Annotated in this window: 62 protein-coding genes and 1 tRNA gene (2 of these 63 running past the window's edge); 24 read left to right on the top strand and 39 right to left on the bottom strand. The window is 64.6% G+C overall.

Features of this window, described 5'->3' with window-relative positions; genetic code table 11:
- From rpoB to secE, 7 genes are all read right to left on the bottom strand, one after another.
- Positions 1-2021: the start of a DNA-directed RNA polymerase subunit beta gene (gene rpoB, locus KUV65_RS11545; RefSeq protein ID WP_222190771.1), read on the bottom strand. The gene continues 2134 nt to the left of window position 1, outside the view; the window shows 2021 of its 4155 coding nt (coding positions 1-2021); it begins with the start codon at positions 2019-2021; its stop codon lies beyond the left edge, outside the window.
- 272 nt (positions 2022-2293) lie between these two features.
- Entirely contained in the window at positions 2294-2671 is a 378-nt protein-coding gene (gene rplL / locus KUV65_RS11540; protein ID WP_222190770.1) for a 50S ribosomal protein L7/L12, read from the bottom strand.
- 63 nt (positions 2672-2734) lie between these two features.
- Positions 2735-3253: a 50S ribosomal protein L10 gene (gene rplJ, locus KUV65_RS11535; protein ID WP_222190768.1), complete on the bottom strand. Its 519-nt coding sequence runs from the start codon at positions 3251-3253 to the stop codon at positions 2735-2737.
- 348 nt (positions 3254-3601) lie between these two features.
- The gene (rplA, locus tag KUV65_RS11530; protein ID WP_222190766.1) at positions 3602-4303 is read right to left on the bottom strand and encodes a 50S ribosomal protein L1; all 702 of its coding nucleotides are present in this window, start codon (positions 4301-4303) and stop codon (positions 3602-3604) included.
- Between the two features lie 3 nt (positions 4304-4306).
- The gene (rplK, locus tag KUV65_RS11525; RefSeq protein WP_222190764.1) at positions 4307-4759 is read right to left on the bottom strand and encodes a 50S ribosomal protein L11; all 453 of its coding nucleotides are present in this window, start codon (positions 4757-4759) and stop codon (positions 4307-4309) included.
- A gap of 129 nt (positions 4760-4888) precedes the next feature.
- The gene (gene nusG, locus KUV65_RS11520; RefSeq protein ID WP_222190762.1) at positions 4889-5422 is read right to left on the bottom strand and encodes a transcription termination/antitermination protein NusG; all 534 of its coding nucleotides are present in this window, start codon (positions 5420-5422) and stop codon (positions 4889-4891) included.
- A gap of 186 nt (positions 5423-5608) precedes the next feature.
- Positions 5609-5800: a preprotein translocase subunit SecE gene (gene secE, locus KUV65_RS11515; RefSeq protein ID WP_222190759.1), complete on the bottom strand. Its 192-nt coding sequence runs from the start codon at positions 5798-5800 to the stop codon at positions 5609-5611.
- A 139-nt stretch (positions 5801-5939) separates the two neighbouring features.
- Between secE and KUV65_RS11510 the strand changes: the two genes are divergently transcribed.
- Positions 5940-6443: a YdcF family protein gene (locus KUV65_RS11510; RefSeq protein ID WP_222190757.1), complete on the top strand. Its 504-nt coding sequence runs from the start codon at positions 5940-5942 to the stop codon at positions 6441-6443.
- On the opposite strand, the gene KUV65_RS11505 is transcribed toward KUV65_RS11510, so the two are convergent.
- The 7 genes from KUV65_RS11505 to KUV65_RS11475 form a co-directional block, all read right to left on the bottom strand.
- Positions 6440-6844 (bottom strand): hypothetical protein, encoded by a 405-nt coding sequence (locus KUV65_RS11505; RefSeq protein ID WP_222190755.1) that lies wholly within the window; start codon positions 6842-6844, stop codon positions 6440-6442. The two genes, KUV65_RS11510 and KUV65_RS11505, sit on opposite strands and share 4 nt — an antisense overlap.
- Before the next feature lie 110 nt (positions 6845-6954).
- A tRNA-Trp gene (locus KUV65_RS11500) sits at positions 6955-7030 on the bottom strand.
- 210 nt (positions 7031-7240) lie between these two features.
- Entirely contained in the window at positions 7241-8656 is a 1416-nt protein-coding gene (gene gndA / locus KUV65_RS11495) for an NADP-dependent phosphogluconate dehydrogenase (protein WP_222190753.1), read from the bottom strand.
- 61 nt (positions 8657-8717) lie between these two features.
- A complete protein-coding gene (locus tag KUV65_RS11490) occupies positions 8718-9380 on the bottom strand; it encodes a CatB-related O-acetyltransferase (RefSeq protein WP_222190751.1) in 663 nt (220 codons plus the stop codon).
- 286 nt (positions 9381-9666) lie between these two features.
- Positions 9667-10842, bottom strand: a complete 1176-nt coding sequence (gene tuf / locus KUV65_RS11485; RefSeq protein ID WP_222190750.1) for an elongation factor Tu — start codon at positions 10840-10842, stop codon at positions 9667-9669.
- Between the two features lie 158 nt (positions 10843-11000).
- Entirely contained in the window at positions 11001-11642 is a 642-nt protein-coding gene (locus KUV65_RS11480) for a hypothetical protein (protein WP_222190748.1), read from the bottom strand.
- A gap of 120 nt (positions 11643-11762) precedes the next feature.
- Positions 11763-14081, bottom strand: a complete 2319-nt coding sequence (locus KUV65_RS11475; protein WP_222190746.1) for a DNA topoisomerase IV subunit A — start codon at positions 14079-14081, stop codon at positions 11763-11765.
- 191 nt (positions 14082-14272) lie between these two features.
- On the opposite strand from KUV65_RS11475, the gene KUV65_RS11470 reads away from it, so the two are divergent.
- The 6 genes from KUV65_RS11470 to KUV65_RS11445 all read left to right on the top strand — a co-directional run bounded on the left by KUV65_RS11470 (position 14273) and on the right by KUV65_RS11445 (position 18682).
- Entirely contained in the window at positions 14273-14797 is a 525-nt protein-coding gene (locus KUV65_RS11470) for an SH3 domain-containing protein (protein WP_222190744.1), read from the top strand.
- 42 nt (positions 14798-14839) lie between these two features.
- The gene (locus KUV65_RS11465; protein ID WP_308124648.1) at positions 14840-15691 is read left to right on the top strand and encodes an SDR family NAD(P)-dependent oxidoreductase; all 852 of its coding nucleotides are present in this window, start codon (positions 14840-14842) and stop codon (positions 15689-15691) included.
- 78 nt (positions 15692-15769) lie between these two features.
- Positions 15770-15979, top strand: coding sequence for a twin transmembrane helix small protein (locus KUV65_RS11460; protein ID WP_222190742.1), 210 nt, complete (start codon positions 15770-15772; stop codon positions 15977-15979).
- A 201-nt stretch (positions 15980-16180) separates the two neighbouring features.
- Positions 16181-16840: a PAQR family membrane homeostasis protein TrhA gene (gene trhA, locus KUV65_RS11455; protein ID WP_222190740.1), complete on the top strand. Its 660-nt coding sequence runs from the start codon at positions 16181-16183 to the stop codon at positions 16838-16840.
- 154 nt (positions 16841-16994) lie between these two features.
- Complete coding sequence (locus tag KUV65_RS11450; RefSeq protein ID WP_222190738.1) at positions 16995-17756, top strand: electron transfer flavoprotein subunit beta/FixA family protein; 762 nt, start codon at positions 16995-16997, stop codon at positions 17754-17756.
- Positions 17756-18682 (top strand): electron transfer flavoprotein subunit alpha/FixB family protein, encoded by a 927-nt coding sequence (locus tag KUV65_RS11445; RefSeq protein ID WP_222190736.1) that lies wholly within the window; start codon positions 17756-17758, stop codon positions 18680-18682. Before KUV65_RS11450 ends, KUV65_RS11445 begins: the two co-directional genes overlap by 1 nt.
- 24 nt (positions 18683-18706) lie before the next feature.
- On the opposite strand, the gene KUV65_RS11440 is transcribed toward KUV65_RS11445, so the two are convergent.
- A complete protein-coding gene (locus KUV65_RS11440; RefSeq protein ID WP_222190734.1) occupies positions 18707-19573 on the bottom strand; it encodes a DUF6473 family protein in 867 nt (288 codons plus the stop codon).
- 231 nt (positions 19574-19804) lie between these two features.
- Here KUV65_RS11440 and KUV65_RS11435 point away from each other — a divergent pair, with 231 nt between their 5' ends.
- Positions 19805-20680, top strand: coding sequence for a 3-hydroxybutyryl-CoA dehydrogenase (locus tag KUV65_RS11435; protein WP_222190732.1), 876 nt, complete (start codon positions 19805-19807; stop codon positions 20678-20680).
- Positions 20681-20692: 12 nt separating this feature from the next.
- Here KUV65_RS11435 and KUV65_RS11430 read toward each other — a convergent pair whose 3' ends face one another.
- The 7 genes from KUV65_RS11430 to KUV65_RS11400 form a co-directional block, all read right to left on the bottom strand.
- On the bottom strand, positions 20693-21598 hold the full coding sequence (locus tag KUV65_RS11430) for a lysophospholipid acyltransferase family protein (protein ID WP_222190730.1): 906 nt from the start codon (positions 21596-21598) through the stop codon (positions 20693-20695).
- A gap of 44 nt (positions 21599-21642) precedes the next feature.
- Entirely contained in the window at positions 21643-21927 is a 285-nt protein-coding gene (locus KUV65_RS11425) for an HPr family phosphocarrier protein (protein ID WP_222190728.1), read from the bottom strand.
- On the bottom strand, positions 21924-22316 hold the full coding sequence (locus KUV65_RS11420; protein WP_222190726.1) for a PTS sugar transporter subunit IIA: 393 nt from the start codon (positions 22314-22316) through the stop codon (positions 21924-21926). Before KUV65_RS11420 ends, KUV65_RS11425 begins: the two co-directional genes overlap by 4 nt.
- Positions 22317-22319: 3 nt before the next feature.
- The gene (gene rapZ / locus KUV65_RS11415; RefSeq protein ID WP_222190724.1) at positions 22320-23246 is read right to left on the bottom strand and encodes an RNase adapter RapZ; all 927 of its coding nucleotides are present in this window, start codon (positions 23244-23246) and stop codon (positions 22320-22322) included.
- A 67-nt stretch (positions 23247-23313) separates the two neighbouring features.
- Entirely contained in the window at positions 23314-23784 is a 471-nt protein-coding gene (locus tag KUV65_RS11410) for an HPr kinase/phosphorylase (protein ID WP_222190722.1), read from the bottom strand.
- A gap of 36 nt (positions 23785-23820) precedes the next feature.
- Positions 23821-25527, bottom strand: a complete 1707-nt coding sequence (locus tag KUV65_RS11405; RefSeq protein ID WP_222190720.1) for a sensor histidine kinase — start codon at positions 25525-25527, stop codon at positions 23821-23823.
- Between the two features lie 30 nt (positions 25528-25557).
- Positions 25558-26259, bottom strand: coding sequence for a response regulator transcription factor (locus KUV65_RS11400; RefSeq protein WP_222190718.1), 702 nt, complete (start codon positions 26257-26259; stop codon positions 25558-25560).
- 351 nt (positions 26260-26610) lie between these two features.
- Between KUV65_RS11400 and KUV65_RS11395 the strand changes: the two genes are divergently transcribed.
- Both KUV65_RS11395 and KUV65_RS11390 read left to right on the top strand, forming a co-directional pair.
- On the top strand, positions 26611-28209 hold the full coding sequence (locus KUV65_RS11395) for a phosphoenolpyruvate carboxykinase (RefSeq protein WP_222190716.1): 1599 nt from the start codon (positions 26611-26613) through the stop codon (positions 28207-28209).
- Positions 28210-28367: 158 nt separating this feature from the next.
- On the top strand, positions 28368-28937 hold the full coding sequence (locus KUV65_RS11390) for a DUF3859 domain-containing protein (protein WP_222190714.1): 570 nt from the start codon (positions 28368-28370) through the stop codon (positions 28935-28937).
- A gap of 7 nt (positions 28938-28944) precedes the next feature.
- Here KUV65_RS11390 and KUV65_RS11385 read toward each other — a convergent pair whose 3' ends face one another.
- Positions 28945-29718: a sulfite exporter TauE/SafE family protein gene (locus KUV65_RS11385; protein ID WP_222190712.1), complete on the bottom strand. Its 774-nt coding sequence runs from the start codon at positions 29716-29718 to the stop codon at positions 28945-28947.
- 175 nt (positions 29719-29893) lie between these two features.
- On the opposite strand from KUV65_RS11385, the gene KUV65_RS11380 reads away from it, so the two are divergent.
- Both KUV65_RS11380 and thpR read left to right on the top strand, forming a co-directional pair.
- The gene (locus tag KUV65_RS11380) at positions 29894-31579 is read left to right on the top strand and encodes an acyl-CoA dehydrogenase family protein (protein WP_222190710.1); all 1686 of its coding nucleotides are present in this window, start codon (positions 29894-29896) and stop codon (positions 31577-31579) included.
- A gap of 101 nt (positions 31580-31680) precedes the next feature.
- Positions 31681-32229, top strand: a complete 549-nt coding sequence (thpR, locus tag KUV65_RS11375; protein ID WP_222190708.1) for an RNA 2',3'-cyclic phosphodiesterase — start codon at positions 31681-31683, stop codon at positions 32227-32229.
- Here the strand turns inward: thpR and recO are convergent.
- Positions 32202-32942, bottom strand: a complete 741-nt coding sequence (gene recO / locus KUV65_RS11370) for a DNA repair protein RecO (protein ID WP_222190706.1) — start codon at positions 32940-32942, stop codon at positions 32202-32204. The two genes, thpR and recO, sit on opposite strands and share 28 nt — an antisense overlap.
- A 64-nt stretch (positions 32943-33006) precedes the next feature.
- Between recO and KUV65_RS11365 the strand changes: the two genes are divergently transcribed.
- Positions 33007-33624: a Pr6Pr family membrane protein gene (locus KUV65_RS11365; RefSeq protein WP_222190704.1), complete on the top strand. Its 618-nt coding sequence runs from the start codon at positions 33007-33009 to the stop codon at positions 33622-33624.
- Here KUV65_RS11365 and KUV65_RS11360 read toward each other — a convergent pair.
- Positions 33621-33950 carry a DUF1491 family protein gene (locus KUV65_RS11360; protein ID WP_222190702.1) on the bottom strand — a complete coding sequence of 110 codons (330 nt, stop codon included), beginning with the start codon at positions 33948-33950 and terminating at the stop codon, positions 33621-33623. The two genes, KUV65_RS11365 and KUV65_RS11360, sit on opposite strands and share 4 nt — an antisense overlap.
- 5 nt (positions 33951-33955) lie before the next feature.
- The gene (gene era / locus KUV65_RS11355) at positions 33956-34906 is read right to left on the bottom strand and encodes a GTPase Era (RefSeq protein ID WP_374107071.1); all 951 of its coding nucleotides are present in this window, start codon (positions 34904-34906) and stop codon (positions 33956-33958) included.
- A gap of 86 nt (positions 34907-34992) precedes the next feature.
- Between era and argC the strand changes: the two genes are divergently transcribed.
- Positions 34993-35907 (top strand): N-acetyl-gamma-glutamyl-phosphate reductase, encoded by a 915-nt coding sequence (gene argC / locus KUV65_RS11350; protein WP_222190698.1) that lies wholly within the window; start codon positions 34993-34995, stop codon positions 35905-35907.
- A 6-nt stretch (positions 35908-35913) separates the two neighbouring features.
- On the opposite strand, the gene rnc is transcribed toward argC, so the two are convergent.
- From rnc to folK, 8 genes are all read right to left on the bottom strand, one after another.
- On the bottom strand, positions 35914-36600 hold the full coding sequence (rnc, locus tag KUV65_RS11345) for a ribonuclease III (protein WP_222191268.1): 687 nt from the start codon (positions 36598-36600) through the stop codon (positions 35914-35916).
- 2 nt (positions 36601-36602) lie between these two features.
- Positions 36603-37391 (bottom strand): signal peptidase I, encoded by a 789-nt coding sequence (gene lepB, locus KUV65_RS11340; RefSeq protein ID WP_222190696.1) that lies wholly within the window; start codon positions 37389-37391, stop codon positions 36603-36605.
- Positions 37392-37476: 85 nt separating this feature from the next.
- Positions 37477-37929 carry a holo-ACP synthase gene (gene acpS / locus KUV65_RS11335; protein WP_222190695.1) on the bottom strand — a complete coding sequence of 151 codons (453 nt, stop codon included), beginning with the start codon at positions 37927-37929 and terminating at the stop codon, positions 37477-37479.
- Between the two features lie 140 nt (positions 37930-38069).
- Positions 38070-38816, bottom strand: coding sequence for a pyridoxine 5'-phosphate synthase (locus KUV65_RS11330; RefSeq protein WP_222190693.1), 747 nt, complete (start codon positions 38814-38816; stop codon positions 38070-38072).
- A 1-nt stretch (position 38817) separates the two neighbouring features.
- Positions 38818-39414: a DUF2062 domain-containing protein gene (locus KUV65_RS11325; RefSeq protein WP_222190691.1), complete on the bottom strand. Its 597-nt coding sequence runs from the start codon at positions 39412-39414 to the stop codon at positions 38818-38820.
- A gap of 108 nt (positions 39415-39522) precedes the next feature.
- Positions 39523-41646 (bottom strand): RelA/SpoT family protein, encoded by a 2124-nt coding sequence (locus KUV65_RS11320; RefSeq protein ID WP_222190689.1) that lies wholly within the window; start codon positions 41644-41646, stop codon positions 39523-39525.
- A 42-nt stretch (positions 41647-41688) separates the two neighbouring features.
- Positions 41689-42042 (bottom strand): DNA-directed RNA polymerase subunit omega, encoded by a 354-nt coding sequence (gene rpoZ, locus KUV65_RS11315; protein WP_222190687.1) that lies wholly within the window; start codon positions 42040-42042, stop codon positions 41689-41691.
- A 75-nt stretch (positions 42043-42117) separates the two neighbouring features.
- Positions 42118-42732: a 2-amino-4-hydroxy-6-hydroxymethyldihydropteridine diphosphokinase gene (gene folK / locus KUV65_RS11310; protein ID WP_222190685.1), complete on the bottom strand. Its 615-nt coding sequence runs from the start codon at positions 42730-42732 to the stop codon at positions 42118-42120.
- A gap of 292 nt (positions 42733-43024) precedes the next feature.
- Here folK and KUV65_RS11305 point away from each other — a divergent pair, with 292 nt between their 5' ends.
- From KUV65_RS11305 to KUV65_RS11280, 6 genes are all read left to right on the top strand, one after another.
- Entirely contained in the window at positions 43025-43597 is a 573-nt protein-coding gene (locus tag KUV65_RS11305) for a LabA-like NYN domain-containing protein (RefSeq protein ID WP_222190683.1), read from the top strand.
- 173 nt (positions 43598-43770) lie between these two features.
- On the top strand, positions 43771-44721 hold the full coding sequence (gene ispH / locus KUV65_RS11300) for a 4-hydroxy-3-methylbut-2-enyl diphosphate reductase (protein ID WP_222190681.1): 951 nt from the start codon (positions 43771-43773) through the stop codon (positions 44719-44721).
- Positions 44722-44729: 8 nt separating this feature from the next.
- A complete protein-coding gene (locus KUV65_RS11295; RefSeq protein ID WP_222191267.1) occupies positions 44730-45341 on the top strand; it encodes a LysE family translocator in 612 nt (203 codons plus the stop codon).
- A 42-nt stretch (positions 45342-45383) separates the two neighbouring features.
- The gene (locus tag KUV65_RS11290; RefSeq protein WP_222190679.1) at positions 45384-45839 is read left to right on the top strand and encodes a DUF3429 domain-containing protein; all 456 of its coding nucleotides are present in this window, start codon (positions 45384-45386) and stop codon (positions 45837-45839) included.
- Positions 45840-45872: 33 nt separating this feature from the next.
- Positions 45873-46322 (top strand): ribonuclease HI, encoded by a 450-nt coding sequence (rnhA, locus tag KUV65_RS11285; RefSeq protein ID WP_222190677.1) that lies wholly within the window; start codon positions 45873-45875, stop codon positions 46320-46322.
- Entirely contained in the window at positions 46319-46942 is a 624-nt protein-coding gene (locus KUV65_RS11280; protein ID WP_222190675.1) for a trimeric intracellular cation channel family protein, read from the top strand. The genes rnhA and KUV65_RS11280 overlap by 4 nt, the downstream gene beginning before the upstream one ends.
- A gap of 56 nt (positions 46943-46998) precedes the next feature.
- Here KUV65_RS11280 and KUV65_RS11275 read toward each other — a convergent pair whose 3' ends face one another.
- The 4 genes from KUV65_RS11275 to argH form a co-directional block, all read right to left on the bottom strand.
- The gene (locus tag KUV65_RS11275; protein WP_222190673.1) at positions 46999-48024 is read right to left on the bottom strand and encodes a DUF1627 domain-containing protein; all 1026 of its coding nucleotides are present in this window, start codon (positions 48022-48024) and stop codon (positions 46999-47001) included.
- 61 nt (positions 48025-48085) lie between these two features.
- On the bottom strand, positions 48086-48553 hold the full coding sequence (gene greA / locus KUV65_RS11270) for a transcription elongation factor GreA (RefSeq protein WP_222190671.1): 468 nt from the start codon (positions 48551-48553) through the stop codon (positions 48086-48088).
- Positions 48554-48686: 133 nt separating this feature from the next.
- Complete coding sequence (locus KUV65_RS11265; protein ID WP_222190670.1) at positions 48687-48836, bottom strand: hypothetical protein; 150 nt, start codon at positions 48834-48836, stop codon at positions 48687-48689.
- The gene (gene argH, locus KUV65_RS11260) at positions 48833-50224 is read right to left on the bottom strand and encodes an argininosuccinate lyase (RefSeq protein ID WP_222190667.1); all 1392 of its coding nucleotides are present in this window, start codon (positions 50222-50224) and stop codon (positions 48833-48835) included. Before argH ends, KUV65_RS11265 begins: the two co-directional genes overlap by 4 nt.
- A 30-nt stretch (positions 50225-50254) precedes the next feature.
- On the opposite strand from argH, the gene KUV65_RS11255 reads away from it, so the two are divergent.
- Positions 50255-50809: a TlpA family protein disulfide reductase gene (locus tag KUV65_RS11255; RefSeq protein WP_222190666.1), complete on the top strand. Its 555-nt coding sequence runs from the start codon at positions 50255-50257 to the stop codon at positions 50807-50809.
- 51 nt (positions 50810-50860) lie between these two features.
- Here KUV65_RS11255 and KUV65_RS11250 read toward each other — a convergent pair whose 3' ends face one another.
- A complete protein-coding gene (locus KUV65_RS11250; protein ID WP_222190664.1) occupies positions 50861-51454 on the bottom strand; it encodes a DNA-3-methyladenine glycosylase I in 594 nt (197 codons plus the stop codon).
- 81 nt (positions 51455-51535) lie between these two features.
- Between KUV65_RS11250 and KUV65_RS11245 the strand changes: the two genes are divergently transcribed.
- From KUV65_RS11245 to KUV65_RS11235, 3 genes are all read left to right on the top strand, one after another.
- The gene (locus KUV65_RS11245) at positions 51536-52378 is read left to right on the top strand and encodes an EAL domain-containing protein (protein WP_222190655.1); all 843 of its coding nucleotides are present in this window, start codon (positions 51536-51538) and stop codon (positions 52376-52378) included.
- 159 nt (positions 52379-52537) lie between these two features.
- The gene (locus KUV65_RS11240) at positions 52538-53713 is read left to right on the top strand and encodes an acetyl-CoA C-acetyltransferase (protein WP_222190653.1); all 1176 of its coding nucleotides are present in this window, start codon (positions 52538-52540) and stop codon (positions 53711-53713) included.
- Positions 53714-53756: 43 nt separating this feature from the next.
- Positions 53757-53964, top strand: the beginning of a protein-coding gene (locus tag KUV65_RS11235; protein WP_222190651.1) for a patatin-like phospholipase family protein. It continues 476 nt past the right edge of the window; the window shows 208 of its 684 coding nt (coding positions 1-208); its start codon is at positions 53757-53759; its stop codon lies beyond the right edge, outside the window.

Raw genomic sequence — 53964 nt, 5'->3', positions numbered from 1 at the left:
TCGATCAGGTCCACCGCCTCGTTCGGGGCAAGCGTGTATTCACCAGCCTGACGGGTGTTGACCATCTCGTTGATAAACTTGCCGTTCTCGTCGAGATTGGCGTTCGCCTGCGCCACGGTGTGACGCATTTCCTCGGTCGCGGACATGTAATGGACTTCGTCCGTCACCTGCCCGCCCTCGACCTTGCGGTAGGGGGTTTCGATGAAGCCGTACTTGTTCACGCGGGCGAAGGTCGCCAGCGAGTTGATCAGGCCGATGTTCGGACCTTCCGGCGTTTCGATCGGGCACATGCGACCGTAATGGGTCGGGTGCACGTCGCGCACCTCGAAGCCCGCGCGTTCGCGCGTCAGGCCGCCCGGCCCGAGGGCCGACAGGCGACGCTTGTGCGTCACTTCCGACAGCGGGTTGGTCTGGTCCATGAACTGCGACAGCTGCGAGGAGCCGAAGAATTCACGCACCGCGGCCGCGGCCGGTTTCGCGTTGATCAGGTCCTGCGGCATGACCGTGTCGATCTCGACCGAGGACATACGCTCCTTGATCGCGCGCTCCATGCGGAGCAGGCCGACGCGGTACTGGTTTTCCATCAGCTCGCCGACCGAGCGCACCCGGCGGTTGCCGAGGTGGTCGATGTCGTCGATGTCGCCGCGCCCGTCACGCAGTTCCACCAGCGCCTTGATACAGGCGATGATGTCTTCCTTGCGGAGCGTGCGCTGCGTGTCCTCGGCATCGAGGTTAAGGCGCATGTTCATCTTCACGCGGCCCACGGCCGACAGGTCGTAGCGCTCGCTGTCGAAGAACAGCTGGTCGAACAGCGCCGAGGCGGCATCGACGGTGGGCGGCTCGCCCGGACGCATGACACGGTAGATGTCCATCAACGCGGTGTTCCGGTTGAGGTTCTTGTCCATCGCCATGGTGTTGCGCATGTACGGGCCGACGGTGACGTTGTCGATGTCGAGCACCGGGATGTCGGTGATACCGGCATCCAGCAACTCTTTCAGCGTGCCGCCCGTGACTTCGCCGTCCTTGTCGACCTCCCAGGTCAACTCGTCACCGGCTTCGACATAGATCGCGCCGGTTTCCTCGTTGATGATGTCCTTGGCGGCGTATTTGCCGACGATGTGGTCGAAGGGCACCAGAAGCTCGGTGATCTCGCCCGCGTCGATGATCTGCTTCACCGCGCGCGGCGTGACCTTCTTGCCCGCCTCGCAAATGATTTCGCCGGTTGCCGCGTCGACCAGATCGAAGGTCGGGCGCGTGCCGCGCACACGCTCGGGGAAGAACTTGGTGACCCAACCCTTGTTCTTTTCCAGCTTGAAATCGACCGTGTCGTAATAGGCATCCATGATGCCTTCCTGATCGAGACCCAGCGCGTAAAGCAGCGTGGTGACCGGTAGCTTGCGGCGACGGTCAATACGCGCAAAGACGATGTCCTTGGCGTCGAATTCGAAGTCGAGCCACGAGCCGCGATACGGAATGATGCGGCAGGCGAAGAGCAGCTTGCCCGAGCTGTGCGTCTTGCCCTTGTCGTGGTCGAAGAACACACCGGGCGAGCGGTGCATCTGGCTGACGATCACGCGCTCGGTGCCGTTGACGATGAAGGTGCCGTTGGGCGTCATCAGGGGCATGTCGCCCATGAAAACGTCCTGTTCCTTGATGTCCTTGACCGATTTCGCGCCGGTGTCCTCGTCGACATCGAACACGATCAGACGCAGGGTGACCTTGAGCGGCGCGGCGTAAGTCAGGTCGCGCTGCTGGCACTCTTCCACGTCAAATTTCGGCTGTTCCAGCTCGTACTTGACGAACTCGAGCACGGCGGTTTCGTTGAAGTCCTTGATCGGGAAGACCGACTGGAACACGCCCATGATGCCTTCGCCATCGGTCGGGGTTTCCTGGTCGCCGGATTTCAGGAACAGGTCGTAGGACGACTTCTGCACCTCGATCAGGTTCGGCATCTCCAGCACTTCGTGGATCTTGCCGTAGAATTTGCGGATACGTTTCTGGCCTTCGTAGGTCTGAGCCATGCTCGTGCGCACCTTTCCGTTGTCTCGTGCCGCCCACACGCCGTCGGGTCACCGGCGGGGGAGCACTGAAACCTCAAGACGGGCGGGGTCCATTCATGCGCGCCCGCCCAATGGCGCGCTCCCGACCCCTGATTTGCCGCCTTAGAGAAAACCCTGACCTGCAGGGCCCTCGCTAAGACGCGTTCGGCTGGACCCGGGAAACACCCGGGCCCAGCCCAATTCTTGTGCGGGTCGGCGCGACATTCAGCGTCGCGCCGCCGCTATCGTCCGGCTCAGGCCAGCTCGACCTCGGCGCCAGCTGCTTCCAGCTTGCCCTTGATCTCTTCGGCTTCGGCCTTGTCGACGCCTTCCTTGATCTTGCCGCCGGCTTCGACCAGGTCCTTGGCTTCCTTGAGGCCCAGGCCGGTGATGCCACGCACTTCCTTGATCACGTTGATCTTCTGTGCGCCGGCGTTCTTCAGAACGACGTCGAATTCGGTCTTTTCTTCTTCGGCAGCGCCACCGGCGTCACCGGCAGGACCAGCCATCATCACGGCGCCGCCAGCGGCGGGTTCGATGCCGTATTCGTCCTTGAGGATGGTCTTGAGTTCCTGGGCTTCCAGGAGGGTCAGACCGACGATCTCTTCTGCGAGTTTCTTCAGATCAGCCATTTTTCAGTATCCGTATGTAGGTGTGTGTTCCAACGCCGCAAGATGCGGAGGTGTCGGGATGCCTTATGCGGCCTCCGCCTTTTCCTCGATGGTGGAAAGGATGGAAGCGATGTTCGAAGCAGGTGCGCCAATGGCCCCGGCGATGTTCGACGCGGGCGCCCCGATGCAGCCGGCGATGGAGGCAATAAGCTCCTCGCGCGACGGCAGCTTGGACACCGCGGTAACACCGGCGCGGTCCAGAACGTTTCCGTCCATCGCCCCGCCCAGGATTTCGAACTTGTCGTTATCCTTGGCATAGGCTTCGGCGACCTTGGCTGCTGCCACGGGGTCTTCCGAATAGGACAGAACGGTCATGCCCGTGAGGAATTCGGCGATGCCAGCGACATCCGTTCCCTCGAGGGCGATCTTGGCGAGCCTGTTCTTGGCGACGCGGACGGACCCGCCAGCGTCGCGCATGCGACCCCGCAGATCCTGCATCTCGGCAACCGTGAGACCCTCGTAGTGGGCAACCACAACGACGCCAGAGCTTTCGAAGATCTGGCCGAGTTCCTCGACCACTTTCTCTTTCTGGGCTCTATCCACAGTTTCACTCCAGTTTGGGGGTTTCCCCCCGGCTCTCGTCTACCGGATCGCTCCGGCGGTTTTGGTCCGTGGACAACGGGAACCAACCCCACCGCGCGCTCTACGGGAGAGCCCTCGGTCATCTGGTCTGATCCCGTCTCGGGCAGGAATTATTGAGGCCGTATCACCTCAACCCACCGTCTTGGACGAAACGCAAAAGAGCGCGTGACGAATCGCGCGCTCCGTTGCAGGGGCGGGTCTACAGCGAAGCCGCCCTTTTGCCAAGCCCCAGATACTGCGATCCGGGCCCGAAACGCGAAAAGGCCCCGCCATCACCGGCAGGGCCTTTCCAAACCTTTTGGCGTCAGATCACGCGTTGCCGGTGGCGCTGTCCAGGGCAACCGATACGCCCGGCCCCATGGTGGAGCTGAGCGAGATCTTTTGCAGGTAGGCCCCCTTGGCGCCCGACGGCTTGGCCTTGTTCACGGCGTCCACGAAGGCGCGCACGTTTTCGGCCAGCTTGGCGGCATCGAAGGACGCCTTGCCGATACCGGCATGGACGACGCCCGCCTTCTCGGCCTTGAACTGGACCTGACCGCCCTTGGCGGCTTCGACGGCCTCTTTGACGTCCATGGTCACGGTGCCGACCTTGGGGTTCGGCATCAGGTTGCGCGGACCAAGCACCTTACCCAGACGGCCGACGATCGGCATCATGTCCGGGGTCGCGATGCAGCGGTCGAACTCGATGGTGCCGCCCTGGACGGTTTCCATCAGGTCCTCGGCACCGACGATATCGGCGCCGGCGGCCTTGGCTTCGTCAGCCTTGGGGCCACGTGCGAACACCGCGACGCGCACCGACTTGCCGGTGCCGTTGGGCAGGGTGACCGTGCCGCGGACCATCTGGTCGGCGTGGCGCGGGTCGACGCCCAGGTTCATCGCGATCTCGATGCTTTCGTCGAACTTGGTGTTCGAGTTCGCCTTGATCAGTTCAACGGCCTCTTCGACCGAGACGTTTTCCTTGTCGGCAAAGGCGGCGCGGGCGGCCTTCAGACGCTTTCCAATCTTGCCCATGATTTACCCCTTCACCTCGATGCCCATCGAGTTGGCCGAGCCAACGATGATCTTCATTGCGGCCTCGACGTCATTGGCGCTGAGGTCCTTCATCTTCGCTTCGGCGATTTCACGCACCTGCGCGACGGTCACGGTCGCGATGGTCTCGCGGCCCGGGTTCTCGGCACCGCGGGGACGGTTGCGCTTGCCCTGGTTCTTCAGACCGGCCGCCTTTTTCAGGTAGTAGGACGCCGGGGGCGTCTTGATGTCCATCGTGAAGGACTTGTCCTGATAGTAGGTGATCACGGTCGGGCAGGGTGCGCCCGGCTCCATCTCCTGCGTCTTGGCGTTGAACGCCTTGCAGAATTCCATGATGTTGATGCCACGCTGACCGAGGGCGGGGCCCACCGGCGGCGAGGGGTTGGCCTGACCTGCAGGGATCTGCAGCTTCATGGTGCCAGCAAGTTTCTTGGCCATATGGCCTCTCCTTCTTTCCAACAGCCCCCCGACGCGTCAGGCGGCCTTTGTTGCCGTGGTCCGGTCCGACGGTCGCGACCGCCTCGCCTCCCACATTTGACGGGCGCCGGAGTGCGGCGCCCTCTTCGCTCAGGCCTGTTTGGAGACCTGGGTGAATTCCAGTTCGACCGGAGTCGCGCGGCCAAAGATCGAAACCGTGACCTTCAGGCGCTGGTTCTCGTCGTCGACCTCTTCGACCATGCCGTCGAAATCCTCGAACGGGCCGTCGTTGACCTTTACTTTCTCGCCCACCTCGAAGGTGATGGTCGAGCGCGGCTGCGCCTCGCCCTCTTCGACGCGGTTGAGGATCGCGTTCACCTCGTCATCGCGCATCGGCATCGGGCGCCCCTGCGGGCCGAGGAAGCCGGTCACGCGGGCGATCGAGTTGATCGCGTGGTAGCCTTCGTCGGTCATCTCCATGCGGACCAGCACGTAGCCGGGCATGAAGCGGCGCGGCACGGTGACCTTCTTGCCCCGGCGCACCTCGATCACGTCCTCTTCGGGGACGAGCACCTCTTCGATCACCTCTTCGAGGCCCTTTTCGGCCACGGCGGTGCGGATCTGTTCGGCAACCCGCTTTTCGAAGTTGGACAGCACGCTGACCGAATACCACCGTTTTGCCATGTCTCGTTCGCGTCCCTTGACCGCACGGCCCAAAGAGGACCGATGAAAACCTAGAATGTCGCCGCCTTACGGCGGCACTCTCCCGAATAAAAAACAGCGTGCATCACTTCTTCGACGCACGCCATTTTCGGGAATGCACGCGCCATACCCCTGCATTGCCGGAAAATCAAGGGGCGGCGGACCGGATCAGCCGAACAGCGTCAGGACCAGTTCCAGCCCCTGGCGGATCACCCAGTCGACGAAAAAGAAGAAGACCGCCGCAAGCGCCGCAAGCAGGAACACCATCGCCGTCGTCGTCAGAACCTCGCGGCGCGTCGGCCAAACGACCTTGGCGATTTCGGCGCGGGTCTGCTGGAGGAACTGGAACGGGTTGGCCATGGGTCTTTCCCTTGTGTCGGATCGCGCTGCATATACGCATGGCCGCCCTTGGGCGCAAGCCGTGCGTCACGCCCGCCACGGACTCTGGCGGAGTGCGGGCCGCCGCGCTAGCCTGCGATCACGGGTCAAGCGGTTCGTCATGAGTGCAAATCCCCCAGCGACACGGCCGGATGAGGCCATCCTCGTGCTCGGCGCGGCCGTCTGGCCGGGCGGGGTGCCCTCCCCCACCCTCGCGCGTCGCACCGAATGGGCGGCGCGGCAATGGCACGACGGACGCGGGCAGGTCGTGATTCCCTGTGGCGGGCTTGGCAAGCACGGTCCACCCGAGGCGGAGGTCATGCGCGACACCCTGATCGCTGCCGGAGTGCCGCCCGATGTGATCCGGCTGGAGGATGAATCGCACCGGACGGGGGAAAACATCCGCTTCGCCAAACCGCTGCTCGACGGGCTCGGCCTTAGGAAGGTTCTCATCGTCTCGGACGCGTATCACCTGCCCCGCGCGACGCTTTTGGCGCGCCGCGCGGGATTGATCGCCGAGGGCTCGGCACCGCCACTGGGAACAGCGCGCCTCTGGCCGCAGCTCAAAGGCGCGCTGAGGGAAATCCCGGCCTATCTGATCGCGCTGGCGGGGCTCAGGACCTAGCGCCAGACCTGCACGTCAATGCGCGAGGGCTGACCGTTCCAGCCATAAACCTGCACGACAACCGTTGCACCGCCAGCGATGATGTTCTGGCGGGCCACCGGGTCGGCGGCACCTTGCATGATCATCTGCTCCATCGCGCCACGCGCGTTGTAATTGCCGAACCACGGGTCCCATTCGTCACCGGGCTGCGAGATCCCGAAACGGTGCAGGTTGGCGCGGTCCTGCCGCAGGATCTGCCAATGTTCGGTCAGACGCTGGCCGTTGGAATTATAAAGATCCTGCTGGCCGATATAGGCGGTGTACTGGCCCAGGAATTGCTGCGCGGCGACCGGCAGAGCGGCGACGGACATCAAGCCGACGCAGATCGCGGCCAGGAGTCCGAGTGAAAAACGGCGTGTCATGGAAACCCTCCTGTCTCAAATCATTGCATGAGAAAGGATATCACACCGATCCTGACGGGTTCATGATCCACGTCATTCGGGGCGGCTAGTCTTTCCGATTCTCGGGAAATTGGCAGGGGCGGAGGGACTCGAACCCCCGACCGTCGGATTTGGAATCCGATGCTCTACCAACTGAGCTACACCCCTAGGCCGGTCAGCGGGATAGGCCCATTTCACGGGCTTGTCCAGACGGGAAACGGCGGAATCCCAAACCCGATCGCCGGAACATCCCGTGTTGATCGACACGGCAACAGGACATCCGAAGGCAGCGTGCCACGAAAGCGCGATGCCATCGCTTGCGCTGGTGCAGCCTGCGCCTGCTCGACTGCAACGTGGGCTTGATCCGGCAACGCGACCTCAGGTCCCGCTCCAAGGTCCGTGCTGACCGGGTTCGCCGGGGCGATCCAACCGTTGGAATCCGTGCGCGCCGAACCGGTCTCGCAGCCCCTGGATCAGGTCCGCCGTGCCCCGCGCCTGCCGCAACAGGTCAAAATGCCCGAGCGCTGACGAAAGGGCCGGGACGGGCAGGCCCGACAGCGTGGCCGCTGCAACGGTTGCGCGCAACGCGGGCAGGGTTTGCGTCAGTCGCTCGGAAAAGGCGGGGGCAAAGGCCAGCAGATCCGTCTCGGCGCTTTCCAAGGCGGTCGCCATATCGTCCAGCAGCCCGGACCGGATGATGCACCCCGCCCGCCAGATGCGCGCGACATCCGGCAGGGACATGGACCATTCCTCTTCCTGCGCGGCCTTGGCCAGAAGCGCGAAACCCTGCGAGTAGGCCAGGATTTTCCCGGCGAGCAGGGCCTGTTCGAGCTGTTCATCGGAGAGCGGGCCAATCGCGCCTGCCGCCGGATCGGGGAAAAGCTGCGCCCCCTTGCAGCGCCATACCCCCTCGCCCGACAGAACACGGGCGGTCACCGCCGCTTCGACCGCTGGAAGCGGCGCGGCGCGCCGTTGCGCGTCCATCACCGTCCAGCGCCCCGTCCCCTTCTGGCCCGCGCGATCCGCGATCACCGACAGGATGGGTTTGCCAGTCTCGGGGTCGGACGTGCCCAGAACCTCGGCCGTGATCTCGATCAGGTAGCTTTCAAGCGGCCCGGCATTCCAGCGGGCGAACACCTCTGCCATGTCAGGCATCGCGCGCCCCTGCCCGTCGCGCATGAGGCCGTAGACCTCGGCGATCATCTGCATGTCGGCATATTCGATGCCGTTATGGACGGTTTTCACGAAATGGCCCGCCCCGCCAGAGCCGAGATACGCCACGCAAGGCTCGCCGTCGAACCGGGCGGCGATGTCCCGCAGAATCGGCGCGACGGCCTCGTAAGCCCTTTCGCTGCCACCCGCCATCATCGAGGGGCCATGCCGTGCCCCCTCGGCCCCGCCGGACACGCCCAGCCCGAGGAAATGCAGGCCGTCGCGCCCTAACTCGGCTTGGCGGCGCGTGCTGTCCTGCCAGTCGGAATTGCCGCCGTCGATCAGGACATCGCCTGCGTCCAACAGCGGCCGCAGGGCGGCGATCTGCTCTTCGACCGCGTCCCCGGCGGGCACCATGAGCAGGATGCGCCGGGGCGAGGCCAGCGCCGCGACGAACGCCTCGAGGCTCTCGGTCGGCACGATCCGGTCGGACAAGGCGCCCGCGCTTTCGGCAAAGGCAAAGGTCTTTTCAGGCGTCCGGTTGAACACGGCGATGGGGTGACCCGCCTCGGCAATGTTGAGGGCAAGGTTGGCCCCCATCGTACCAAGGCCGATCACACCGATCTCGGGGGTGACGGTCATGAAACGCTCCTGTTCTGGTCACGCCAGAGATGGGGTCCTGCGCCGCTGACGCCAACCTGCATCAATGCCGCGCCGCATGTTCAAGGGCGCTCAGGTCGGCCCCGCAGATCGCGGCCTCATGCGCGAGGATCCTGTCGATCGGCCACTCCCACCAGGCGATTTCAAGCAAACGCTCGATGGTTTCAGGCGCAAAGCGTCGCCGCACCGGTCTGGCCGGATTGCCTGCGACGATGGTGTAGGGCGCGACCTCACCCGACACGACCGCCCCGGCCCCGATGATCGCACCGCTGCCGATCTGTGCGCCCGGCAGGATGCGCGCGCCGGTGCCGATCCACACATCGTGCCCGACGCAGGTATCGGCCCCGGGCGATGGCATCGACGGACGCCCCTCAACCGGGCCGCCGCCGAACACCGCGAAGGGAAAGGTGGATATGCCGTCGTAGCGGTGGTTGGCCGAGGCCGTGATGAACTCCACCCCGCTTGCAATCTGGCAGAAGCGGCCGATCGTCAGTTTCTCGGGGCTGAACGGGTAGAGATAGGGGGCCAGATGTGCGGCCCAATCCTTGGGCGGGTGATGCGCCGAGGCATAGGTGTAATCGCCGACCTCGAACCGTGGGTGGTCGATGACGGCCGACAGGAACACGGTGCCCTCATGAACCGAGCCATCGGGCAGCGGAACGGGATGAGACACGCCGGGGGCGGGAAACGGGCGGAATGCGGGCATGGGATAGCCTTTGTCTTTGATGCGATTGGAATTTGGCGATCAAAGCGGCTGATCCATCGATGCCTCCTGTTGTCTGGTGCGGGTGATGTAACATGACTGAGGCCGGAAAGCAAAACCCGGCCGCTGGGGGCCGGTCGCCCACACCATCACCATGGCGGCGCTGCATGTGTGACAGGATCGTGGGTATCAACGCCCCCGTCACACAAAAAGAAGCCGCAGACAGTGCCGCGGCTTCCCTGATTTTCGTCGTGTGACTGCGCCAGCGTTCCGTTTGGAACGGGTCCGATCACTCGATGATTTTGGCGACGACGCCTGCGCCGACGGTGCGGCCACCTTCGCGGATGGCGAAGCGCAGGCCGTCTTCCATGGCGATCGGGGCGATCAGCTCGACCGTGAACGACACGTTGTCGCCCGGCATCACCATTTCCGTGCCTTCGGCCAGCGTCACCGTCCCGGTCACGTCCGTCGTGCGGAAGTAGAACTGCGGGCGGTAGTTGGCGAAGAACGGCGTGTGACGGCCACCCTCTTCCTTCGTCAGGATGTAGGCCTCGGCCTCGAACTTCGTGTGCGGCGTCACCGAACCCGGCTTGCAGAGAACCTGGCCACGCTCGACACCGTCACGGTCCACACCGCGCAGCAGCGCGCCGATGTTGTCGCCCGCTTCACCGCGATCCAGCAGCTTGCGGAACATCTCGACGCCCGTGCAGGTCGTCTTGGTGGTGTCCTTGATGCCGACGATCTCGATCTCGTCGCCCACGTTGATCACGCCACGCTCCACACGGCCGGTCACAACCGTACCGCGGCCCGAGATCGAGAACACGTCTTCGATCGGCATCAGGAAGGGCTGGTCCACGGCGCGCTCGGGCGTCGGGATGTACTCGTCGACAGCGGCCAGAAGCTCCTTGATCTTGTTCTCGCCGATCTCGGGATCACGGCCTTCCATCGCCGCCAGCGCCGAGCCGGCGATGATCGGAATGTCGTCGCCCGGGAAGTCGTAGGAGCTCAGCAGCTCGCGCACTTCCATCTCGACCAGCTCGAGCAGCTCCTCGTCGTCGACCTGGTCGACCTTGTTGAGGAACACCACCAGCGCGGGAACGCCAACCTGGCGCGCCAGCAGGATGTGCTCACGCGTCTGCGGCATCGGGCCGTCGGCCGCGTTCACAACCAGGATCGCGCCGTCCATCTGCGCCGCACCCGTGATCATGTTCTTCACGTAGTCCGCGTGGCCGGGGCAGTCGACGTGCGCGTAGTGACGGTTCTCCGTCTCGTATTCCACGTGCGCCGTCGAAATCGTGATCCCGCGCGCCTTCTCTTCCGGCGCACCGTCAATCTGGTCATACGCCTTGAAGTCGCCGAAATACTTCGTAATCGCCGCCGTCAGCGTCGTCTTGCCGTGGTCAACATGGCCAATCGTGCCGATGTTCACGTGCGGTTTGTTACGTTCAAACTTTTCCTTTGCCATTGGCTGGCGCCCCGTCCATTCGGGGGCCCCGTCAAGCAGCAAACGCCGGGGCCCGGTTCAACATCGCGGGCGAGGTATTCGGCCCGCACGGAAAAATCAAGGTGCTATGTGGATCGGCGGCGATCCCGGGGCAGAAATCCTGCCCCGGATCGGCACGATCACTCGGTTGCGTCTTCGAGCGCCTCGTCTGCAGCCTCGGGTGCGGCTTCAGCGGCCTCTGCAGCAGCCTCGACCGCGCTTGCGGCATTTTCGGCGGCGTCCGGGTCGATGTTGAACCATTCGGGGTTGTCCAACATGAACAGCTGGATGCGCCGCGCCGCGTTCCGGGCCAGGATCTGCATCTGTTCATCGCGCGAGCGCGCGATGCCCGAGCCGACGAGCATCGTTTCCGGGCTTGCGCCCTCGAACACCATGATCTGCTCGGGTTCGTCATGCAGTTTCCGGCCAAGTTCATCGTCCCAGATATTGACCGACAGAACCAGGACCGAGCGCGGCTGCAGCACGATCGGGATACCCGGAGGGGCCAGCGCGTAGCCATCGACCGCGACGCCGATGTGATAGAGGCGATCCCCCTCGTAGCCGCGGAACCGGCGATCGATCTCGGATTCGAGGATCTCGACCCATTCCTCGGGCTCGGCGTTTCGGGACGGCGGCACCTGCTGCGCGTTGTCGGCCACGACGATGTTATGGGCCAGCCGGAAATCACCCATGTCGGGCAGATCTTCCTCGAGCGGATCACCGGCCGCACAGGCTGCGACGAAGGCAACGACAGCAAGAGGGGCGAAGCGGGACAGGCGCATCTGGGAACGTCTCCTCGGCAAACGGTTGTCGGAGTCGATACAGCAGCGGGTGGCGAAAGGTAAACCCGTGCAACTTCACGTGTCGATCAGCGTGGCCTTCCTGCCGCTTTGGGCCGCGCCTCAGGTAAAGCGGTTGTCGCGGGGGAACCCGCGCGGCGCCATGCGCCCGGCACTGGCCCGTTTCGCGGTCCATTCGACAAGGTCCGCCTCGGTCCGGGTCCGGCCCGCCGGATCGAGCCATGTCAAACCGTCGTCCAGCCGGAACGTGCGTGCATCCGACAGGCCGCCATCCTTGTATTTCTGAAGGCGCACGCCCTTGCCACGCCCCAGTTCGGGCAGTTCATCCAACGAGAACACCAGCAGCTTGCGGTTCTCGCCAACGACGGCGACATGATCGTCGCCCTCGGCCAGCGGCACGCAAACCTTGGCCACGGCATCGCCGCGCACGTTCAGAACCTGTTTGCCCGCACGTGTCTGCGCGACGATATCGTCCTCCGGCACGAGGAACCCGTCCCCGGCCGAAGAGGCGACCAGACGCTTGCCGCCGGGGCGATGCACGAACAGATCGACGATTTCGGATTCGTTGGGCAAATCGACCATCAGGCGCACAGGCTCGCCCAGGCCGCGACCGCCCGGCAGGTTGGAGGCCGGCAGCGTGTACACACGGCCCTGTGCCCCCATGATCAACAGCTTGTCCGTCGTTTCGGCGTGGAAAACGAACCGACCCTCGTCCCCGTCGCGGAATTTCAACTCGCTCGACAGGTCGATATGGCCCTTCATCGCCCGGATCCAGCCCATCTTGGAGCAGACCACGGTGATCGGCTCGCGCTCGATCATGGCTTCGATCGGCACATCCGGGGTCTCGCCGGCTTCGGCGAAATCGGTGCGCCGCGCACCGCCCTCGGCCTTGGCGCCGAACGTCTTGCGCACCTCGCGCAGCTCGTCGGCGATCCGGGCCCATTGCAGGCCTTCATCGGCCAGCAGGTCTTCGAGCCCCGCGCGCTCTTCCATCAGGGCGTCGCGCTCGCGGATCAGCTCCATCTCTTCAAGGCGGCGCAGGCTGCGCAGGCGCATGTTGAGGATGGCCTCGGCCTGCACCTCGGTCAGTTCGCCATCGCCGGGCGGCGGCGTGACGTAATCCTTCTCGGAGGTGGCGCGGGTAAACTCGCGCCCCCAATCCTCGCGCATCAAGGCGGGTTTGGGCTCGTCATCGTAGCGGATGATGTCGATGACCCGGTCGAGGTTCAGGAAGGCGATCAGGAAACCTTCCAGCACTTCGAGGCGGTGGTCGATCTTTTCCAGCCGATGCTGGGACCGGCGCTGAAGTACGTCGCGCCGGTGATCGAGGAAGGCGCGCAGCACCTCCTTCAGCGAACAGACCTTGGGCGTGCGCCCGTCGATCAACACGTTCATGTTCAGGCTGAACCGCGTTTCAAGATCGGATTGCCGGAACAGGGTGCCCATCAGCACCTCGGGATCGACGTTCTTGGTCCGCGGCTCGAGGATGATGCGGATATCGTCGGCCGATTCGTCGCGCACATCGGCCAGGATCGGGACCTTCTTGGTCTGGATCAACTCGGCCAGCTTCTCGATCAGCTTGGATTTCTGCACCTGGTACGGGATCTCGGTGACGACGATCTGCCATTGGCCGCGGCCCAGATCCTCGGTCTCCCAACGTGCGCGCAGGCGGAAGGCGCCACGCCCGGTGCGGTACGCTTCGGCGATATTCTCGCGCGGCTCCACGATCACGCCGCCGGTCGGAAAATCCGGCCCCGGGATGTAGTTGAGCAGCGTTTCGTCCCGCGCATCGGGCGTCTTGATCAGGTGCAGGCAGGCCCCGATCAGCTCGTCGAGGTTATGCGGCGGAATGTTCGTGGCCATGCCCACGGCAATCCCGCTCGCGCCATTGGCCAGCAGGTTCGGGACGGTGGCCGGCAGAACCTCGGGCTCGCGCAGGGTCCCGTCGTAATTGTCCCGGAAATCGACCGCGTTCTCGTCGAGGCCCTGCATCAGCGCCTCGGCCATGGCGGTCATGCGCGCCTCGGTGTAGCGGCTGGCGGCAGGGTTGTCGCCGTCGATATTGCCGAAGTTCCCCTGCCCGTCGACCAGCGGATATCGAATGACGAAATCCTGCGCGAGGCGCGCCATCGCGTCGTAGATCGCGGCGTCGCCATGCGGGTGATAGTTGCCCATCACGTCGCCCGAGATCTTGGCCGATTTGCGGAAACCGCCGTTAGACCCGAGGCGCAGCTCGCGCATCGCGTAAAGAATGCGCCGGTGCACCGGCTTCAACCCGTCACGCGCATCCGGCAGGGCGCGGTGCATGATCGTCGACAGTGCATATTGCAAGTAGCGAGAGCCGATCGCCCGCGACAGCGGTTCGGCGCTCAACCGATCGTCATCGGACCGGTCATCTTGTGGGGGATCCTGCTCGTCCATACCAAGGAATGTGATAGACTGCGCGGAAACGGGCGGCAAGCAGCCATCGGCCCGGGTGGCGCAATCACCTGTGGAAAAGCGCGCTTTGGCGAATCGAAGGCAGGCGGTGTAGGACGCCGGGAAACGAAGTGGGGGCCACACGGCACATGTTGCGATTGACGCTGTTATTGCTCGTGGCGATCTACGCCGTGATGATCATTTTTTCCGACGCGCCGCCCGAGGGGTTCCAGGCCGCGCGGGACGAGGTGGTGACGATTCCCGGCGATCCGACCGCCCCCGAGGAAGACCCCGCCCTGCATGAAACGCCCGATGGCCGCCTTGTCCTGACGACGGAAGAGGGCGAAGACATCGTGATCGACGCGGTGGTGGAACCCGCCGACACTGCGGGTGAGCGGGTTACCCTCGGTGCCAATCCACCGACCGCCGCGCCCGCGCAGGCCGCGCCCGAGGCCGAAGCCCCCGACGTCACGGCCGAGGCCCCTCCCGCGCCGTCGCCGGGGCTATCGGCGACGACACCAGAACGCCTGCGCGTCACCGGGGACCGGGTGAATTTCCGCGCCGGCCCCTCGACCGACGATGCTATCCTGACGGCGCTATTCCGCGGCGAGGAGGTGGAGCTGATCGAACGCGTGGGGGATGGCTGGGCGCATCTGCATGTCATCGCCACCGGCCAAACCGGCTACATGTCCGAGGATTTCCTCGAACCGGTCAACTAGGCGCAGTTGCCGGGGCCCTGCGCCTGACCTACCCCTCCCTGCGTGGAACTGAAAAAAGGCGACACCATGGGCGGAACCATTCTCATCACCGGCTGCTCGTCCGGAATCGGACAGGCCGCGGCCCATGGCCTGCGCCAGCGCGAATGGCGGGTGATCGCCAGCGCCCGGCAGCAGGCCGATGTGGATCGCCTCCGCGCAGACGGGTTCGACAGCGTTCGCCTCGACTACGCGGACCCCGACAGCGTCGCACAGGGGCTGGCCGATACCTTGGATCTGACCGGCGGCACGCTGGACGCCCTGTTCAACAACGGGGCCTTCGGACTGCCCGGCGCGGTCGAGGACCTGCCGCGCGGCGCGCTGGAAGAGATCTTCGCCACCAACCTCTTCGGCGTCCACGACCTGACCCGACGCGTCATCCCCATCATGCGGGCGCAGGGGCACGGCCGCATCGTGCAGCATTCGTCGGTCTTGGGCCATGTCACCTACAAATGGCGCGGCGCCTACGTGGCCACGAAATTCGCCCTCGAAGGGCTGACCGACACGCTCCGGATCGAGATGATGGACACGCCTATTCATGTCGTGACGCTCAACACCGGCCCCGTCACCTCGATGCTGCGCCAAAAGGCCATCCCGCATTTCGAACGCTGGATCGATTGGCAGAATAGTCCGCGCGCCGATCTCTACCGGGCCAGCCTCCTCAAGCGGCTCTACGAGGATCGCGGCCCTGACCGGTTCGAACTCCCCCCCGAGGCGGTCGTCAAGAAACTGCTCCACGCCCTCGAAAGCCCCCGCCCCCGGCCGCGCTACTACATCACGACCCCGGCCTATATCGCCAACGGCCTCAGGCGCGCGCTGCCCACGCGTGCGCTCGACTGGGTGCTGAACCGCGGTTAGACCTGACACAACGATGCGCTGGCTCTGCGCAAACTGCCTGCTAGATCGCCCGGAACGGGTGAAGAAAGAGACACGACCATGACCACCGACCCCCTTTTCTTCGTTGCCTTGCTGGCTTGTATCGTGGTGCTCGTCATCCTGCTGATGGGGATCAACTCCTTCCGCAAGGGCGGCGTCGAGGGCAGCAAGCAGTCCAACAAGTTCATGGTTTGGCGCCTGATCGCGCAATTCGTCGCCGTGGTGCTGATCGCCGCCTTTGTCTTCTTCCGCGGGCAGTCCGGGGGCTGATCCCACACTAGCGCCGCCTTGTGCAAAAGGGTCTGTGCGCACCACGCCTGCATTTCCTGGCGCTCTGGCCAATCCCCTTCATCTTGGCAAAAAAACTCCGGGGGGTCCGGGGGGCAGAGCACCCCGGCGGGTCGGCGCCGAAGGCGACGACACGAGCATGCAATCCTCGCAAACATCTTTTTTTGCTGCTATATTAACTTCATGTCGCATGTTGCAGGCCCGCGCCCCTATTCCCGCGCCGAATACATTTCGGACGCTGCTATCCACGTGGTTGGTATTGGCGCGGCCCTGATCGCCGGACCAATCCTCGTGGCCCTCGCGGCGATCCGCATCGGGGACGCGCCGACGGTTACGGCCACGACGATCTACGCCATCACACTGCTTGCAATGCTCAGCTGCTCGGCGCTCTACAACATGATCCAGCGCCCGGAATGGGCCGACCGGCTTCGCCGCCTCGACCAATCCGCGATCTATTTCAAGATCGCCGGCACCTATACGCCCTTTGTCGCGCTCATGCCCGGATCACCCGGGTTTCTCGCAGCAATCTGGGGCGTGGCGGCGGCCGGTGCCTCCATTGTCATCTTCAGCACCCGCAAGCGCATGCTGATTGCGCTGGTGCTCTATCTCGGTCTCGGCTGGGCGGGGGCCGTCATGGGCGGCCCATTGGTTTCAGGCCTGAGCGGCTGGGGCGTGACGCTTCTGGCGACCGGGGGCATCCTCTACTCGGCGGGCGTTGTTTTCCTGATGTGGCACAAGCTGCCCTTCCACAACACGATCTGGCATGGCTTCGTCCTTGCCGCCACGATTGCCTGCTATGCCGCGATCTGTGTCGAACTGATGCGGCACACCGGGTTGACCTGACCCGGCGTGAGCCATTCTGACGCGGCGTCGATGGCACGCCCCGCGTCGATTTTGGCCTGTTTTCACCCGAACGATATGTCTATCACTCACCGTGGTGAGGAATTCGCGGGGAGACGGCTCCCCGAAAGTAGGATTGAGAGAGAGGAGACGTGCGATGAAGGTCCTCGTACCTGTGAAGCGCGTGATCGACTACAACGTGAAGGTCCGCGTCAAGGCGGACGGCTCCGGCGTCGATCTCGCCAATGTGAAAATGTCCATGAACCCGTTCGACGAGATCGCCGTCGAAGAGGCGATCCGCCTGAAAGAGGCGGGCAAGGCCGACGAAGTCGTCGCCGTGTCCATCGGGGTCAAGCAGGCACAGGAAACCCTGCGCACCGCGCTGGCGATGGGGGCCGACCGCGCCATCCTCGTCGTCGCCGCCGATGACGTCCACGAGGATATCGAGCCGCTGGCCGTCGCCAAGATCCTCAAGGCCGTGGTCGACGAGGAACAGCCGGGCCTCGTTCTGGCCGGCAAGCAGGCGATCGACAACGACATGAACGCGACCGGCCAGATGCTGTCGGCGCTTCTGGGCTGGTCGCAGGCGACCTTCGCCTCGGGCATCGAGATCGACGGCGACACCGCCAAGGTCACGCGCGAGGTCGACGGCGGCCTTCAGACCATCGCCGTCAAGATGCCGGCAATCGTCACCGTGGACCTGCGCCTGAACGAGCCGCGCTACGCGTCGCTGCCCAACATCATGAAGGCCAAGAAAAAGCCGCTGGATGAAAAGACGGCGGCCGATTACGGCGTCGACACCGCGCCGCGCCTCGAAGTGCTGAAGACCAGCGAACCCGAGGAACGCAAGGCCGGCATCATCGTCGGCTCGGTGGATGAACTTGTCGAGAAACTGAAAACCGAAGCGGGGGTGATCTGATGGCTGTTCTGCTTCTTGCCGAAGTAACCGGTGGCGAACTGGCGATGGATGCCACGGCCAAGGCCGTGACCGCCGCCAAGTCGCTGGGCGATGTGACCGTGCTCTGCGCCGGCGCCTCGGCCAAATCCGCGGCGGACGCTGCCGCGACCATCGACGGCGTGGCCAAGGTGCTCTGCGCCGAGGGCGACAGCCTGGGCCATCGCCTTGCTGAAACCACCGCCGACCTGATCGTTGGCCTTGCGGGCGACTACACCCACATCGTCGCGCCCGCGACCACGGATGCCAAGAACATCATGCCCCGCGTTGCGGCGCTGCTGGATGTCATGGTGATCTCGGACGCCTCGGGCGTGGTCGATGCCGACACGTTCGAACGCCCGGTTTACGCAGGCAACGCCGTGCAGACCGTGAAATCGTCGGATGCCAAGAAGGTCATCACCTTCCGCACCTCGACCTTCGACGCGGCCGGCACCGGCAACTCGGCATCCGTCGAGATGGTCGATGCCCCGGCGGCCTCGGGCCTTTCGGAATGGGTCGAGGACAAAGTCGCCGAAAGCGATCGTCCGGAACTGACCAGCGCGGGCATCGTCGTTTCGGGCGGCCGTGGCGTCGGCTCGGAAGAGCAATTTGCCCTGATCGAGTCGCTGGCCGACAAGCTGGGCGCTGCCGTTGGCGCCAGCCGGGCCGCCGTCGACTCGGGCTATGCGCCGAACGACTGGCAGGTGGGTCAGACCGGCAAGGTGGTCGCTCCCGAGCTCTACATCGCCGTCGGCATTTCCGGTGCCATCCAGCACCTGGCGGGGATGAAGGACTCCAAGGTCATCGTCGCGATCAACAAGGACGAGGAAGCCCCCATCTTCCAGGTGGCCGATTACGGGCTTGTGGCCGACCTGTTCGACGCTGTGCCGGAGTTGACCGGCAAGCTCTGATCGAACGGACAACTCGTCCCAATGTTACGCCCCGCGCCGGTTCGCCTGCGCGGGGTTTTTCATGGCACCGTCCGCCGACAGCTGCGCGACCAAGGCCCGCGCCGCTTCCTTGTGAACCTCCGGCCCCGGCAGGACACGGGCCGCCGCCTCTTCCCGCGCGGCGAAGAACATGCCCCGCGTCGGATTCCGGCTGGCAGCCGGCGGCCGCACGGCCACGGTGACGGAGCGCGCAAGATGCGCGACTTCGTCCAGCATCGCCTGTGTCAGGAACAACGGCTCCATCCCCAACCCGCGTTGTGCCCGATCCTCGCCCGGCAGGCGGTTGGACAGCCACAGCAGGTGCACCGGCACCGCCGACTCCGACAGGAACTTCGCCATGCGCGCCCGCCAAGCGACCTGCAATTCCTCCCGCAGGATAGCGAACCGGTCCCGCGAGCGCGACTTCAGATGGGTCAGCAGGTGGCGGGTAAAATGAAACTCCGTGAAATCCACGTCACGGTAGATTGTGCTGAGGATCGAACTTGCCTTGAGGAACCGATCATTGCGCCGGGGATGCACCGAGTAGAAGCGGTTGGTCATGTTCTGCGCCCCGGTGACCTGCAGCACTACTGCCGAGGCCCCGCGCATGGCGCGCTGGATCGCGCCGTCATTCATCATCACATCCATGCCCGCGCCGATGACACCCATGTTCACCACCTGCTGCCCGAGTTGTCGCGACATCTCCTCGGCATAGGGCGCATGGATAAAGCGCCCGAAGGTTTCGGCACCGCCGAGACACAGGATGTAGGGCCGGGACGGATTGACCACGGGCCCCCTGAACCGCAGGACGGATCCGGGATAGACCACCGGTTGATAGTCGAGGGGCATATAGCCCCGATGCTCGAAACTCATATCTTTTGCTCCCACCACGTTGAGACTCACCCACAGCCACCCTTTCAGAAACGCGTTTCCAAACTCCTAAACTCATGTTTTAAATTAATTTTTATCTTTCGACTCCTTCGCCAACACCGAATTCGGGCGGGTCGCGCAACCTGTGGGAATGGCTTGTGCCCGGGTGGCGCTGGCGCATAGTCTCGGGCCTGCGCCGGCGGCCCGCCGAGCGAGAGACAGGAGAAGAAACGCATGCAGGTGGCAAAGATCGGAATCATCGGAGCGGGACAGATGGGCAATGGCATCGCCCATGTCTGTTCGCTGGCGGGCTATGATGTCGTGATGTCCGATATCAGCCCGGATGCGTTGAACGCCGCGATGGCGCTGATCGACAAGAACATGAGCCGCCAGGTTTCGCGCGGCAAGATCACCGAAGAGGAAAAAACCGGCGCGCTGGCCCGGATCAGGACGACGACCAACCTGTCCGAGGTCGGGCCATCGGACCTGATCATCGAGGCCGCGACCGAACGCGAGACGGTCAAGCAGGCGATCTTCGAGGATCTGGGCCCGCACCTGTTGCCGCATACGATCCTGACCTCGAACACCTCGTCGATTTCGATCACGCGGCTGGCGAGCCGAACCGATCGGCCCGAGAAATTCATGGGCTTCCACTTCATGAATCCCGTGCCGGTGATGCAGCTGGTCGAACTGATCCGCGGGATCGCCACGGATGAAGAGACGTTCAAGGCCTGCAAGGAAGTGGTGGACCGCCTTGGAAAGACCTCTGCCACGGCCGAGGATTTCCCCGCCTTCATCGTCAACCGCATCCTGATGCCGATGATCAACGAGGCGGTCTACACGCTCTACGAAGGCGTTGGCAGCGTGCGCTCGATCGACGAGTCGATGAAGCTGGGCGCCAACCACCCGATGGGGCCGCTGGAACTGGCCGATTTCATCGGCCTCGACACCTGCCTAGCCATCATGAACGTGCTCCATGACGGGTTGGCGGATACGAAATACCGTCCCTGCCCCCTGTTGACGAAATACGTCGAAGCGGGCTGGCTTGGCCGCAAGACCGACCGGGGCTTCTACGATTACCGGGGCGAGGAACCGGTTCCGACACGGTAAGGTCGCGGCGCCTTAGCCGCGCGCGTCGGGATTGTCCCTCAGCGACAGGGTCCGCTGCCGAAGCCACGCCATGAAGTCTCGCGGCTTGGCGATCCGGTCCGCCCATTCCTCGGGCGGGATCGGGTTGCCGATGATCGGGGCCTGCGGCTTGTCGAAACTGTGCACCACTTCGTGGATCAGCAGCCCCTGACGCAGGATCGGAGAGATCCGGTTGGCGATCTGGTACCAGCGTGAGTTCGATCCGGTGAAGAAACACGGAACGATCGTCGCCCCCGTGGTCCGGATCAGCTTTGCGGTGAAGACGTTCCACTCGCCCTCGATGGCCGGGCCGAACATCGACTCCGAAGCCGCGACCGCGCCGGAGGGGAAGAGGGCGATCAAACCGCCCTCTTTGAGATGCGTCAACGCCTCGGCTCGCATGGCCAGCATCTTCTGCTGTGCGTCCGGCTCGTGCGGGAACGGCACCGGGATCATGAACCCGGCCGCCGCCTCGTCGATGCCGGTCAGCAGCGCGCGGGTCAGGATGCGGTAATCCAGCCGCCGACGCCCGATCAGATCCGCCAGGATCATGCCATCGACAAGGCCGTGCGGATGGTTCGCCACGAAAACGACAGGGCCATCGGAGGGGATGCGCTCAAGCTGATGCTGGGGGGTTTGCAGGTCGATCCCCATCACCTTCATCGTCGCGGGCCAGAAGGCCTGCCCAGTGTGTTCGCCCATCTGTTCGAACTGGCGCACCCGGCGGATGATGGTGGCCTTGCCGGTCAGCCACTCGATCGTCTTGATCGTGTTGCGCACGAACGGGTTGTCGAAGCTGTTGGCATAGGTCAGCGACCGGCGGTCATAGACATTGCCCGGCCCGTCCAGACGCGCAGGGGCCGGGGCCGACACGGAATTGCGATGCTGGGTATCCGTCACGCGCCTTCGTTCCATCGTTCAGATCGACCGTGCGCCCGGGCTGTTCAATCGCCCTCGCCGAACTTGTCGGCCACCAGCGCAGCAAGCGCATCTGCCAAGACTTCGGCCTCGGGACCCGAGGTTTCGACCTCAATAGTGCTTCCCTTGGAAGCTGCCAACATCAAAAGCCCCATGATGGAGTCGCCGGCGGCACTCAGCCCATCCTTGCGGACGGTTGCCGTTGCGTCATGGTTCTCCACCACCTCGACGAACCGGGCCGAGGCGCGGGCGTGGAGGCCCTTCACGTTCACGATCTTCAGGTCTCGTGTCACGGTGTCGGCACTGCTCATTCCGGGGCTCCGTCGAAACTGTTGATATAGCGCCGACCGGCCTCGGCGGCGCGCGCCACGGCTTCCTCGACCCCGAGGCTGCGGGATTTCGCCAGCTTGATCATCATCGGCAGGTTCACCCCCGTCAGGATCTTGCGGTTCGACGGGCGGCAGGCGCGCAAGCTCAGGTTCGAGGGCGATCCGCCATACATGTCGGTCACCACGACCACCCCTTCGCCGGTATCGACCCGGTCAGCCGCATCGCAGATTTCCCGCGTTCGCGCGGCCCGGTCATCTTCGGGACCGACCGAGATCGCGATCATCGCCGGTTGCGGGCCCACGACATGTTCGGTGGCCCGCATCAATTCGGATGCGAGCCCCCCATGGGCGACGATAACGATTCCGATCACAGATCAGGCCTCTGACATGTCAGGCCGCGACGCCGCGATGCGCCGCTGCTCCACTTCCCTGTGCCTTTTAGACACATGCCATCCTTCTTCCGCAAGGTGGGCGGCAAGGTTTTCGGCCATTGCCACCGACCGGTGCTGCCCGCCGGTGCAGCCGAAGGCGACGGTCAGGTGGCTTTTCCCTTCCTCGCGGAAAGCCGGAAGCAGAAGCGCCAGCATCTCTTGCACCTGCGCCTCGAACTGCGCGTGCCGGGGGTCCTCGGCAATGTAGGCCTGCACGCGAGGATCGCGGCCATCCTGCGGTTTCAGGTCGGCGTCCCAATGCGGATTGCGCAGGAACCGGCAATCGAAAACCAGGTCCGCCCCGGTCGGAAGGCCCCGCCGATAGGAAAAGGACATGACGGTCACGCTAAGTTTTTGCGTCCCGTCCGGCGAAAAGAGACGCGTGATTTCCGCGCGCAATTCATGAGGCGTCAGGCTGGTCGTGTCGATCAGGACAGAGGCATGGCCGCGCACCGGGCTCAGCAGGTCACGCTCCAGCGTGATACCGTTCGCCGGGTCCGCATCCGGGGCCAGCGGGTGCCGCCGCCGCGTTTCCGAGTAGCGCCGTTGCAGCGTGTGCGGGTCGCAATCGAGGTAGATGAGTTCCACCTCGACGCCCTCGGAGGCCTGCAATCTATGGGCGGCCTCCAGCAGTCTTTCGGCGCTGAACTCGCGGTTACGGGCATCGGTCCCAAACGCCATCGGGCGGTCGGGCGGTGCCCCCTCCAGCAAGCGCGGCAGCAGGCTGAGCGGGACGTTGTCGATCGCCTCGAACCCGATATCCTCCAGCGCATTGATCGCGGTGGAGCGCCCGGCGCCCGAAGGCCCGGTGACAAGGACGACCCGCACCGGCGCGGTGGAGGGTGGGCGCGGGTCTGTCTGGTCGGTCATCTGAGGTCCGTTCGCTGTAATTCCATGCCTGGACCTTGCCATATGGCCCGCGGAAGTTTGAGGGCAATCATGGCTCTGCCCGGCCGCTCCGCAAGAGTTGAAGGATTGCGGGTGCGAGATGGGGGTTATCCTTGCCCTGCAGCAAGGGACTCTCTGTCGGCCCGACCGCCACGGCATGTCTGACCGGCAAGCGGTCGGATTCGGCGGCGTCGAGATCGACCACCAAGGCCAGGCGGGCGCGGTCGACCACGTCGCCCGCGTTCAAAATGCCGACACCGCGCGCTTCGATCATCGGCGGGGCAGCGGCGGGGCGGGACAGAACCGGACCGTCCAGGCGCGGCTCCAGCCACACGCCGTCATCGGCGACATAGGTGGCACCAAAGGCCATGAGAGACAGGGCTAGCGTGGATTTCCCGGCGCCTGGCTGGCCGAGGATCAAGACCGCGTTCTGACCGAGCGCGACCGCGCTGGCCCGGAAAAACCAGCGATCCCCATCGCAAGACGCGGCGCGATCGGTCAACGAGGGCACGTGTGTCATGTGAACACCGCTGGTGCGGTCTGTTGCTGCGTCAGATCAGATCGGCAGGCCGACGACAAACCGGGCCCCCAGAGGTTCCGACGCGGCATCGAGGTCGGTCGGGCGGATGTTCTCGGCCCAGATCACGCCGCCATGCGCTTCGACGATCTGCTTCGAGATGGCGAGGCCAAGGCCGGAATGGTTGCCGAACTGCTGAACCGGGCGCTCGGAATAGAACCGGTTAAAGACCTTGGTCAGGGCCGATTCAGGGATGCCGGGCCCGGTATCCTCGACCACGATGAGAACGCGGTTCTCGCGCCGCCGCGTCCAGAGCCGCACCGCGTCCCCTTCCTCGCAGAAGGAAATCGCGTTGCCGAGCAGGTTGACGAAAACCTGCGCCAAGCGCCCTTCGAGGCCGGAGATCATGATCTTCTCGGAGGGCAGGTCGGTGATGAACTCGACGCCCTTCTTGGCCGCTTCCTCGGAATGGTATTGCGACAGGTTTTCCAGCGTACGGACGAGGTTGAATTCCTCTTCCTCCTCTTTCACCAACTCGCTGTCGAGGCGCGACGCGTTCGAGATATCCGAGACCAGCCGGTCAAGGCGCTGCACATCGTGTTCGATCACTTCCAGCAGGCGATTGCGTTGATCGTCCGTGCGCGCGACGCGCATGGTGCCGACTGCCGAGCGCAGGCTGGCCAACGGGTTCTTGATCTCGTGGCTGACATCGGCGGCAAATTGTTCGTTCGCGTCGATCCTGTCGTAGAGCGCCGCCACCATGCCGCGCAGGGCGCCGGAGAGACGACCGATCTCGTCGGGCCGGCCTGTCAGGTCAGGGATGCGCACGCGCGTCGGGCTCATCTTGCGGGCGTTCTTGTCTCGGCCCAGTTCGGCGGCGGCGGCAAGATCGGACAGCGGGTTCGCGATGGTCGAGGCCAGAACGAGGCTCAGGCCGATCGACACCAGCAGGGCCACGACGAACATCTGGAGCAGTTGCTCGCGCTCCATGCGGACGAGTTCGTCGATCTCGCCCGCCGCGGTGGACACCACGAGAAACCCGAGCGTCCCGGTGGCCCCGTCGACGGGTGTCGCGGCGGCGAACACCGTGCCCGCGCCAGAGGCATTGCGATGGAGAACCGTCGCCCCATCGCGGGCCGAGTCGATCAGCGATCGCGCGAACTCCTCGGGCGACAGGCGCGGCGCATCGGCGGGCTGCGCGCCGAATAGGGCAGACATCGCGCGCCAGGAACTGTTCAGGAAATCGGTCATGATCAGCGCGTCGTCGGCCTGCCGTGGCAGACCGCGGACAGGTCTGGCCGGCGTGCCCGCCACATCGGCCGTCGAGGTCACAAGCGTTCCGTTCGGATCGAACAGGAACACGTCGACCCCGTCGGCCAAGCCGATCCGGCCCAGCACGACATCGGGATCGATGCCGTCGCCCGTCAACAGGTTCACCGGCGCGCTTTCCGGCAGGCTGGCCTCGAACACCTCGGCCAGCAGTTGCGCCTCGATCGCGAGGGCGCGCTCGCGCTGTTGCACAAGGCTGTCCCGGAACGGGCTGAGGTACAGAACACCTGCGACCAGCACGACGATGCTGAGAAGGTTGAACATGATAATCTTGCGCGCCAGCGGCGAGCGGTTGAGCGAAATCACGCCACGCCGCTGCCGCGCGGCGCGCAGTTCGGACTCGACGCTGCCCGCGGGGCGATCCCAATCCTCGCCAAGGACGATATCCGCCCGTGCCGAGGCGCGGCGGTTGGTCATGGAAAGATCCGCGGGCACCGATCTGGCCCCTTATTCTTCGTTGTAGCGGTAGCCGATGCCATAGAGCGTCTCGATTGCCGAGAACTCGTCATCGACCGAGCGCATCTTCTTGCGCAGCCGCTTGATATGGCTGTCGATGGTGCGGTCATCGACATAGACCTGTTCGTCATAGGCGACATCCATCAGCTGGTCGCGGCTTTTGACGAAGCCGGGGCGCGAGGCGAGGGCCTGAAGCAGCAGGAACTCGGTCACGGTGAGCGACACATCCAGCCCTTTCCAGGTCACCGCGTGGCGCAGGGGGTCCATCGTCAGGTTGCCGCGCACCATGACGGCGCTTTCTTCGGGCGTGCCGGCGGCATCCGAGGACAGCGCTTCCTGGCGGCGCAGGATCGACCGGATACGTTCGACCAGAAGACGCTGCGAGAACGGTTTCTTCACGTAGTCGTCCGCGCCCATGCGCAGGCCCATCAACTCGTCGATCTCGTCGTCCTTGGAGGTCAGGAAGATCACGGGCATCTTGGATTTCTGGCGCAGGCGTTGCAGCAGATCCATCCCGTCCATGCGTGGCATCTTGATATCGAACACGCCGAGGTCCGGCAGGCGCCGGTTGAACGCGTCGAGCGCGGATTGACCATCATTGTAGGTTTCGACGTCAAAGCCCTCGGCTTCGAGGGTCATGGAGACAGACGTCAGGATATTCCTGTCGTCATCGACAAGCGCAATCTTCGCCATCGTGCTTTCCTTATACTGCCCAATATATGTTATTTTTCGATCATTGTCCTGATTTGGCCCCCGGGAATCAATCTCAAACTTGCGAATCGGCCACCGCCGTCACCTCAAAACTGCCATAATCGGGTTAATGAGTCGTTTAGGGCACACTCGCCGCTCGCGCAGCGGGCGCATTGCGCAGCGATACGGCGATTCGAAAGAAAATTTCGTGATGGTTGCGCTAACTGCGCCGAAGCGTCCTGTTCAGATACAAAAACGTCATGTTATACGCGCCGCAGCATCAACATGTTGACCCACGGATCGGGTCGGCGACCCAATGGCATTCGCCTCGAAACGGCCCAGGAGCATTCAGACATGATCGAAGGACGCGTGAACCCGGCCCAAACGCTGGAAAAACAGGGTATCACTGGCCTCGGCACAGTCCATTACAACCTGCTTGAACCCGCGCTGATCGAAGCCGCCCTGCGCAAGGGCGAAGGCAAGCTTGGCAAGGGTGGCACGCTGCTTGTCTCGACCGGCAAGTTCACCGGCCGCTCGCCCAAGGACAAGCACGTCGTCAAGACCGAGAGCGTCGCCGACGAGATCTGGTGGGACAACAACGCCGCGATGACCCCGGAGGCGTTCGACCAGTTGCACGCCGACATGCTGGAGCACATGAAGGGCCGCGAGGTCTTCGTGCAGGACCTCCATGGCGGCGCTGACCCGGCGCTGCGCCTCGATGTGCGGATGGTGACGGAACTGGCGTGGCATGGCCTGTTCATCCGCCACCTGCTGCGCCGCCCGACCCACGAGGAAATCGACACCTTCGTGCCGGAATTCACCGTCATAAACTGCCCCAGCTTCAAGGCCGACCCCGAGCGCCATGGCTGCCGCAGCGATACGGTGATCGCGCTCAACTTCGACAAGAAGCTGATCCTGATCGCCAACACCGAATATGCCGGTGAGAACAAGAAATCCGTCTTCACGCTGCTGAACTACATCCTGCCCGGCAAGGGCGTGATGGCGATGCATTGCTCGGCCAACCACGCCATCGGAAGCCCGGACGACAGCGCCGTGTTCTTCGGCCTGTCCGGCACCGGCAAGACGACGCTGTCGGCCGACCCGTCACGCACGCTGATCGGCGACGACGAACATGGCTGGTCGGACAACGGCATCTTCAATTTCGAGGGTGGCTGCTACGCCAAGACGATCAACCTGCGGCAAGAGGCCGAACCCGAGATCTACGCCACGACCCAGAAATTCGGCACCGTGATCGAGAACATGGTCTACGACCCCGAGACGCTGGTCCTCGATTTCGACGATGACAGCCTGACGGCCAACATGCGGTGCGCCTACCCGTTGGAGGAAATCTCGAACGCCTCCGAAAGCGGCATGGCCGGGCATCCGAAGAACATCGTGATGCTGACCTGCGATGCCTTTGGCGTCCTGCCCCCGATCGCACGGCTGACGCCGGCACAGGCGATGTATCACTTCCTGTCGGGCTTCACCTCCAAGGTGGCCGGGACCGAGCGCGGCGTGACCGAGCCCGAACCGACATTCTCGACCTGCTTTGGCGCACCCTTCATGCCGCGCCGCCCCGAGGTGTACGGCAAGCTGCTGCAGGAAAAGATCCATGCGCACGAGGCGACCTGCTGGCTGGTCAACACCGGCTGGACGGGCGGCGCCTATGGCACCGGCTCCCGCATGCCGATCAAGGCCACCCGGGCCCTGTTGACCGCGGCACTGGACGGATCGCTCAACGCCGGAGAATTCCGCCGCGATCCCAATTTCGGGTTCGAGGTTCCGACGCGCTGCCATGACGTCGACGATGCGCTGCTGGACCCCCGCGGTACCTGGGCCGACCCGGCGGCCTATGACCAACAGGCGGCGAAGCTTGTTGCGATGTTCGCCGACAATTTCGCGCAATACGTGCCCTATATCGACGACGACGTGAAAAACGCCGCGATCGGCTGATCCCGCCAGGGATTTCGACATTGCCCCCGCTCCGACATCGGATGCGGGGGCTTTTCGTTTCAGCGGGATCGCGCGCGGCGACCCGACCGGCCGATGCGCCTGATTGCAGTGTCCCGCGTGGCTGCTACGCTCGGGCCATGTCAGCCATGTTCGGAGGCATGATGTTCAGACCCCTTGCCCTGTGCCTTTGCCTTTTCGTTGCCCCCGCCGTCGCGCAGGAGGAGGCGCCGCTTGCGCCGTCGGACCCGCCGGACAACCCGCGCATCGGCGCGTTGATCGGCGAGATCGAGTGGGGCGTCTACTGCGCGCAGGACCCCGTGCGCCTTGAAGACGCGCCCGACACGGCCGCAGGCACGATCAACATCGTGCAGGAGTTGCCGCAGATCCGCTTCGAGGACACGGTTGTCCCGGCTGCGCTTGGCATGGGCTTTGGCGTGCTTGCGCGGGTGGCAGAAGGAACGGACCCCGGCCCGGTGACCGTCACGGTCACGCACCCGCCCTATCCGGGCAGCGGCATTACCGTCGAACGCTGGATCGCCACGATGGACGACACGGCGATGTCGCTTTTCGGGTTCAGCTTCGAGACGCAGGAAGAATTGGTCACAGGCACCTGGACCCTCATCGCGGAAGCAGACGGGGAAGAGCTGTTCCACATCCGCTTCGAGATCGTGCCGCCCGATTTCGCCCGCCCGATGGTGGCGGCCTGCCAGGGCGGGTTCATGTCCTGAGCGCGGCTCAGCCCATGATCCCGCGCCGCACGAGGTTCGCCCCGGCCAGCACCAGCACAGCCAGGGTCACCTTGCGAAACACCGCCGGGTTCAGATGATCGGAAAAGCGGAAACCGATCTGCATCCCAAGAAAGGCCGGGATCAGCAGCGCAGCGGAGAACGGCGCGGTCGTCGCCGTCAGCACGCCCGATTGAAGATGGCCCGCGAGCAGGCTGACCGAGCCGAGCCCGTAAACGACGCCCTGCACCAGCAACTGCTTGGCCTTGGGCGTTTCCAGCGCGATCAGGTACAGGACCGTCGGCGGCCCCCAGGTGCCCGTCATGCCGCCCAAGATGCCCGACAGCGCCCCGATACCCCATTCCGCAAGGCGGCGCCGGTGCTGGGGAATGTGGAAGGTGACGCCCATCAACTGGATCAGGGACAGGATGACCACCGGAATGCCGAGGATCAGGTAGAAGACCCGTGTCGGGATTGCGGTCACGAATTGCGCGACGATGACGATCATCACGCAGACGATCACGATGTAGCGCCAATACTCCCGGATCGCCTCCATCGCCTCGACCCGGCCGAATCGCGCGACTTGCAGGAAGTTGGACATCACGATGGGCAGGATGATCCCCGCGATAGCCAGCAAGGGGTCCAGAAACAGCGACAGGCCCGAAATCATGATCAGCGGCATGGCAAAGCCGATCGCCCCCTTCACGAATCCCGCGATCAGGGTGACGCCGACAGCCGCGGCAAAGGCCCATAAGGGCATGAGGGATAATGTGTCTTCGAGCATGGCGCGTGTCCGTTCGCGCCCTCATATCCTGCTTTGCAGGTCGCTGCAGCGCAAAAAGCTGCGCGACATTTTCGTGCGCCCGGCAACAAAAACCGGCATTTTTGTTGCGCTGCACCTGCAAAGGCCCTAAGTCACGCGGTAACCGTGAAAGACCTGCCCCAAGAGGAGACCGACGATGCCCCGTGATGGACAGCCGATCCCCGAAACCGACGTGATCCTGCCGGATCTCTTGTCGCTGACCAAGGCCGCCATCGCACCGGCCGAAGCGCTGCTGGCCACGGCGACGGAACGCCTGCGCGCCGAGGTGACCAAGGATGGCCGCATCTCGGGCGGTCTGGTCGAGGCGAACCAGACCGCGGCCCACGGGCTGGCTTGGCTGGCCACCTACGTCGAGGCGCTGCGCCAGATGCAGGCCTGGGCCGAGAAACTGCAAGGCGAAGGCAAGTTCGGCGAAGTCGAACAGCTGATCCAGCAGATCGCCTTTGGCGAATACCTATGGCAGCTTTACGGCGGCATCCCGATGAGCCAGGGCGAGATGCTGCGCCCGCAGGACGTGGGCCTGACGCAGGAAGACCAACGCGCGCTGATGGTGCCCGAGGTCATGACCCTGACCCAGGGCGGCAACACCCAGGCTGCGCGGACGCGGCTGGTCGAGCTGATGCAGGAACGTTCGGCCGAGATCACAGTCGGCGCGTCGGGCCTCGACGAAGAGCTGGAGATGATCCGCGAGCAATTCCGCCGCTACTCGGTCGATCGCGTCATCCCGCATGCCCATGAATGGCACCTCAAGGACGAGTTGATCCCGATGGAGGTGATCGAGGAACTGGCCGAGATGGGCGTCTTCGGCCTGACCATCCCCGAGGAATACGGCGGGTTCGGCCTGTCCAAGGCATCGATGTGCGTCGTGTCCGAGGAACTGTCGCGCGGCTATATCGGCGTCGGCAGCCTTGGCACCCGCTCGGAAATCGCGGCAGAGCTCATCCTGGCGGGCGGCACCGAAGAACAGAAGCAGAAATGGCTTCCGGCGCTGGCCTCGGCCGAGAAACTGCCGACCGCCGTATTTACCGAGCCGAATACCGGGTCGGATCTGGGCAGCCTGCGCACCCGCGCCGTCAAGGACGAGAACGGCGACTACAAGGTGACCGGCAACAAGACCTGGATCACCCATGCCGCGCGTACGCATGTGATGACGCTGCTGGCCCGCACCGATCCGAACACGACCGACTACAAGGGTCTGTCGATGTTCCTGGCCGAGAAGGAACCGGGCACCGACGAGCACCCCTTCCCGACCGAGGGCATGACCGGTGGCGAGATCGAGGTTCTGGGCTACCGCGGGATGAAGGAATACGAGCTGGGCTTCGACGATTTCCATGTGAAGGGCGAGAACCTGCTGGGCGGTGAGGAAGGCAAGGGCTTCAAACAGCTCATGGAAACCTTCGAATCGGCCCGTATCCAGACCGCGGCCCGCGCCATCGGTGTGGCCCAGTCGGCCTTGGACGTGGCGATGCAATATGCGCAGGACCGCAAGCAGTTCGGCAAGTCGCTGATCGAGTTCCCGCGCGTGTCCGGCAAGCTGGCGATGATGGCGGTCGAGATCATGATCGCGCGTCAGCTGACCTATTTCTCGGCCTGGGAAAAGGACGAGGGGCGGCGGTGTGACGTCGAGGCCGGCATGGCGAAACTGCTGGGGGCCCGCGTGGCCTGGGCCTGCGCCGATAACGGTTTGCAGATCCATGGCGGCAACGGCTTTGCGCTGGAATACACGATCAGCCGCATCCTGTGCGACGCGCGCATCCTGAACATCTTTGAGGGTGCCGCCGAGATTCAAGCGCAGGTCATCGCGCGGCGCTTGCTGGGCTGAGCGGGTCAGGGGGGGCTGTCTGCCCCCGCGCCCCCGAGAGTTTTCTTGCCAAGATGAAGGGGCGGGTTGCGCAAAAGCATCCCGCCCCGTTTCCTATGGTCATGCGCGCCTTCATCGCCCTGCCCATCCCTGAAGAGACCACTGCCGCCCTGGCGCGGCTGCAATCTGCCTTGCCGGTGGGAAAGGCCGTGCCGGAGGAGAACCTGCACCTGACGCTGGCCTTCGTGGGCGAGGTCAGCGAGGCGACGCTGGAAGAGATCGACATGGGCCTGTCCGGCTTGCACTGGCCCGCGGTCGAGATCGTGTTCGACGGGTTGGATTCCTTCACCGAGATGGAGCGCGGGCTGGTTTTCGCCGCCGTGCGTCACACGCAAGCGCTGGACGGGTTGCAGGCCAAGGTGGCGGCGGTCGCGCGCGCGGCAGGTGTGGACCTTCCGCGGCGGCGGTTCCGGCCGCATGTGACCTTGATGCGATCCAATCGGCGGCCAAGGGGCCCAGCGCGGGATCGGCTGGCCGCGCAACTGGGGGCTAGGGCGGCCATTCCGGGTTTTGTCGCCCGCGACGTCGTTCTCTTCGGATCGACCCTCACCCCGGCGGGCGCGATCCACGAGGCGCTTGCGTCCTATCCGTTGATGGGGCCCCCGGCCTGACGGGCCAGGAGATCGACAAGCCGTTGGCGGGCTGCGGGCAAGGGTTTGTCGCCCAGGGACGGCGCCAGGTGATGGGCGAGGAAGTGACCGGTCGTTTTGAGACCGTCCAGCAGGTCGCCCGCGCCAGTCACCGGGCCACCGGACAGGCAGCGGGGAAAGGGCAGCAGGCGGTCGGCCCAGTCGCCCGCCCCTTCCTTGGAGACCGCGCGGCCCGTGCGGGGCGAGATGAAGGCAAGATCCTCGTTCGTGCCGGTCACGGCGCAGGCATCGAGGGACAGGCCAAAGCCCATCTCGTCGAGCAGCGCCAGTTCCCAGCCGAGATAGGCCTCGGCCCAGCGCTCGGCCCCGAGCCCGTCGAGCAGCGCCGCGGTGCGGGCATAGAGCGCGGGATGCGCCTCGCGCTCGGGCAGGCAGAAGGACAGGAGGGCACAGACCGCGCCGAGCCCGGCCAGCGACAGGCGGTCGCCCATCGCGTCGGCAGCACGTGAGGTCGTGAGCTCCACCTTGTAACTGCCGATATGATCGGAAAGCCGCGCGCGCCATGTGGCGTCGAGTTGCGCACCCGGTTGCAGCAGGGGCGCAAGCTTGCGCGAGGCCCCGCCGGGCACCACGCCGAGATGGCGGCCATGGGCCTCGGTGAACAGCTCGATGATGGCGGCACTTTCGCCATGCCGCCGCACCGTCAGCAGGATCCCGTCCGCACGCCATTCCATGCGGGCACTATCCGGCGGGGCGTGCGGCTTGTCCATGGCGGGGGCGCATGGCAGGGTCTTGCGCATGTTCCCGACCCTGCCCCGCCCGGCCCGCAGGCGTGCCCTGCTGATTGCCCTCATCGCGTGGTTGGCGCTGTTGGCGCAGTGGGTTTTCCTTGTCGATTATCGCGGCACGGGCCCGGTGGCGACGCTGGTCGAGATGGCACGGTTCTTCACCATCCTGACCACGGCGCTGACGGTCGTCACCTTCGCGACGGTGAATTTCCGCAAGATCAAGGGGGTTGGAGCGCCGTGGCTGGCGGCGCTGACCCTGTCGGAACTGGCGCTGGCGGTCGTCTATCATGCGCTGCTGACCGATCTGTGGAACCCGCAGGGTATCGGCTGGTGGGCCGATATCGGGCTGCACGCGGTCGTTCCGGCGGCGGTGGGGCTTTGGTGGCTGTTCGACGCGCCGAAGCGGGCACTGGAATGGGCCGATCTGCCGATCTTCATCCTGTGGCCAAGCGTCTACGGGGCCTATGCCTTGGGAATGGCGACACGCGACGCGTTTTACCCCTACCCGTTCATGGATGTCCCGGCCCTTGGCCCATGGGCGGTGGCAGCGACGCTGGGGATGTTGTTGGTCGGCTTGTTGCTGGCCGGGGTGATCTTCATCGCGATCGGCCGCTACGCGGATCGCTAGGACAGGCCCGGTTCGTCCAGCAGGTGCCGGCCTGTGCGATCCTCGACCTCGATCACCCAGAGGTCCGGGTCGAACTCTCGCTGGCGGGCGATGGCCGCGTCGACGGCGGATTCCTCGCCTTCGGCGAGCACGACCCACGCCCGGTCACCGGTCGCCAGGTCGAAACTGCGCTGGAACGCGCGCGCGCTGCCGTCGAGCGTGTTGAGCTTGACCAGCACCGCGCCAGCGGTGTCGTCGCCATGGGAGACGACGAAAGCCGGGATATCGGCAAGCCGCAACCGCGCGAGATAGGCATGCACCCAGAACTCGGCCGTCAGCCGCGCCATTCGCGTCAGTTCCCGTCGCGGAAATCGAGACCCATTTCGGAATAGCGCTCGGCCTCTTCCAACCAGTTGGGACGCACCTTGACCTGCAAGAAGAGGTGCACCTTGCGCCCGAGGAATTCTTCCAGTTCCTCGCGCGCAGCCTTGGAGACGGCCTTGATCGTCTCGCCGCCCTTGCCCAGCAGGATGCCCTTGTGCCCATCGCGCGCGACATAGACCACCTGGTCGATCCGGGCGGAGCCGTCCTTGCGTTCCTCCCAGCTTTCGGTCTCGACGGTCAGCTGGTAGGGCAATTCCTGGTGCAGGCGCAGGGTCAGCTTTTCGCGGGTCATCTCGGCGGCGATCATGCGCATGGGCAGATCGGCAATCTGGTCCTCGGGGTAGAGCCACGGACCCTCGGGCATCGCCCCGGCCAGCCATTTGCGCAGGTCGGCCACGCCATAGCCTTTCTCGGCGGAAATCAGGTAGGTCTCCTCGAAGGGGAAGGCCGCGTTCATCTCCTCGGTCAGCTTCAACAACACCGGCGCCTCGACCCGGTCGATCTTGTTGATGGCGAGCGCGACCCGCCGGCCCTGTGCCTTGTCCTTGAGCGTGTCGATAATGGCATCGACGCCCTCGGTCTTGCCGCGATGCGCCTCGATCAGAAGGACGATCACGTCGGCATCGGCGGCACCAGTCCAGGCGGCGGCGACCATCGCGCGATCGAGCCTGCGGCGCGGACGGAAGAGACCGGGCGTATCGACGAAGACGATCTGGCTCTCGCCCTCTATCGCGACGCCGCGGATACGGGCGCGGGTGGTCTGCACCTTGTGCGTGACGATCGACACCTTCGCCCCGACCATGCGGTTCAGAAGCGTGGACTTGCCCGCATTGGGCTCTCCGATCAGGGCGACGAATCCGGCGCGGGTGGTCATGCTGTGCTGCTCCGACGTGGGGTTTGGCCGTGGGCCATAGCCCATCCCGCGGCGCTTGGCTACAAGTGACAGTTGAGGCGCCCCTCGTCAGCGGGCATAGGTTAGCGCGAAACAGACAGGGGACCGGGTCCATGACAGCGAAAGTGTTCATCGACGGCGAGGTGGGAACCACCGGCTTGCAGATCCGGGCGCGGTTGGAACCGCGCGAGGATATCACGCTGATCTCGCTGCCCGAGGAACAGCGCAAGTCAAGGCTGGCGCGCCTGTCGGCCTTTGCCGAGGCGGATGTGGCCATCCTGTGCCTGCCCGATGCCGCCGTGCACGAGATCAAGCCCGACCTCGATGCGCAGCCCTGCCGCGTGATCGACGCTTCGACCGCGCACCGGGTCGATCCCGACTGGGCCTACGGCTTTGCCGAGATGTCGCCCGAGGCGCGGGAGCGGATCGCATCGGCGAAATACGTCTCCAACCCCGGCTGTTACCCGACCGGCGCCATCGGGTTGATCCGTCCGCTGGTTGCAGCCGGCCTGTTGCCCGCCGATGCGGCGCTGACGATCAACGCCATTTCCGGCTATACCGGCGGCGGCAAATCCCTGATCGCGGAATTCGAGGATGGCACGGCATCGGGCAGCTTCGTCTATGCCACCGGGCAGGCGCACAAGCATCTGCCCGAGATGCAGGTGCATTCGGGCCTCGAAAAACGCCCGATCTTCGTGCCATCCGTCGGCCAGTTCGCGCAGGGCATGATCGTGCAGGTGCCATGGCATGGCGCGCCGGGCTTCGCTGCCGAGGCCCTGGAGGCGCTGGCCGCGCATTACGACGGCTCGCCCTTCGTCTCGGTGGTCGAGCGCGAAGCATTGGGCGACCGGATCGACCCGCGCCGCCTGAACGACACCAACCGCATGGAACTGACCGTGGATGGCGACCCCGAGACCGGGGCGACGGTGCTGATCGCGGTGCTGGACAACCTTGGCAAGGGCGCCTCCGGGGCGGCGGTTCAGAACCTCAACATCATGCTGGGGCTGGACGAAACGCTGGGCCTTTGAGGCGGGTCAGTCGCCTTTGCTCAACCGCTCCATCAGCGCGCGCGCGGCGGCCTGTTCGGCTTGCCGTTTCACGCGCGCCTCGGCACGGGCGGTCTCGCCCGAATCCATGCGCACCTCGACCGTGAAGACCGGGGCGTGATCGGGGCCTGTCCGGTCCAGCTCGACATAACGGGGCGGCGTCTGACCGCGCGCCTGCGCCCATTCCTGCAACGTCGTCTTGGGATCGCGCGCATCCTCGGCCACGCGGTCGAGGCGATCGCCCCAGAGCCGCAACACCACATCGCGCGCCACGTCGAACCCGGCATCGAGGTAGATGGCGGCGATCACCGCCTCCATCGCATCCCCCAGAAGCGCCGTCTTGCGCCGGCCACCCGTGGTCATCTCGGATTTGCCAAGCCGCAGGACCGCGCCAAGGTCGATCTCGCGCGCCACCTCGGCACAGGCTTCCTTGCGGACGAGCGCGTTGAAGCGCGGCGCAAGCTGCCCTTCCTTGGCTGCTCTGTCGCGCTTGAGCACGGCCTCGGCCATGACAAGGCCAAGGACCCTGTCCCCCAGGAATTCAAGGCGCTGATTGTCCGGGCGCGTGGGCGAGGACAGCGAGGAATGGGTCAGCGCGCGCAGGATCAGATCGGGGTCTTGGAACTGGTGCCCCACCCGCTCGCAGAAGGCCGAAATCTCGCGCGACAGCGCCATGGTCAATCGATCCGGTGGAAGAAGCGGTCAGACCGCCATGTCCAGAAATAGATCATGCGCTGCCCGGCGGAAGAGAAGATCACGCGATCCGCCCGGCCAAGCAGGTTTTCGAACGGGACGAAGCCGACACCGCCGACCGATTGCGGAAAGCGCGAGTCGATGGAGTTGTCGCGGTTGTCGCCCATCACGAAGTAGTGCCCCTCGGGCACGACGTATTCCGGCGTGTTGTCGCCGCGCGTGCCATCCTGGATGTTCAGGACGGAGTGGCTGACACCGCCCGGCAGGGTTTCGGTCGCGGCCTCTTTCTCGCAGATTGCGCCTTCGCCGACAGGGGCGTTGGAACAGCGCGGCAGATGGCCGATGGGGCCCTGGCGTTCGTAAACCTCTTCGAAGGGCGCTTCGGGCGTCACCTCGACCGGGTCCCCGTTGATGTGCAAAAGCCCGTCGATCACCTGCACGCGGTCGCCGGGCAGGCCGATCACCCGCTTGATGAAATCCTCGCCATTCACCGGGTGGCGGAAGACGACGACATCGCCCCGCTCGGGCTCGCGCCCGAAAATGCGGCCATCGAAGGGACACATCGAGAACGGGCAGGAATGGCGCGAATAGCCGTAGGCCATCTTGTTGACGAACAGGAAATCCCCGATCAGCAGCGTGTCCTTCATCGACCCTGACGGGATCCAGAAGGGCTGAAAGAACAGGGTGCGAAACACGCCCGCAATCAGGAGCGCGTAGACGATGGTTTTCACCGTCTCCCAGATGCCGTCTTTCTTGGCGTTCGACGCTGCCATGGGTGTTGCCCTTTCGCTGCCTGCCTCTCGTCGTTCTGGCGGGTTCATGCGGGTCGCGCGAGCGCGAGTCAAGCAAGCCCGCCCGCTAGGACAAACGGCGGCGGCTGACCGGGCCGATTTGCGGGCGCTTGTCGGCTTCTTCCTCGGGCAGGGCCTCGATCACGACATAGGCCTGTGCCCAGGGGTGATCGTCGGTCAGGCTGACATGGATGACGGCGCTATGGCCATCGGGCGTCATCTGCTCCAACCGCTCCTTGGCCCAGCCCGTGACCTCCATCACCGGCTGACCGGATTGCAGGTTGGTGACCGCCATGTCGCGCCACGCGATCCCCATGCGCAGGCCGGTGCCCAAGGCCTTTGAACAGGCCTCCTTGGCGGCCCAGCGCTTGGCATAGGTAGAGGCGGGGTCTTTCATCCGCTCGGCCCGGGTCTGTTCGGTCACGGTGAACACGCGGTTGCGAAACCGGTCGCCGAACCGGTCGAGGGCCTTTTGAATCCGCTCGATATTCGCGAGGTCGGTGCCGATGCCGAGGATCATGGGGCGTCTCTTGTCACGGTCTTCTGAAGTTCACGAGCGGCGCGCGGTGACACCGATGACGGATCAAAGGACCCGCCGTCGGCGAAGCCGGTTCTGGGGAATGTCGGCACGTGTGATCTCCGGGTCTGGATCGGCGGCAATCAGGTGCGCGCAGCCTCCATCATTCGGCGCATTTCCGCAATGGCAGCCGGCAAGCCGACAAACACCGCCTCGCCGATCAGGAAATGCCCGATGTTGAGTTCTTTCACCTCGGGCAATTCGGCGACGGGCGTGACCGTGTCATAGGTCAAGCCGTGCCCCATATGGACCTCGAGCCCGAGGTCCGCGGCCTGTTTCGCCCCGTCGATCAGGCGGGCGAGCTCCGCATCCCGTGCAGCAAAATCGCCATCGGCATGATGGTCGCAATAGGCGCCGGTATGCAGCTCGATCACGGGCGCGCCGATACGATGCGCCGCCTCGATCTGGGCCGGGTCCGGCGCGATGAACAGCGACACGCGGATCCCGGCCTCGCGCAGCGGCGCGATGAAATCGGCCAAGCGGTTCTGGTCTGCCGCCACTTCTAGGCCACCCTCGGTCGTACGCTCTTCGCGGCGTTCGGGCACGATACAGGCGGCGTGCGGGCGGTGGGCCAGCGCGATTTTCTGCATCTCGTCAGTGGCGGCCATCTCGAAGTTCAGCGGGATCGAGATCGCCTGCATGATCGCGTCGATATCGGCGTCGCGAATGTGCCGGCGATCCTCGCGCAGATGGGCGGTGATCCCGTCCGCCCCGGCCTCTTGCGCCATGACGGCCGCACGGACCGGGTCAGGCACCGCGCCGCCACGGGCATTCCGAAGCGTGGCCACATGGTCAATGTTGACGCCCAGTCTCAGTTCGCGCTCGCTCATCTCAACCCCTTTCGACCTCAGCCTGACGACTAAGTTTTTCCATCTTCTGCCGCAGCTTGGCCGCGCGCCGTTTCTGGTATGCGCGGATCACCGTAACGCTGATGTAATAGCAGGTCAGGGCACAGATAAGGCCGGGCGCGATCCCGCCCACCATCCACGGGAAGAATACATCGTTATAGAAGATCCGCAGGTCACCCCAATGCGCCTGTGCCGGGGTGAAAACAGCGATCATGTTGTGCCACAGATCACCCGCTGCGCCGCCGAACTTGGCAAAGATCGATTCGTCGACTTCGCCCCTTGGGCTAGTGCCCAGGAAGAAATGACCTGTCTGCAACGAAATGATCGCGATCGGCACATAGGTCAGCGGGTTGCCCAGGAAGGTCGCGAGGAGCGCGGCGAGGATCGAGCCGCGCATGACCTTGGCCAGCAAGGCCGCCACGAAGAAGTGCAGGCCGAAAAACGGCGTGAAGATCGTGAAGGCCCCGGCAAAGACGCCGCGGGCAATCTGTTCGGGTGTTCCCGGAAGGCGGCGCACACGGTGCTGCACATACTGGAAGGCCCGGCCCCAGCCGCCACGGGGCCAGAACGCCTCGACCATGAGCCTTGGCCACGACCTTGGGTCTCGCCTCTTGAAGACCAAGACGCCCTTCCTCTCCTTCTCGGACCCGCGACACGTCGCAAGACCGTCTCTTGCCCGCGCACCCCGTCAGGGGCGGCGGTCGAGGTCCCTCACGCGCGCCATGTTGGCCACGTCGCTATCGGCTTCGACCGCCATCATCACCGCGTGAAGATGCTCGGCATCCCGCACTTCCACGTCGACAAGGATACGGTAGAAATCCGGTTTGCGATCAATGAAATGCAGATCCGAGATATTTGCGTTCTGTTCACCGATCAATGTGCAGATGCGCCCCAACGTGCCCTTTTGGTGCGAGAGGGTGACATCGAGGGTCACATTATGCGTGGGCGCATGCCGGCCTTCGGTCCAATGTAGATCGATCCAGCGCTCGGGCGTGTCGTCGAAATCGGCCAGCGCCTCGCAATCGATGGCGTGCACGATCGGGCCCTTGCCGGGATAGGTGATGCCGACGATGCGTTCGCCGGGCACGGGCTGGCAGCATTGCGCGCGGCGCGTCTCGGCGCCCGGTGGCAAGCCGATCACCGCGCGGCGTTCCTCGATCTCGCCGCCGATATCGTCGTTGACCAACTCGGGGTAGAGGGTCGAGACCACCTGCCGCGCCGACAGTTCGGCCGAGCCGATGCGCGCCAGAACCTCGTCGGCTTCCTTGAGGTTCAGCATCTTAGCGGCAGTCGTCAGCGCCTTTTCGGTGGCGCGCTTGTTGATCTGCTCGAAGGCGACGCGGGCCAGTTCGCGCCCCAGCTTGATGTAGCGTTCGCGATCGACCTCGCGCAGGTTGCGCCGGATTGCGGCTTTGGCCCGGCCCGTCGCCACGATGTCGAGCCAGGTCGCCTGTGGCGTCTGCCCCTCGGCGGTGATGATCTCGACCGATTGGCCGTTCTTCAGCCGCGTCCAGAGCGGCACGCGCAGCCCGTCGACCTTGGCGCCCACGCAGCTATGCCCGATGCGGGTGTGGATCGAATAGGCGAAATCGATGGGCGTCGCCCCCTTGGGGAGTTTGACCACATCGCCCTTGGGCGTGAAGCAGAACACCTGGTCGGAATACATCTCGAGCTTCACATGCTCGAGGAACTCGTCGTGATCCTCGGCATTCTCGAACCGCTCGGTCAGGCTTTCGAGCCACTTCGCCGGATCGACGGCGAAGGGGTTCTGCGCCCGCACCCCGTCGCGGTAGGACCAGTGCGCGGCCACGCCTGCCTCGGCCACCTCATGCATCTGCCGGGTGCGGATCTGCACCTCGACCCGCTTGCCGTCACGACCGGACACCGTCGTGTGGATCGAGCGATAGCCGTTCGATTTCGGCTGGCTGATGTAATCCTTGAACCGGGTCGGCACCGCGCGCCAGCGCTGGTGGATCGCGCCCAGAACGCGGTAGCAGTCATCCTCGGTCTCGGTGATGACGCGGAAGCCGTAAATGTCCGACAGCCGCGAAAAGGCGAGCTGCTTTTCCTGCATCTTGCGCCAGATCGAGAACGGCTTTTTCGCGCGCCCGAAGACGTCGGCCTTCACACCATGTTTTTCGAGGACCGTCTCGATATCCTCGGTGATCTTGGGGATGACGTCGCCGGTTTCCTTCTGCAGCGTGATGAACCGGCGGATGATCGAGGCGCGCGCCTCGGGGTTCAGGACGCGGAAGGCGAGGTCTTCCAACTCCTCGCGCATCCATTGCATCCCCATGCGACCGGCCAGCGGTGCATAGATGTCCATGGTTTCATGCGCCTTCTTCGCCTGCTTCTCGGGCGGCATGTGGCGGATGGTGCGCATATTGTGCAGACGGTCCGCCAGCTTGACCAGGATCACGCGCAGATCCTTGGACATGGCCATGAACAGCTTGCGAAAATTCTCGGCCTGCTTGGTCTCGCGACTGGAGAGTTCGAGGTTCGTCAGCTTGGTGACGCCATCCACCAGTTCGGCCACGTCGCGCCCGAATTTTTCGGCCACTTCGGCATAGGTGCCCTTGGTGTCCTCGATCGTGTCATGAAGCAGCGCCGTCGCAATGGTCGCGTCATCCAGCCGCTGTTCCGTCAGGATGGCCGCGACCGCGACGGGATGCGTGAAATAGGGCTCGCCGGAATGGCGCGTCTGCCCCTCATGCATCTTCTTGGCATAGTCGTAGGCGCCGCGAATCAGCGCCTCGTTGGTCTTTGGATTGTAATTCTTGACCAGACTGAGCAGGTCGTCGGCGTCGATCATGACCGGGTCGTCATCCCCACCAACGCCGGGGGCACCGGCGGGTTACTTCTGCCCCTGCGCTTCCATCAAGGCGCGCAGCATCTGCTCTTCGTCCATGTCGTTGTCGGCCGGACGATCACGTTCCACACCTTGCAGAAGCGCCATGGCGTCTTCTTCGGGTTCATCGACCTCGATCTGGGTCTGGTGGCTTTCGATCAGACGCTCGCGCAGGTCCTCGGCGCTTTGCGTCTCTTCTGCGATCTCGCGCAGGGCAACGACGGGGTTCTTGTCGTTGTCGCGGTCGACGGTCAGCGCCGCGCCCGAGGCGATTTCGCGCGCCCGATGCGAGGCGAGCATCACCAGTTCGAACCGGTTCGGTACCTTGTCAACGCAGTCTTCAACCGTCACGCGGGCCATGGAGCACTCCGACCTTGCTTGGGATAATCTCGAACGGCTTACATAAAGGCGTCGCGGCCTATTGACAACCGCAATTCACGTGATCGCCGTGACGGCGTCCAGTTCATCCGCCGGGAGCGCCTCGGCCAACTCGAGCGCGGTCCGGTCCAGCGCCGGATGCCGCCATGAGGGCGCGAAAAACGCCATCGGTTTCAAGACGAAGGCGCGTTCCTGCATGGCCGGATGTGGGACGACAAGCCCCTCGTCTGTCAGGACCCGGTCGAAAGGCGCTTTCGCGCGGAGGGCCGCATGCCGTGCGGGATCAGGCAGGATCTTTCCCCCGATCGCGACGATGTCGATATCAATCGCACGGGGCGCCCATCGTCCGGCGGCCCGGTCCTTTTCGCGGTTGAACTCGGCCTCGATGCCAAACGCATTCGCCACGAAACGAAAGGTATCAACGGCCCGCACGGCCAGCACCGCGTTGACATAGTCAGGGCCATTGCCGGCAGGATAGGCCGGGCTGCTGTAAAGCGTACCGCCATGGAGAACGTCATCCGCCAAGCCCCTCAACCGTTCCGTCGCGTGACGCACCGATTCGGCAGCCGCCCCGAAAGGGCCGGGCAGGTTCGCGCCCAACCCGACAAAGACCGTGGTGTCGGCGTTGGAAATCTCGGCCGACAACGGAGTAGCATCGATGGGAAGCGGCATGAGGGCAATCCGGCAGGACACAAACGGCCCGGCCTTATGACAGCGGCAGCAAGATGATTGCAATCTCATCTCTCTGGCATGGCCAGTTCGCAGGCCTTGGGGCAGGAGGATTTCCGCCGCCGTGCCTGGCGTGCGGCAGCGGAACTATGCGGACGTAACGTTCATTAGGACCCTCGGCCTTGCGTCTGTTTCTCAAATGCCTATTTTCCGTCCATTCACGCCACGCGGGGCGCCGGCTTCACTCACCGGCGGGGACACCACCGTGGGTCACATTCGCAATAGGATATTTGCAATGTTCTATCGGGACGAGCGCTTGGCGCTTTTCATCGACGGCTCCAATCTCTACGCGGCCGCCAAAGCTCTCAACTTCGACATCGATTACAAACTGCTGCGGCAGGAGTTCATGCAGCGGGGCAAATTGCTGCGGGCCTTCTACTACACCGCGCTTCTGGAAAACGATGACTACTCGCCGATCCGGCCGCTGGTCGATTGGCTCCACTACAACGGTTTCACCATGGTCACGAAGCCCGCCAAGGAGTTCACCGACTCCACCGGCCGCCGCAAGGTGAAGGGCAACATGGACATCGAACTGGCCGTGGACGCGATGGAAATGGCCGAGCATGTGGACCACATCGTCCTGTTCTCGGGCGATGGCGATTTCCGGCCGCTGGTCGAGGCGGTGCAACGCAAGGGCGTGCGCGTGTCGGTGGTTTCGACCATCCGCAGCCAGCCGCCGATGATCGCCGACGACCTGCGCCGCCAGGCCGACAATTTCATCGAGCTGGACGAGCTCAAGGAAGTGATCGGCCGCCCGCCGCGCGAACCCCGCCCCGAGCGCGAAGAGGAAGAGCTTGAGGTCGATTGAGCCCGAGCTTTCATCGCCAAGACATGAGACACCCGCCCCGGCGGGTGTTTTCCTTTTCGGAACCGGCGCCCCCGCGTCAGTCTGCATCGCATCCCCGGGCTGGACGGGCACCGCGCCTGCCTTTACCTCTGGACCAAAGAAAACCGGACCGTTCGCCGCCGAAGGGCCAGACCATGACCAAGCCGCCACTGACCATCTACCTTGCTGCGCCGCGCGGGTTCTGCGCCGGCGTGGATCGCGCCATCAAGATCGTGGAAATGGCGCTGCAGAAATGGGGCGCCCCCGTCTACGTGCGGCACGAAATCGTGCATAACAAGTTCGTCGTGGACGACCTGCGCGAGAAAGGCGCCGTCTTCGTCGAGGAACTGGACGAGTGCCCCCTTGATCGGCCCGTGATCTTCTCGGCCCATGGCGTGCCCAAATCCGTGCCGGCCGAGGCCGCGCGCCGCGAGATGGTCTATGTCGACGCCACCTGCCCGCTTGTGTCCAAGGTCCATATCGAGGCCGCGCGTCACCATGAAAATGGCCTTCAGATGATCATGATCGGTCACGAGGGCCATCCCGAGACGATCGGCACCATGGGTCAACTGCCCGAGGGCGAGGTCCTGCTGGTCGAGACGGTCGACGACGTCGCCACGGTCGAGGTGCGCGACCCCGATCAGCTGGCCTTCGTCACGCAGACGACCCTGTCGCTGGATGACACCGCCGATATCGTGGCGGCGCTGAAGGAACGCTTCCCCAACATCGTCGGCCCGCACAAGGAAGACATCTGTTACGCCACGACCAACCGTCAGGAAGCCGTGAAGGCGATGGCGCCCAAGGCCGACGCGATGCTGGTGGTCGGCGCGCCGAATTCGTCGAACTCCAAGCGTTTGGTCGAAGTGGGCGCGCGCGCCGGATGCGACTATGCGCAACTGGTGCAGCGGGCGACCGATATCGACTGGCGCGCGTTGGAAGGCATCGCCACGCTGGGCATCACCGCCGGGGCCAGTGCCCCCGAGATTCTTGTGCACGAGGTGATCGACGCGTTTCGCGACCGCTACGACGTGACGGTCGAACTGGTCGAGACCGCCAAGGAAAACGTCGAGTTCAAGGTGCCGCGCGTCCTGCGCGTACCTGCGTAACCTCAGTGATCTCGGCACAATTCCTTCTCACCGCTTTTGTCGTCGTGATCGCGCCGGGCAACGGCGTCATCTACACGCTTGCCGTCGGCTTGGGCCGTGGGCGCATCCCGTCGATCCGGGCGGCGCTTGGCTGCACCTTCGGGATCGTACCGCACCTTCTGGCGGCGACACTTGGGCTGGCCGCCGTGCTGCATACCTCGGCCGTGCTGTTCAACATCGTGAAATTCGCGGGCGTGGCTTACCTGCTTTACCTCGCCTGGAGCGCGCTGCGATCGGGCGGGGCGCTCAGGGTCGAGCCGAGAACCGAGGCCGAACCGGGCTTTGCCGTGGCGCGCCGCGGGGCGCTCATCAACATCCTGAACCCCAAGCTGTCGATCTTTTTCCTGTCTCTTCTAACGCCCTTTCTCAGCGGCACCCCCGCGACAGTCACGTTTGAAACGCTGCTCCTTGGCGGGGCTTTCATGGCCATGACCTTCGTGGTGTTTGTCCTTTACGGCCTGTTCGCCGCCGCCGCGCGGGACTGGATCCTCGGCTCGGCCAAGGTCATGTCCTGGCTCAATCGCAGCTTCGCGGCGATCTTCGCGCTCCTTGCGGGCCGGCTTGCCCTCGAACGCGCCTGAGGGGCCTTGCCCCGCGCCGCGCGGAGGGGCAGATAACGGGTCATGACGCGCATACCCACCACTCCGCTTCTACTGGGCCTTGCTGGCCTGATCCCCTTCATCTGGGGCGCGATCACCAGCATCCGCCCCGATCTGGCCTCGCTGTCGTCGATCATCCTGCCGCCGCGCCTGAACGGGCCGGTTCTGATGCAGGTCTATGGGTTGACGATCCTCAGCTTCATGGCGGGCGTGATCTGGGGCTTCGCTGCCAGGACGGACGGGCGGAAAGCGACCCTTTTCTACGCGCTGTCCGTTTTGCCGCCGATCTGGGGGTTCCTGACGGCCTCGGGTCCGACCGAGCCCGCGCTTTACGCCCTGATCGCCGGGTTCGTGGTCCTTCTACCGATCGACTGGTCAGCCGCACGCAACGGGGCCGCCCCGTCCTGGTGGATGAACCTGCGCCTCCTGCTGACCGCGGTCGTCGTGATCTGCCTGATCGTCGGGGCTCTTGCAGCGTGATGGCCCCCGGTCCCCGCAGGAAAGAGCGCCGCCATGGCTGAGCTTTACGCCTATACCGACGGCGCGTGTTCCGGAAACCCGGGACCGGGCGGCTGGGGTGCGCTCTTGCAGGCCAGGGAGGGCGAGACCGTCCTCAAGGAGCGCGAGTTGAAGGGGGGCGAGGCGCAGACCACCAACAACCGCATGGAACTGCTGGCCGCGATCTCTGCGCTTGAGGCGCTGGAACGCCCTTCGACCATCACGGTCGTGACCGACAGCGCCTATGTGAAGGGCGGAATCACCGCCTGGCTGTACAGCTGGAAGAAGAACGGCTGGAAGACGTCGACCAGGAAACCGGTGAAGAACGAGGATCTCTGGCGACGCCTGGACGAGGCTGCGCGCCGCCATGACGTGACCTGGGAATGGGTCAAGGGCCATGCGGGCCACCCGGAAAACGAACGCGCCGACGAATTGGCGCGGGCGGGCATGAAGCCGTTCAAATGACGACCGTTCTCGCGCTCGACTATGCCTCGGCGCTCATCTTTGCGCTGTCGGGCGCGCTGGCGGCGAGCCGGGCGCAACTCGACCTTGTCGGCTTTGCCTTTCTCGCGTCGCTCACCGCGATTGGCGGCGGCACCGTTCGCGACGTTCTGCTGGACCGCAACCCGGTGTTCTGGATGGCCGACCCCACGCCATTGGCCATCGCCTGCGGGGCGGCGGTTGTCGTTTTCTTTACCGCGCACCTGTTGGAAAGCCGCCAGACGGTCCTGACATGGCTGGACGCGCTGGCCTTGCCCATCGCGGTCGCGGCCGGCGTCCGGGCGGCGACCGAACTGGATCAGAGCGTGCCGATCGTCCTGTTGATGGGGGTGGCGACCGGGTGCTTCGGGGGACTGTTGCGCGACATCGTCTCGAACGAGGTGCCGCTCCTGATCCGGCCGGGAAAACTCTACGTGACCGCTGCGCTGGCAGGGGCGGGCACGGCACTCCTCTCGGCGGGCCTGACCAGCAACCCATTGGTGCCTGTCCTTGCCTGTATCGCGGTCACGTTTGTCTTGCGGGCGGGGTCATTGGCGTATGGTTGGCGGCTACCGGCTTACAAACCAAGACCCCCGAGGTCCTGATCGGACCGCGCCGCCATCGAGCCGAAAATCCTTCCGGAAGGATTTTCGGCCAAGCCTCAATCGAAGGTGCCCGTCACGCGGCCCAGGAGCATGAAGGCGCGCGCCGTCCGGGTATCGGCAAGCCGCGCGATTTCCTCGTCGCTGGCGTTCTTCTCGAACTCCATGAAGGTGCGGTCGAAGTGGCGCAGGAAATGGTGCGCGGCATCTCGGAACACGGGGTCTTTCTTCATGCGTCCTGCCGCCAGAACCAGCGACGAGCGGTCGTGGATACCTCCGAGCGCCGCGATCGCACGGCCACGCTCGCCCTGGGCGAAGCGCCGCCAGAACTCGGGGCGCGACCGGTCCGGGCGCAGGTCGTCCATGTAGATCCCGTCCTGGCTGAGCAGGGTGAGAACATCCTGGCTGGCCCGAATCAGGCGCTCCGTGCCGCGATCTTCGAGGGCGCGGCGCAGTGTTCGGAAGCCTTCCTTGTCGTGTTCGTTCTCGGGAAAGTTCAACGCCTTGATGAAATCGGCGACCGAGATCGGCTCGCGATCCGTGTTTTGCGCCATGGCGAGCGCCAGCGCGGGTTGGGGTGTGTCCTCGCCGTCGTCCAGCGGGGCCACCGCGGCGCGGGTTTCTGCCGGGGTGGTTGAGCGCATCGAGGTGAAGGTTGCGGGCCCCGCGCCCGCTGCTGCGGCCGCTTCCTGGTTTGCGACGAGTTCGTCAAGCTTCCGAACGAGATCGGGCCGGATGTCGAAAGCCTGCTTCTGCTGCTGCTCGACGTAGGAGGCGCGCATGGCATCGATCGAGGCCTGCAGGCGCGTTGCCTCGTGGCGCAGCGCGCGGGCCGTTCGGGCGGCCATCGCGGCCACCCAGATCAGGGCGACCGGCAGCAGGACGGCCAGCACCGAGAGCACCATCCCCGCGATACCGGCGCTCCCTTCGGCCGCGTCGCCGCGGAAGCCGAACACCACGACCGCCGCAAGCCAGATCAGCGACAGGATCGCCGCCACGATCTCGACGAGCGTGATACGCCCCTCGGGTTCGCCGCGCGCATATAGCCCGAGGTCGAGGGTCGTGGGCTTGCTGTCATCAGACATGGGGCGGCTATGACCTCGGCACGGGCACAAACGGCGTGGGCTGGATCATCCGTGCGCCAGATCAGACGTAAGAGATCTTGAGGATCTCGTAATCCTTGCTGCCACCCGGCGTCCTGACCTCGACGGTATCGCCCTCCTCCTTGCCGATCAAGGCGCGGGCAAGCGGGGACTTGATGTTGAGGAGCGCCTTCTCGATGTCGGCCTCGGCCTCGCCCACGATCTGGTAGGTCTTCTCGTTATCGTCCTCGTCCACAAGGACGACGGTGGCGCCGAACTTGATGGGTCCCGACAGCGTCTTGGGGTCGATGACCTGGGCAAGGCCCAACATCCCTTCGAGTTCCTTGATGCGCCCTTCGATGAAAGACTGCTTTTCGCGGGCCGAGTGATACTCGGCATTCTCGGACAGATCGCCATGCTCGCGCGCTTCGGCGATCGCACGGATGATGGCCGGACGCTCGACCGAGCGCAGCTGCTTCAACTCGTCATTCAGGGCCTTGTGGCCCGCGGGGGTCATCGGGATCTTTTCCATGGGACCTGTACTATCGGGTGAATTTGTTCTCGGTCGTTCGCAGCGATTGAAGGACCGTAAGGCCGTTATGCCGCGCGTTCAACCGCGATGATGGGGACCGGGCAAAGCCGATGCAAGGGGCGTTGGGACCGTTTCAGAAGTTGCCCGAGACGCCGACCTCGACCGTTCCGGATATGGCGATGCCGGGTTCGGCCCGGTCAGGTGTTTCGGGTTCGCCATCGGCCCCGCACCCGGCCAGAAGCGCGGTCACCGCCGCGATCATCAGGGTCAGTCGAAACGTCATGCCAGCTTCTCCTTCCAGCGGGCGATCTGGGCGCGGACCTGTTCGGGCGCCGTGCCACCGTAGGACATGCGGGAGGCAACCGAATTGTGCACACCCAACACGTCGAACACGCCCTCGGTGATCCCCGCGCTGACGCCCTGCATCTCCTCCAGCGTAAGGTCGGGCAGATCACAGCCCTTGTCCTCGGCCAGTTTCACGAGGGCGCCGGTCACATGATGCGCGTCACGAAACGGCATGTCCAGTTCGCGCACAAGCCAGTCGGCCAGATCGGTCGCGGTGGAAAACCCGCTGGCGGCCGCGGCCTCGAGCGCGGGGCGGTTCGCGGTCATGTCGCTGACCATGCCTTCCATCGCGGCGAGCGCCAGCATCAGGTTGTCGGCAGCGTCGAAGACCTGTTCCTTGTCTTCCTGCATGTCCTTGGAATAGGCCAAGGGCAGGCCCTTCATCACCGTCAGAAGGGCCACGTTCGCCCCGAGGATACGGCCGATCTTGGCGCGGATAAGTTCGGCGGCGTCGGGGTTCTTTTTCTGCGGCATGATCGAAGAGCCGGTCGAGAACCTGTCGGACAGGGCGACGAAGCGGAACTGGGCCGAGGACCAGATCACAAGCTCTTCGGCAAAGCGCGACAGGTGCATGGCGCAGATCGTGGCCGACGACAGGAACTCAAGCGCGAAGTCGCGGTCGCTGACGGCATCGAGCGAGTTGGCGCAGGGTGCGTCGAACCCAAGCGCCTCGGCCGTCATGTGCCGGTCGATCGGAAAGGACGTGCCCGCCAGCGCGGCGGCGCCGAGGGGGCATTCGTTCATGCGGGTGCGCGCATCACGGAACCGACCCGCATCGCGACCGAACATCTCGACATAGGCCATCATGTGATGGCCCCAGGTGACGGGCTGCGCGGTTTGCAGATGGGTAAAGCCGGGCATGACCCAATCCGCACCGGCCTCGGCCTGCGCAAGAAGCGCGCGTTGCAGCGCTTCCAGCCCTGAAATGGCCGCGTCGATCTGGTCGCGCACCCAAAGGCGGAAATCGGTCGCCACCTGGTCATTGCGGGACCGGGCGGTGTGCAGACGGCCTGCGGGATCCCCGAGCAACTCCTTCAGCCGCGCCTCGACGTTCATGTGAATGTCTTCGAGCGCGGTCGAGAATTGAAACGTGCCCCCCTCGATCTCTGACAAAACGGTGAGCAGGCCTTCCCGGATCGCCTCTGCGTCGCTATCCCTCAAGATGCCCGTGGCCGCCAGCATGGCGGCATGGGCACGGGAGCCCTCGATGTCCTGTTTCGCAAGGCGTTTGTCGAACCCGATCGAGGCGTTGATCGCCTCCATGATCGCGTCCGGACCGGCGGCGAAGCGGCCGCCCCACATCGCGTTGGAGCCCGTATCAGACATGTTCTGTGACCCTTCGGAGGGAAAATTGAAATGATCCGCAGTCTTTGCGCGTCCGTGCTCTACATCGCCCTTGGCCTCGGTGCAAATGCCGCCGCCGCACAGGACTTGTCGGACTTGATCACCGGCGAGATGCGCGGCGTCGTGTTGCATGACGAACCGCAGGCCGTCTCCGAGGCGCCTTTCCTGACCGAAGACGAGACCGAAAGCACTTTCGCCGCTTTCGAAGGCCAGGTGATCGTCCTGAATTTCTGGGCCACGTGGTGTGCGCCCTGCCGCGAGGAAATGCCAGCCCTCAACGCGTTGCAGGAAACCTTGGGCAGCGAGGAGTTTCGCGTGGTCACGCTCGCCACGGGGCGCAACCCGCCTCAGGCGATCCGGCGCTTTTTCGAAGAAGAAGGGGTCACCGCCCTTCCGCAGTATCGCGACATCAACCAGCAGATCGCGCGGGAGATGGGCGTTTTCGGCCTGCCGATCACCGTTATCCTGAACCGCGACGGTCAAGAGATCGCGCGCCTGCGCGGCGATGCCGATTGGGCCAGCCCCGAGGCTATCGCCTTGATCGAGGCGTTGATCGCGGAAGGGTGAGCGGGCGTTTTCCTCGAGGAAAACGGCCGGAAAAACTCGCGTTTTTCCGCGTTACTTCTGCGGCATGGCGAGGGCCGCGACCTGCGGATGGCGCGGGCAGCCGACAAGGTGGTCGTTGACCATACCCGTTGCCTGCATCCACGCGTAAACGATGGTCGGCCCACAAAACCGGAACCCGGCCTTCTTCAAGTCCTTTGACATGCGTTCGGATAGGGGCGTGTAGGCGGGGACCTCGGCCAGCGTACGCCAATGGTTCTGGATCGGACTTTGGCCGACATAGGCCCACATCGCGTCGGCGAACCCGCCCTGCGCCTCCATCGCAAGGAACGCGCGGGCATTGCCGATGGTCGCTTCGATCTTGCCGCGATGGCGGATGATCCCCGGGTTGCCCAACAGCCGCGCGACCTCGGGCTCGCCCCATCCCGCGATCACCTCGGGATCGAACCCTTCGAACGCCTCGCGAAAGGCCTCGCGCTTGCGCAGGATGGTGATCCAGCTCAGCCCGGCCTGAAAACCGTCGAGGATCAGCTTTTCCCAAAGCGCGCGGCTATCGCGTTCCGGCACGCCCCACTCGGTGTCGTGATAGGCGACATAGAGGGGGTCGGTCCCGCACCAGCCGCAGCGCTCCGTCTCGTCCAGCCCCATCGGTTTATCCTTCAAATAAAAGCAAAAAGTGAAATTTCATCCTTCCTTAAGGGATGGCGGGCCATCACGTCCATGCAGATCATGAGACGAGGTGATGAGATGCGGCGCGAGCTGGCGGAACCGGGCATGGGCAGTCCCCTGGAGGCTGCCATCACCGAGCGCGATCGCGGGACATTGGCCATGGTCGAGCAGGCACTGGCCCGCGGGGATGCGATGTTGGCCTATCAGCCGGTTTTGCGCGCCGATGGCCGCCGTGTTGCGTTCTGGGAGGGGTTGATCCGCATCCTCGACGAGACCGGTCGCATCATTCCCGCGCGTGATTTCATGGGAGCGGTCGAAGACACCGACCTGGGGCGTCGAATCGATTGCGCTGCGCTGCAAGCCGGGTTGCACGCGCTGGTGGAAACACCCGATCTGCGCTTGTCGATCAACATGTCGGCCAGATCAGTCGGCTACCCGGGCTGGATGGCGACGCTGCGCAGATACCTCGAGCAGCACCCCGGCGCCGTCGAGCGGCTGATCCTGGAGATCACCGAAAGCTCGGCCATGCTGATGCCCGAGATCGTGGCCATCTTCATGGAGGAATTGCAGGACAAGGGCGTCACCTTTGCCCTGGATGACTTCGGCGCAGGCTACACGGCCTTTCGCCACCTCAAGCAGTTCTGCTTCGATATTCTGAAGATCGACGGGCAGTTCACGCGCCATATCGACCGGGACGCGGATAACCAGGTGCTGACCGAGGTGCTCATCTCGCTCGGTCGGCATTTCGACATGCTGGTCGTGTCCGAAGCCGTCGAAACCGAAGCAGAGGCCGCATGGTTGGCCAAAGCTGGCGTCGATTGCCTGCAAGGCTACTACTATGGGGCCCCGTCCCTGAACCCGCCCTGGCGCAAGGATGACGCGGCCGAGGCACGCCGTGCCTAAGCTGTCAGGCCGATGGCGCAGCTTTTGCGCGGAGGTTGCCCTTAGGACATACTGCCCGTTGTGTCGCGCTGGACCTAACTCTATCAATGCGTGTGAGACACGGAGGTCCCCCGTTCGGCAGGATGGCTTGGGGGGCGAGTTAGGAAGGAAAGGGATTCCATGACCAATGTCGTCATCGCCTCGGCCGCACGCACGCCCGTGGGCAGTTTCCTGGGGTCGTTCGCGAACACGCCCGCCCATGAGTTGGGGCGCGTCGTGCTGGAGGCCGTGGTCGAACGCGCTGGCGTCGACAAGGCCGAGATCAGCGAAACGATCCTTGGCCAAGTGCTGACCGCCGCGCAGGGCCAGAACCCCGCACGCCAGGCGCATATCAACGCGGGCTTCCCGCAGGAAAGCGCCGCCTGGGGCATCAACCAGGTCTGCGGCTCGGGCCTTCGCGCCGTGGCGCTTGGTGCGCAGCACATCATGCTGGGCGATGCGTCGATGGTCGTGGCCGGTGGGCAGGAAAACATGTCGATGAGCCCCCATGCCGCCGCGCTGCGCCAAGGCCAGAAGATGGGCGACATGAAATACGTCGACACCATGATCAAGGACGGGTTGTGGGACGCGTTCAACGGCTATCACATGGGCCAGACCGCCGAGAACGTCGCCGAGAAATGGCAGATCAGCCGCGAGCAACAGGACGAGTTCGCCGTTGCCAGCCAGAACAAGGCCGAGGCCGCGCAAAAGGAAGGCCGCTTCGCCGACGAGATCACCGCGGTGACCATCAAGACGCGCAAGGGCGATATCGTCGTCGACAACGACGAGTACATCCGTCACGGCGCCACGATGGAAGCAATGCAGAAGCTGCGCCCCGCCTTCACCAAGGACGGCACCGTGACAGCGGCCAACGCCTCGGGCCTGAATGACGGCGCGGCGGCGACCCTGCTCATGAGCGCCGACGACGCCGAAAAGCGCGGGATCGAACCGCTGGCGCGGATTGCCTCCTACGCGACGGCGGGCCTCGATCCGTCGATCATGGGCGTTGGTCCGATCTATGCCTCGCGCAAGGCGCTGGAAAAGGCCGGCTGGTCGGTCAACGACCTCGACCTCGTGGAAGCGAACGAAGCCTTCGCCGCGCAGGCCTGCGCCGTGAACAAGGACATGGGCTGGGATCCGGCGATCGTGAACGTGAACGGCGGCGCGATTGCCATCGGTCACCCGATCGGGGCGTCGGGCTGCCGCGTGTTGAACACGCTGCTGTTTGAAATGAAGCGTCGCGACGCCAAGAAGGGTCTTGCGACCCTGTGTATCGGTGGCGGCATGGGCGTGGCGCTGTGCGTCGAACGCCCCTGATCTCAGTCAAGGCAACGAACGGGCCCTCCGGGGCCCGTTTTTCATGATGCCGGACCTACCGGACCCGGAGCAGATCGTCTTTTCGGGCGGTGGCCTGCGGTGTTTTTGGCAGGGCGGGTTCCTGTCTCGCATCGGGCAGGAGCGGACGCTGACGCCACAGCGTATGACCGGCGTCAGCGGTGGCGCACTTGCCGGTGCGGCCTGGATCGCAGGTGTCGAAGAACGCTTGCTTGACGAGATGTGCAGCGCCT

This window comes from Maritalea mobilis (assembly GCF_019800885.1).
Classification (GTDB): domain Bacteria; phylum Pseudomonadota; class Alphaproteobacteria; order Rhodobacterales; family Rhodobacteraceae; genus Roseibacterium; species Roseibacterium beibuensis.
The sequence above is the reverse complement of the archived record's forward strand: the minus strand, read 5'-3'. Positions and strand labels throughout refer to the sequence as shown.

Bases quoted from the DNA above. Each gene is read 5' to 3' on its own strand.
- rplL (WP_222190770.1), bottom strand. From the start codon at position 2,671: ATGGCTGATCTGAAGAAACTCGCAGAAGAGATCGTCGGTCTGACCCTC.
- rplA (WP_222190766.1), bottom strand. From the start codon at position 4,303: ATGGGCAAGATTGGAAAGCGTCTGAAGGCCGCCCGCGCCGCCTTTGCC.
- rplK (WP_222190764.1), bottom strand. From the start codon at position 4,759: ATGGCCAAGAAACTTGCTGGCACCATGAAGCTGCAGATCCCTGCAGGT.
- nusG (WP_222190762.1), bottom strand. From the start codon at position 5,422: ATGGCAAAACGGTGGTATTCGGTCAGCGTGCTGTCCAACTTCGAAAAG.
- secE (WP_222190759.1), bottom strand. From the start codon at position 5,800: ATGGCCAACCCGTTCCAGTTCCTCCAGCAGACCCGCGCCGAAATCGCC.
- KUV65_RS11510 (WP_222190757.1), top strand. From the start codon at position 5,940: ATGAGTGCAAATCCCCCAGCGACACGGCCGGATGAGGCCATCCTCGTG.
- KUV65_RS11505 (WP_222190755.1), bottom strand. From the start codon at position 6,844: ATGACACGCCGTTTTTCACTCGGACTCCTGGCCGCGATCTGCGTCGGC.
- gndA (WP_222190753.1), bottom strand. From the start codon at position 8,656: ATGACCGTCACCCCCGAGATCGGTGTGATCGGCCTTGGTACGATGGGG.
- KUV65_RS11490 (WP_222190751.1), bottom strand. From the start codon at position 9,380: ATGCCCGCATTCCGCCCGTTTCCCGCCCCCGGCGTGTCTCATCCCGTT.
- tuf (WP_222190750.1), bottom strand. From the start codon at position 10,842: ATGGCAAAGGAAAAGTTTGAACGTAACAAACCGCACGTGAACATCGGC.
- KUV65_RS11480 (WP_222190748.1), bottom strand. From the start codon at position 11,642: ATGCGCCTGTCCCGCTTCGCCCCTCTTGCTGTCGTTGCCTTCGTCGCA.
- KUV65_RS11475 (WP_222190746.1), bottom strand. From the start codon at position 14,081: ATGGACGAGCAGGATCCCCCACAAGATGACCGGTCCGATGACGATCGG.
- KUV65_RS11470 (WP_222190744.1), top strand. From the start codon at position 14,273: ATGATCATTTTTTCCGACGCGCCGCCCGAGGGGTTCCAGGCCGCGCGG.
- KUV65_RS11460 (WP_222190742.1), top strand. From the start codon at position 15,770: ATGACCACCGACCCCCTTTTCTTCGTTGCCTTGCTGGCTTGTATCGTG.
- trhA (WP_222190740.1), top strand. From the start codon at position 16,181: ATGTCGCATGTTGCAGGCCCGCGCCCCTATTCCCGCGCCGAATACATT.
- KUV65_RS11450 (WP_222190738.1), top strand. From the start codon at position 16,995: ATGAAGGTCCTCGTACCTGTGAAGCGCGTGATCGACTACAACGTGAAG.
- KUV65_RS11445 (WP_222190736.1), top strand. From the start codon at position 17,756: ATGGCTGTTCTGCTTCTTGCCGAAGTAACCGGTGGCGAACTGGCGATG.
- KUV65_RS11440 (WP_222190734.1), bottom strand. From the start codon at position 19,573: ATGAGTTTCGAGCATCGGGGCTATATGCCCCTCGACTATCAACCGGTG.
- KUV65_RS11435 (WP_222190732.1), top strand. From the start codon at position 19,805: ATGCAGGTGGCAAAGATCGGAATCATCGGAGCGGGACAGATGGGCAAT.
- KUV65_RS11425 (WP_222190728.1), bottom strand. From the start codon at position 21,927: ATGAGCAGTGCCGACACCGTGACACGAGACCTGAAGATCGTGAACGTG.
- rapZ (WP_222190724.1), bottom strand. From the start codon at position 23,246: ATGACCGACCAGACAGACCCGCGCCCACCCTCCACCGCGCCGGTGCGG.
- KUV65_RS11410 (WP_222190722.1), bottom strand. From the start codon at position 23,784: ATGACACACGTGCCCTCGTTGACCGATCGCGCCGCGTCTTGCGATGGG.
- KUV65_RS11405 (WP_222190720.1), bottom strand. From the start codon at position 25,527: ATGACCAACCGCCGCGCCTCGGCACGGGCGGATATCGTCCTTGGCGAG.
- KUV65_RS11400 (WP_222190718.1), bottom strand. From the start codon at position 26,259: ATGGCGAAGATTGCGCTTGTCGATGACGACAGGAATATCCTGACGTCT.
- KUV65_RS11395 (WP_222190716.1), top strand. From the start codon at position 26,611: ATGATCGAAGGACGCGTGAACCCGGCCCAAACGCTGGAAAAACAGGGT.
- KUV65_RS11390 (WP_222190714.1), top strand. From the start codon at position 28,368: ATGATGTTCAGACCCCTTGCCCTGTGCCTTTGCCTTTTCGTTGCCCCC.
- KUV65_RS11385 (WP_222190712.1), bottom strand. From the start codon at position 29,718: ATGCTCGAAGACACATTATCCCTCATGCCCTTATGGGCCTTTGCCGCG.
- KUV65_RS11380 (WP_222190710.1), top strand. From the start codon at position 29,894: ATGCCCCGTGATGGACAGCCGATCCCCGAAACCGACGTGATCCTGCCG.
- thpR (WP_222190708.1), top strand. From the start codon at position 31,681: ATGCGCGCCTTCATCGCCCTGCCCATCCCTGAAGAGACCACTGCCGCC.
- recO (WP_222190706.1), bottom strand. From the start codon at position 32,942: ATGGAATGGCGTGCGGACGGGATCCTGCTGACGGTGCGGCGGCATGGC.
- KUV65_RS11365 (WP_222190704.1), top strand. From the start codon at position 33,007: ATGTTCCCGACCCTGCCCCGCCCGGCCCGCAGGCGTGCCCTGCTGATT.
- KUV65_RS11360 (WP_222190702.1), bottom strand. From the start codon at position 33,950: ATGGCGCGGCTGACGGCCGAGTTCTGGGTGCATGCCTATCTCGCGCGG.
- era (WP_374107071.1), bottom strand. From the start codon at position 34,906: ATGGGCTATGGCCCACGGCCAAACCCCACGTCGGAGCAGCACAGCATG.
- argC (WP_222190698.1), top strand. From the start codon at position 34,993: ATGACAGCGAAAGTGTTCATCGACGGCGAGGTGGGAACCACCGGCTTG.
- rnc (WP_222191268.1), bottom strand. From the start codon at position 36,600: ATGGCGCTGTCGCGCGAGATTTCGGCCTTCTGCGAGCGGGTGGGGCAC.
- lepB (WP_222190696.1), bottom strand. From the start codon at position 37,391: ATGGCAGCGTCGAACGCCAAGAAAGACGGCATCTGGGAGACGGTGAAA.
- acpS (WP_222190695.1), bottom strand. From the start codon at position 37,929: ATGATCCTCGGCATCGGCACCGACCTCGCGAATATCGAGCGGATTCAA.
- KUV65_RS11330 (WP_222190693.1), bottom strand. From the start codon at position 38,816: ATGAGCGAGCGCGAACTGAGACTGGGCGTCAACATTGACCATGTGGCC.
- KUV65_RS11325 (WP_222190691.1), bottom strand. From the start codon at position 39,414: ATGGTCGAGGCGTTCTGGCCCCGTGGCGGCTGGGGCCGGGCCTTCCAG.
- KUV65_RS11320 (WP_222190689.1), bottom strand. From the start codon at position 41,646: ATGATCGACGCCGACGACCTGCTCAGTCTGGTCAAGAATTACAATCCA.
- rpoZ (WP_222190687.1), bottom strand. From the start codon at position 42,042: ATGGCCCGCGTGACGGTTGAAGACTGCGTTGACAAGGTACCGAACCGG.
- folK (WP_222190685.1), bottom strand. From the start codon at position 42,732: ATGCCGCTTCCCATCGATGCTACTCCGTTGTCGGCCGAGATTTCCAAC.
- KUV65_RS11305 (WP_222190683.1), top strand. From the start codon at position 43,025: ATGTTCTATCGGGACGAGCGCTTGGCGCTTTTCATCGACGGCTCCAAT.
- ispH (WP_222190681.1), top strand. From the start codon at position 43,771: ATGACCAAGCCGCCACTGACCATCTACCTTGCTGCGCCGCGCGGGTTC.
- KUV65_RS11290 (WP_222190679.1), top strand. From the start codon at position 45,384: ATGACGCGCATACCCACCACTCCGCTTCTACTGGGCCTTGCTGGCCTG.
- rnhA (WP_222190677.1), top strand. From the start codon at position 45,873: ATGGCTGAGCTTTACGCCTATACCGACGGCGCGTGTTCCGGAAACCCG.
- KUV65_RS11280 (WP_222190675.1), top strand. From the start codon at position 46,319: ATGACGACCGTTCTCGCGCTCGACTATGCCTCGGCGCTCATCTTTGCG.
- KUV65_RS11275 (WP_222190673.1), bottom strand. From the start codon at position 48,024: ATGTCTGATGACAGCAAGCCCACGACCCTCGACCTCGGGCTATATGCG.
- greA (WP_222190671.1), bottom strand. From the start codon at position 48,553: ATGGAAAAGATCCCGATGACCCCCGCGGGCCACAAGGCCCTGAATGAC.
- KUV65_RS11265 (WP_222190670.1), bottom strand. From the start codon at position 48,836: ATGACGTTTCGACTGACCCTGATGATCGCGGCGGTGACCGCGCTTCTG.
- argH (WP_222190667.1), bottom strand. From the start codon at position 50,224: ATGTCTGATACGGGCTCCAACGCGATGTGGGGCGGCCGCTTCGCCGCC.
- KUV65_RS11255 (WP_222190666.1), top strand. From the start codon at position 50,255: ATGATCCGCAGTCTTTGCGCGTCCGTGCTCTACATCGCCCTTGGCCTC.
- KUV65_RS11250 (WP_222190664.1), bottom strand. From the start codon at position 51,454: ATGGGGCTGGACGAGACGGAGCGCTGCGGCTGGTGCGGGACCGACCCC.
- KUV65_RS11245 (WP_222190655.1), top strand. From the start codon at position 51,536: ATGAGACGAGGTGATGAGATGCGGCGCGAGCTGGCGGAACCGGGCATG.
- KUV65_RS11240 (WP_222190653.1), top strand. From the start codon at position 52,538: ATGACCAATGTCGTCATCGCCTCGGCCGCACGCACGCCCGTGGGCAGT.